Genomic DNA, 55,198 nt, shown 5'->3' with positions numbered 1-55,198 from the left:
GAATGTTCATGCGGATTGCAGTGGATCCGGCGACGTTATGGACGACGAACTGTTCGAAGTCGCCTGACGCCGCTGCATGGGCGAACCGGACTGGTTCGCCCCGTCGGCTATTGCAGTGTCACCAACTGCATGTCGTGTTCGGCGGCCAGATGTGTTGCGATGCCTTCACTGGCAACAAGTGCGACCTGTTCGCCCTTGGTGTTGTGCACGGCGAAGAGCGTATCCAGATCGCCCGCCTGCTGGCGGACATCATCGGGCAGATCGTCAACCTGTACCTGCTTGAGATAGACGATGTTCTGGCCCAGATCGGCGAAGTCTTTTTTCGTAAACATGATTTAACCTTTCGAGATCTGTATTGTCTGGATAACGCGGTCAGGCTGCTTTCGGTTCAGATCGATGTGCAACAAGCCGTTTTCCATCGTGGCAGCACCGACTTCGACACCGTCGGCCAACACGAATGCCCGTTGAAACTGCCGCCCGGCGATACCGCGATGCAAAAACACGCGTTCGCCCATATCCTCGGTCATTCGGCCACGGATCAACAGGGTCGCGTCCTCGACCGTGATGCTCAGGTCGTCCTCCGCAAAGCCCGCGACGGCGAGCGTGATCCGGTAGGATGTGTCAGAGGTCTGTTCGATATTGTAGGGTGGATAACCTTCGTTGCCGGATTTGGCGGTGCGTTCCACCAGCCGTTCCAGCCCCTCGAACCCCAGCAGGAACGGATGCGTTCCCAAAGCCAATTTCGTCATTGCGATCAGTCCTTATATGCAAGCGACATCAATCGTGCGGTCCCGTTGCGGCAACCGTCCTTATAAAAATATGGGTGCAGCGCGCCCCCCGCGCAAGACCCTATGCCTGTGGGTCAGTTCGCGCTAAAAGGACGTTCAGACAGACAGGCAACCGCGCATGAACACCTCATCCCGACTTTCAGAGACCGAAGTGCAGCGCATCGAATTGGGCGTGCTGCGGCAGGAACACCATGATCTCGACCTTGCGATTTCCGCGTTGCAGATGACACACCCCGGCGACGTGCTGACCATCAAGCGGCTGAAACGCAAGAAACTGATGCTCAAGGATAGGATCGCGCGGATCGAGGACCAGCTGAACCCCGACATCATCGCCTAAAGGCGCATTGCGCCCCTGCGGCTGCTGACTATAGTGCCGCTTCGTTCAATTACCGGGGTGTCCCGCCATGACCCAACCACCTGTCGGCATCATCATGGGTAGCCAGTCCGACTGGCCCACGATGAAAGAGGCCGCGCTGATCCTCGACACCCTTGGCATCGCCTATGAAACCCGGATCGTGTCGGCGCATCGCACGCCGGACCGTTTGTGGGACTATGGCAAGGGTGCTGTGGATCGCGGGTTGCAGGTCATTATCGCAGGGGCCGGGGGTGCGGCCCATCTGCCCGGCATGATGGCGTCGAAAACGCGCGTGCCGGTGATCGGCGTGCCGGTCCAGACCAAGGCGCTGTCGGGCGTGGACAGCCTGTATTCGATCCTGCAAATGCCGCGCGGATTTCCTGTCGCAACCATGGCGATCGGGGCTGCTGGCGCACAGAATGCCGGCCTGATGGCGGCCGGAATCCTCGCCCTGCAGGACGCCGATCTGGCCGCCCGTCTGGACCAGTGGCGCAGCGATCTGTCCGCATCCATTCCAGAGGTCCCGACCGATGACTGAACCGCTGCGCACAGGCGCGACCATCGGCATTCTGGGCGGCGGCCAGTTGGGCCGGATGCTGTCAGTGGCCGCCAGCCGGTTGGGCTTCAAGACCTGCGTGTTCGAGCCGGGTTCCGATTGTCCGGCAAGCCATGTGGCGAATTTCCATCTCAAGGCCGATTACGACGATCATGCGGCACTCGAACGCTTTGCCCGGTCGGTCGATGTGATCACCTATGAATTCGAAAACATCCCCACTGCCGCGTTGGATGTGCTGGAGGCGATCACGCCGATCCATCCCAACCGCCGCGCGCTTGCGACCTCGCAGGATCGTTTGACGGAAAAGGAATTTCTGATCGGCCTCGGCCTGTCGGTCGCCCCCTTCGCCGATGTGACAGATGCGGACAGCCTGCGCGCCGCGCTGAACAGTATCGGCACACCGTCGATCCTGAAAACCCGGCGCATGGGATATGACGGCAAGGGACAGGCCCGGATCAAATCGCCGGACGATGCAGACGCCGCCTTGGCCGCAATGAACGGTGCGCCTGCCGTGCTGGAAGGTTTCGTCGATTTTCAACGCGAGGTGTCGGTGATTGCCGCCCGCGCGCAGGACGGGTCCGTCGCCTGCTATGACCCCGGCGAAAACGTGCACCGCGACGGTATTTTGCACACCACGACAGTGCCTGCATCACTCTCGCCCAGTCAGCGCACCGACGCCGTGCTGATTGCAGCACGCGTGTTGAACGCGCTGGACTATGTGGGCGTTCTGGGGGTCGAGCTGTTCGTGACACGCAATGCGTTGATCGTGAATGAAATCGCACCGCGCGTGCATAATTCGGGCCACTGGACGCAAAATGGTTGCGCCATTGACCAGTTCGAACAGCACATCCGCGCGGTGGCGGGCTGGCCGCTGGGCGACGGAAGCCGCCACAGCAATGTCACCATGGAAAACCTGACCGGCGACGACATGGACCGTGTTCCTCAGATCGCAAAAACTGACGCAAGCTTGCACCTATATGGCAAGGCCGAGGTCAAACCGGGTCGCAAGATGGGTCATGTGAACACGGTCACGGGTGCGGCGACCTAGTCCCGCGCCTATTCGTCGCCCAAGATAACGCCGGTCAGGCTGAGGCCACGATCGAATGTGCCCGTCGTCAGAAACGACAGCACCTGCGCCATGACCAGCGGGTTGTTCATCATGAAGGTATGGGTCACCGGCAGGGTGATGTGGTCGTTCATGCCGTCCAGCATCGTGGATTCCACGCTGACCTTGCCGTCGTCTGGCCCGTCGATCACGTTGGAATAGATCGGGTTCAGGCTGCGTGAACCGGCGATCACACCCAGATCATAGTCGGCAGCACCCGACAGGCGATTGGGCAGGCTCGTCGCCTCGGTGCCCAGTTGCTCACCGGCGGGACCGTTGATCCATTCGAACGGTTCCCAATCACCGAACACATCGACCAGTGCAGATCCGTTGTTCGGCGGTGCCAGCATCACCACGCGGCCAAAAATGGCGGGGCGGTTATTTTCCAGCCATGCCCGCACAAGAATGCCACCCATCGAGTGGGTCACGAAATTCACCCGACGGTCACCGCATTGCGCCACGTCCTGACCGACGTTTTCCGCGACCAGCTGCTGGATCGTCTCTTCGGTCGAGGGATAGCCACGGTTGACGACGAAATAGCCCCTGTTTTCGAGGTAGATCTGCATCGGCGTCAGCGATGTTTCAGACCGGGCCAGACCGTGCAGCAGCACGACGCAATCCTTGTCCGGATCAGCCATCAGGGGACCTCCGCCGCCGCATGCGGCGAGAAATAGTGTCAGTGTCAGGGCGATGCGTTTCATGGCGCTAAGCTAGAGTGTCGCAGGCGCAGCGCAATAGGCTTGCGATCAAATCGCCGGAGCGTCACTGTCCGCTTATGTCGAAACCGCCCCGCATTGCCGTTCGCGCCGTCCTCGTGGAAAACGACCGCCTGCTGATGGTCAATGCCTACAAGGGGCGCGATGATCTGTGGTGTGCACCCGGTGGCGGGGCCGAGGCACACGCCAGCCTGCATGACAATCTGCGCCGCGAGATGATCGAGGAAACAGGATTGCGCGTGGACATCGGTCCGGTCTGCCTCGTGAACGAATTTCACGATCCCGAACGGGACATGCATCAGGTTGACATCTATTTTCGCTGTACCGTGGCCGATGCGCAGATCGACCCCGAATGGCAGGACCCAGAGGGGATCGTGACCGACAGGCGCTGGGTCACGCGGGCCGAACTGACACGCCTGCAGGTCAAACCCGACAGTCTTGCGGCCGTGGCCTTTGACGGGGTGAGTATGTTTTACGACCCGCTCGAGCCGCTTTTGCGATAAAGTGACAGTGCGATCCCGCCCAGCACCAGCCCCGCTGCAATCAAGAGGCGCTGCGTCAGAGGCTCTCCCAGCAAGACCACGCCACCGGCAACGGCGATGACCGGCACGCTGAGCTGCGCGATGGCGGCGACAGTCGTGGGCAGCTGCGGCAGCACCCGATACCACAGCGCATAGCCAAGCCCCGAGGTCACGGCACCGGATGTGACAGCGGCGAGGATCGCAGGTGCTGTCACCGTCCCAATCTGGCCCGAGACAATCAGCGCCACGATCACTAACGGCAGGCTCAGCACGAAATTTACCGCACTGGCCGCGACAGGGTCAGCGGCCCCCTGCCCCAACAAGGTATAGCCAGCCCATCCCAGACCCGCCGCGACCATGGCGATTGCCGGCAGCACGGGCACCTGCACGCCGCCGGCGGGCCACAGCAGGACAGCCAGCCCGGCCAGCGCCACCCCCGCACCGACCCAGCGCATCACCGGGACAACGATCCCCCGCGCGACGGCAGAGGCAAACATGCCCAGCTGCACGCATCCGAACAGGATTAGCGCGCCCAACCCTGCGTCCAGCGCGAGGTAGGCCCAGGAAAAACCGATCATGTAGATCGCCAGGGTGACGGCTCCGCCCAATCTGGCAGCAGTGACGCGCAACAGATCGCGCCGCGCGAGTGCCAGCAGAACAGCAGCCCCTGCCGCCACACGTATAGCCGCGAATGTCATTGGTGCCATGTCATGACCTGCAACTGCCACCCGGTTCAGGATCGAATTCGCGGCAAAGGCCACCATGACCAACGTCACGAGAGAGATCAGGCGCAACATGCTATTGAACGGGGAAATAGTCTTCGCATTGGCCTTCGCGGTAGACATCCGCGGTACAGCAATGCAACCCGCCGCCAAAGGCGTAGGCGTCACGCAATGCGACAGGGATGACGTTCATTCCCAGCTTGTCCATCTGTTCCATCTGGTAAACCTCCGACGCCTCGACGCAGACGGTTTTGGGGTCCAGCACCAGCACGTTCATCGACAACCAAGTCGATGAATAGCATAGCGGTGGCGGGCTGTTATGGGCCGGTTGGGCCGCATCCACGATGTCCCATCCGTTGCGTTCGAACATCTGCCGTTGCGCGTCAGGCAAACGACGTTGCGGGTTGTTCAGGATCAGACCGGGGCGCAGCGGCGTAAAGGTTGCGTCGATATGAATCGGATAGGGGTCACCGGGAAAGTTCACGGCATGCACGCGGTGGTCGGGGAAATGCCTGCGTAGCCATTCGATCCCCTTGAGGTTGGTCGTGAAACCGTGCTGCACCACCAGATCGCGCCCAAAGCGCAGCACGTCGGCGGCGTCGAACAGCGGTTCTTCCTCGGTCGTGACGAAATGTTTCGCCGCGGCCCATTCCAGCCGTTTCGCGTTGCCGATTTTGTCCGACAGGTAATCGGGGTGATAATCGGCGTCGGTCAGGCGCGGCTTGGGCGCGGATTCGTGGCGAAAACGGGGGTCTTCTTCGAAATAGCGCTGCATCAGGGGGCGATAATTGAGGTATTCGAACCAACGGCAGCGATAGGACATCGTCGCCTCCAGGATTTCTGAACCGACTGTCAGCAGGACATCGCGCGGTGGCATGCAGCCGAATTGGCTGTCGGTGTGAAAATCAGGGGTGGTCGCGGGCTGCGCGTGGTCGATGGGCGTGGGGCGATCGACACGGATGCCGCGCCCCTCCAGCAGCGCCGCAAAACCATCCAGCAATTCATTCGCGCGGTCGATGGTGTCCTGCGGTCGGCGGCCCCATTGGCCACGCATGTCGCTGTCTTCTGGCACCTTGGCATCAAGTGCGGGTTCGGCGGGGGGAATATGACAGTCATCCGCACGTCCCACGATGACGTGGCGCAGGGGGTCCCATTCATTCCAGCTGTTGACGATCGTCTTGGTCATGGTGCCCTCCGGAAATGCGCCCGACCAGTGGTAGGTCCGTCATGCCGATCCAGCAAGCACGGGTTTCAACCAGAGACCATCGCAGTCAGCCCCGCCCCGCTGTCGCAACCGTGACATGCACACAACCGCGCCTGCGCTATCTGTGGTGCGGTTCAAACGGAGGAATGACCATGAAACGCATGACAGCCAAGGATTTCGACCAAGAGCTACTGGATCTTTACGATTATTATGCGCACGGCAAAATCACCAAGCGCGAGTTTCTGGATCAGGCGGGACGCTATGCGGTGGGCGGCGTCACGGCGCTGTCGCTGCTGGGCATGCTGTCGCCGAATTATGCGATGGCCGAACAGGTGTCGTTCAACGACCCCGATATCGTGGCCGATTACATCAGCTATCCTTCGCCCAACGGCACGGGCGATGTGCGCGGGTATCTGGTGCGCCCTGCGAATGCCACGGGGCCATTGCCGGCCGTGCTGGTGATCCACGAAAACCGCGGCCTGAACCCCTATATCGAGGATGTCGCGCGTCGGCTGGCCAAGGCCGGGTTCATGGCACTGGCCCCGGACGGTCTGACATCGGTCGGCGGCTATCCCGGCAACGACGCTGACGGACGCGAGTTGCAAAGCACGGTCGACGGCACGCAGTTGATGAACGATTTCTTCAACGGGTTTGAACACCTGCTGAACCGCGACGACAGCACGGGCCGCGTCGGTGCCGTCGGGTTCTGTTATGGCGGAGGTGTGGTCAATGCGATTGCCGTGGCCTACCCCGAATTGGCGGCCGGTGTGCCGTTCTACGGGCGACAGGCCAGCATCGCGGATGTCCCGAAAATCGAGGCACCTCTCTTGTTGCAATACGCCGAACTGGACGAGCGCATCAACGAAGGCTGGCCCCCGTTCGAGGCGGCCCTGCAAGCCAACGACAAAACCTATGAGGCGCATATCTATCCCGGTGTGAACCACGGCTTTCACAACGACAGCACTCCCCGCTATGACGCGGCGGCGGCAGAACTGGCCTGGGATCGGACCTTGGCGTGGTTCAATACCTATCTGACCTGATGCGTAGGCGGGCGCATCCCGACTGATGCGCCCGCGCTGGACCATGCCGCGTTATGTCGCAGAAATGCCCGCTGCAATTTGACCCGCGCACCATATCTGTTTGACGCACAGACAGGAGTTGATCCGATGAAACACGACACCGATATGGCATTGAGCGCCGACGCCTATATCACGCAGCACCACGAACCGGTGGACTGGCGTGACCGGACCGCGCTGCGCGTCGTGAAATTCATGCGTTTCTTTGCCGACAAATTCTTTGCCCAGCGCTATGGCCACCGCGCCGTTGTTCTGGAAACCGTCGCTGCTGTCCCCGGCATGGTGGGCGGCCTGTTGCAGCATCTCAAGGCGCTGCGCCATATCCGCGACGACCAGGGCTGGATCAAGGAGCTGATCGAAGAGGCCGACAACGAGCGCATGCACCTGATGACCTTCGTGGAAATCGCGCAACCGTCGCGATTGGAACGGTTTCTGATCGCCGCGGCACAGTTGGTTTTCTACAACCTGTATTTCTTTCTCTACCTGCTGGCCCCGCGCATTGCCCACCGGGTCGTGGGCTATCTCGAGGAAGAGGCCGTCATCAGCTACACCCACTATCTGGAACAGATTGACGCCGGGCATGCCGAAAACGTGCCGGCCCCCCAGATCGCCAAGGACTATTGGAAACTGGACGATGACGCGCGCCTGCGCGAGGTCGTGATCGTGATCCGCGACGACGAGGCGCGCCACCGGGACGCCAACCACGGGTTCGCCGACCAGATCAAGAACGGCGAACACGCATAGGCTGGACAGTCAATGGACGGCCCGCCGCCACAATGCGGGTCAGCCGAACAATCCTAATACGCGAAAGGGCGACCCGCATGGGTCGCCCTTTTTTGACGTTGGCGTTCGGAAACGAGGTGCCGGTTGGCAGATGCCCGCACCGTGGTGCGGAGGCGGGACACGGTTCGTGTTTGCTGCGCAAACATCTCTCATGCCCCACCAAACGTGTTCGAGGCGATGCCTCAAACCACGTTTTTACATCATGCCGCCCATGCCGCCCATGCCGCCCATGTCACCCATGCCGCCGCCGCCGTTGCCGCTGTCCTTGGACGGTTTGTCAGCAACCATGGCTTCGGTGGTGATCAGCAGGCCTGCGACGGATGCCGCGTCCTGAAGGGCTGTGCGGACAACCTTGGCCGGGTCGATGACGCCGAACTTGAACATGTCGCCATATTCTTCGGTCTGCGCGTTAAAGCCAAAGTTCTTGTCCGTGCTTTCGCGGATCTTGCCAGCCACGACGGAACCGTCGACGCCAGAGTTTTCTGCGATCTGACGCAGCGGTGCCTCGAGTGCCTTGCGGATGATCGCGATACCGACGTCCTGGTCAGAGTTCGCACCCTTCAGGCCGTCCAGTGCCTTTGCACCTTGGACCAGAGCGACACCACCACCGACGACAACGCCCTCTTGGACGGCTGCGCGGGTTGCGTTCAGTGCGTCGTCAACGCGGTCCTTGCGCTCTTTCACTTCGACTTCGGACATGCCGCCGACGCGGATGACAGCAACACCACCGGCCAGTTTGGCCACGCGCTCTTGCAGCTTTTCACGGTCGTAATCGGACGTGGTTTCCTCGATCTGGCCGCGGATCTGGTTGACCCGTGCTTCGATCTCGGCCTTGTCGCCGCCGCCATCAACGATGGTGGTGGTGTCCTTGGTGATGGAAACGCGCTTGGCGGTGCCCAGCATGTCCATCGTGACCGATTCCAGCTTCATGCCGAGGTCTTCGGAGATGACCTGACCGCCGGTCAGGATCGCGATGTCCTGCAGCATGGCCTTGCGACGATCGCCGAAACCGGGTGCCTTGACGGCAGCGATTTTCAGACCGCCACGCAGCTTGTTGACCACGAGTGTTGCCAGGGCTTCGCCCTCGACGTCCTCGGAGATGATCAGCAGCGGCTTCTGGCTCTGGATCACGGCCTCGAGCAGCGGCACCATCGGCTGCAAGGAGGACAGCTTTTTCTCGTGCAGCAGGATCATGACGTCGTCGAGTTCGGCCGTCATCTTCTCGGTGTTGGTGGTGAAGTAGGGCGACAGGTAGCCACGGTCGAACTGCATGCCTTCGACGACATCGGTCTCGGTCTCGAGGCCTTTGTTCTCTTCGACGGTGATGACACCTTCGTTGCCGACCTTTTGCATCGCGTCAGCGATCTGGCGACCGATTTCAGCTTCGCCGTTGGCGGAGATGGTGCCGACCTGTGCGACTTCGTCGCTGTCGGTCACGTCGCGTGCAGCGGCCTTGATGGCCTCGACAACCTTGGAGGTCGCCATGTCGATGCCGCGCTTGAGGTCCATCGGGTTCATGCCGGCAGCAACCGACTTCATGCCTTCGCGGACGATCGCCTGGGCCAGAACCGTGGCGGTCGTGGTGCCGTCACCGGCCTCGTCGTTGGTCCGGGAAGCAACTTCCTTGACCATCTGTGCGCCCATGTTCTCGAACTTGTCTTCCAGCTCGATCTCTTTGGCGACGGACACACCGTCCTTGGTGATGCGGGGGGCGCCGAACGATTTGTCCAGAACCACGTTGCGGCCTTTGGGGCCCAGCGTGACCTTGACGGCGTCTGCAAGGATGTTGACACCCTTGAGCATGCGATTGCGGGCGTCGGTGCCGAATTTGACGTCTTTAGCAGCCATTTTCATGTGCTCCTGATATTTGGTTTCGTTGGAAAAGCGTGCGTCTCAGGCGATCACAGGATGCCGAGGATGTCGCTTTCCTTCATGATCAACAGGTCTTCGCCGTCGATCTTGACTTCGGTGCCGGACCATTTGCCGAACAGAACCTTGTCGCCGGCCTTGACGGCCATCTCGATCAGTTCGCCGTTGTCCTTGCGCGCACCGGTGCCAACGCTGATGATCTCGCCCTCTGCGGGCTTTTCTTTTGCGGCTTCGGGGATGATCAGACCGCCTGCGGTTTTGTCGTCGCCTTCGATGCGGCGAACCAGAACGCGGTCATGAAGAGGGGTGAATGCCATCTGAAAGACCTTCCTTCGTTGATGTTTCAATTTCGTTAGCACTCACCCAAGTCGAGTGCTAGCGGGGTGTAGTTAGGGAGGGGAAGTGCAGCTGTCAACTGGTTTGCGTGTCGCAAAATCGTTTCACCGGCGGGTTAGCGTCACCGGCGGAATTGATAGATCACAAGGACCACTTTCATGTTTCGCACCCTGATGACAAGCGTGGCGGCCGCAGCCCTCGCAACACCGCTGCTGGCCGCAGTCCACGCCCCCCTGGTCGTGTCGACCGACGCGGCAACCGGCCCCGGCAGCCTGTCCGAGGCATTGGCCCAGGCCAGCGCTGCCACCACGCCCACCACCATCCTGATCACGACAGAGGGCGACATCGCGCTGGACGCGACAGCAACCTATGACGGCGCGGCACCACTGACACTGATCGGTCGCGGGCAGACCCTGATGGCAAACGGCGATTTCACACTGCTGGCGATCGCGCAGGGTGCTGATGTGACCATCCATGCGCTGAATTTCACCGGGCCGGGTGGATTTGATATCGCAAACCAGTCCACCGGCACGCCGGGCAAGGGTATCTATGTCGGCGTCCCGCAGGATGCGACAGGTACCGTGACCCTGACCTTGCAGGACGTCACCGTGCGCGACGTGGCCGGACACGGCATCCACCTGTCGGATTGTTCACTTGCGGATGCCTGTGGCGCGGGCGCTGGTGGTGGTGGCGATGGATCGGCCGCCAGCATTTCCGTGATACTGAACGGGGTGACCGTCGAAAACGCGGGTCACGGCAGCTTTGACTCCGATGGCGTGCGGGTCGACGAGCGCGGTGATGGGGACATCACGTTTCATGCCAGCGCGTCGCGGTTCATTAGCGTCGGGGCCGACGGGGTCGAACTGGACGAAGGCGACGCAGGCGATGTGCGCGTGACCTCGATCGACAACCATTACGACCTGAACGGGAACTATTGCGATCCTGCCGTGGTCGCCAGTTTCCTGCCCGATCCCGATGAGGGTGAATTCGAACCCGGCGTCCTGGCCGAGGCGGACGCCCCCGGACCGGTCACAGGATCGCCGGATGATCGCTGCATCGAACGCGAGGTTGATCTGCATGATGACGGGTCCGTTGCCGAATACGCTTTTGGCATCGACCTGGACGACGGGTTTGACGTGGACGAGGCAGGTGACGGTTCGATCATCGCGACCTTGACCGGCGGCCAGATCATGAACAACACCGACGAGGGATTGGATTTCGACGAGGCAGGTGCCGGCGACATCACGCTGACGCTGGTGGGGGCCTTGGCCGAAGGCAACACTGATGATGCGATCAAGCTGTCCGAAGAGGATGCCGGCGACGTCACTGTGGTGGCCACGGCCATCACGGCGCGTGCCAACGGTGGCAAGGGCGTCGTGCTGGAAGAGGCCGACGCGGGCGACCTTGCCCTGACGGGTGTCGACCTGTCCACCGAGGCAAACGACGATAGCGACGATACCGGCCTGGAACTGGTCCAAGAGGACGCGGGCGCAGGCAGCGCAACGCTGATCCGCGCCAACCTGTCCGACGGCATGGATCTGGACGGCGTCACCCTGCCCTGACCCCACTTGCCCGCCGCACACGGTGCGGCGGGCACACCACGATGCGCGCCACCCGCCCAAGCGCGTGCCGCGATCAGCCCCATGCAGTTCACCATTGATCAAAGGCCAGTGTTGGTGTCCGCCCCCTCCCGCAGACGCTCTCGCCTTCGTCCACCGCGTGCGGCAGGCGACAAACCACTTGGTGCGGATCAGGCGCTGGCCGATCCTGGCGCGGCAACCTATGATCGCGCAAAATCGTCCGGGGCAGGATCACCGGACACCCCCAGCGAACCGAGGCCAAAATGCGACAGTTGATTCCCCTGACCCTGATGGCCCTTGTCAGCGCGACACAGGCCATTGCGGCCTGTGCAGGCGATGACGTGCGCACCCGCCTGTCAGCGGCGGAACGACTGGAGGTGACGACAGCCGCAGCGGCGACGCCCTATGGCAGCGGCACGATCTGGACCGCAACGCGCGGCGATGACCGCATCACCATCGCAGGCACAATGCACCTGTATGACCCCCGACTGGCCCCGATCGCAGTGCAATTGTCCCCCGCCATCACCGCAGCAGACCTTCTGCTGGTCGAGGCAGGTCCCGAGGAAGAGGCCGCAATGGCAGACGCCATCGCAAGCGACCCATCGCTGCTGTTCCTGACGGACGGGAATTCGCTGACCGACCTGATGGAACCAGAAGCCTTTATCGCCTTGTCACGCGCGGTCGAGGCCCGCGGCCTGCCAGCGGCCGCAGCCGCACAGATGCAACCGTGGTATCTGTCGCTCACCCTTGCCATGCCGACCTGTGCGCTGGCGGACTTGCAACAGGGCCGCCAGGGCCTCGATGCGAAATTGATCGATATCGCGCTGGCAGCCGATATCGATGTTCAGGCTGTCGAACCCTGGGACACGATCTTTTCTCTGATGTCTGCCGACCCGATCGATGATCAGATTGATGCGCTGAACCTTTCGTTCATGCCAGAGGACCTCGCGAACGCGATGAACGCGACGATGCTCGACAGTTACTTTTCCGGCGAAATCGCCGAGCTGTGGGAACTGAGCCGCGTGGTCTCGCGTCAGGTTCCAGGCCTGGCACCGGAAGAGGCGGATACGCTGTTCGCCCAAATGGAGGACGACCTGCTGACCCGCCGCAACCTGGACTGGATGCCCGTCATCGCCAACGCCGCAGAGGCGCATGACACCATCGTTTTGGCCGTCGGCGCGGGTCACCTGCCGGGCGCGCAGGGCGTGCTGCGCCTGCTGGAAACCGATGGCTGGACGATCACGCCGGGGCTCTAGTCGCCGACATCCCCCCAATCGGCCAGGGCCGTTCGTCCCGATGCGGTCAGGTCATAGACCCCGCGCGACACCCGCGTGAACCAGCCATAATGGTTGGCGGCCATGATGGCCGTGGCATCCGGCACCTCGGCCCAATCCTTGATCCGGGCACCACCCGACGGGCCGTGCACCGCCAGAAACCGCGCGCAGGTGATCGCGTCCTGACGGTATCCGGTAATCAATCCGTGGCGCGTGGCACCGCCCGCGTTGGGGTCACCTTGCAACCGGTCGAACGCCTTCTTCAGGCGCTTGATCTTTTTGGGAGATTTGCGCGGGGTATAGTTGCCGGGGCTGGCGTGGGCTTCGACGAATCCGTCGCGCAGCCGCACCGACAGGACGCCCAGACCCAGACGCCGGGACAGTTTCACATTTGCCGCGAAGGGCTTGGCCTTGCCCCCGGCCGGAACGGCGACATAGACCGTGTCGCTCACGGCCAGCCGGTCCATCGCCTGATGAAAAAGCGTCAGCGAAAACCCCAGCTTCAATTCGACGACGATGATCTCATCGCCCTTGCGCGCCACCAGGTCAGCGGCACCAACCTCTCCCTTGACGGTATATCCCTGCGCCGCGAACCAGGCCTTGAGCGGCGGATACAGATCGCTTTCCCGTGGCATTGCACGCCCCCGTGACACCCGCGGCACTCCGACCTATAAGGCCCCAAATCCGCATTCCATGAGGCATATACCATGACCACCCTGATTTTCGGCCACAAGTCCCCTGACACCGATTCGACCGGATCGCCTCTGATCTGGGAATGGTTTCTGAACGACGCTGGCGTCGATGCAAAGGCTGTGCTGCTGGGCACGCCCAACACCGAGGCCGCATTCGTCATCGACCGCTGGGGGTTCGCACAGCCCGAAATCATCGCGGATGTCGACGCAGGCCAGGCTTGCGTCATCGTCGACACCAACAACCCCGCCGAACTGCCCGCCAGCATCATTGACGCCGATATCCGCGGCATCATCGACCACCACCTGCTGGTCGGCGGCATCAAGACCAAGGGCCCGATCGACATCACGATCCGCCCGCTGGCCTGCACCGCCACCATCATGCACCAGCTGATGGGCGACAAGGCCGCCACGATGCCCGAAGGCATCAAGGGCCTGATGCTGTCCTGCATCCTGTCCGACACGCTGCATTTCCGGTCGCCCACCACGACGCCGACCGACCGCGCATTGGCCGAACAACTGGCCACCGACCTCAACGTCGATATCGCGGCCTACGCTGACGAAATGTTCGCCGCCAAATCCGACGTCAGCGCGTTTTCGGATGCGGAACTGCTGCGCATGGATTCCAAGGAATACGAGGTCGACGGCACCAAGTTCCGCGTCAGCGTGCTGGAAACCACGTCGCCCAAGGCCGTGCTGGACCGCAAGGACGCCCTGATGGCCGCCATGCCCGCCGTGGCAGAGGAAGACGGCGTTGATCAGGTCCTGCTCTTTGTCGTGGACATTCTGAACGAAGAGGCCACGATGCTGTTGCCCAACGATCTGACCAAGGACGTGGCGCGCGCCAGCTTTGACGCCAAGCCCGAGGGCGACACGGTCGTGTTGCCCGGCGTGATGAGCCGCAAGAAACAGATCATCCCGAACCTGAAGAAATAAGCGCAGTCTGCGCATCATCTTGCCCAAAATACTCCCGCCGGAGGCACCGATTTTTCGCGAAAAATCGGCCACCGCATCATCAAGAGGTCCCGCCACATGACACAGATCATCAACAGCTTTCTGGATGTGGCGGGCGATTACGACGCCGCCTTTGTCGACCTGTGGGGCTGCATGCACGACGGAATCAGGGCGCATCCGGCAGCGGTCACGGCGATGCAGAATTATCGCCGTGCGGGCGGGCGGGTCATCCTGGTGACCAATTCGCCGCGTCCCTGGTCCTCGGTGCACAAACAGATCAACGGCATGGGCGTGCCTGACGACGCGTTCGACGCGATCGCGACATCAGGCGATTCGGCCCGGGCGGCCATGTTCAAGGGGGCGGTCGGGTCCAATGTCTGGTTCATCGGAGAGGACCATGACGCAGCTTTCTTCAAGCCGATGGATATCCTCGACGACCCGATGACCATCAACCGCGTCCCGCTGGACGAGGCGGATGGGATCGTATGTTGCGGCCCGTTCGACCCGATGGCCCATCCCGACACCTACCGCCCGCAATTCCTCGCAGCCAAGCAGCGCAGTCTGAAATTGCTCTGTGCCAACCCCGATATCGTGGTCGACCGCGGCGAGACACGAGAATGGTGCGCGGGCGCGCTGGCACAGCTCTACACGGAAATGGGCGGCGAAAGCCTGTATTTCGGCAAGCCGCATCCCCCGATCTACGATCTGGCACGCCGCAGGCTGGCGCAGATCGACCCCGAGCTGGACAAATCGCGGATCATCTGCATCGGCGACGGTATCCGGACCGACGTTCTGGGCGGCCAGCAGGAGGATCTGGATACGCTGTTCATCACGGGCGGTCTGGCCGCAGCAGAGACGCTGACTGAAACCGCTGGACCCGATCCCGATGCGCTGTCGCGCTACCTCGATGCCGAAATGGTTTCGCCAACATTCTCGATTGGGCACCTGCGCTAGACCAAAGTGCCCATCAAGCCTTGACGCAACAAAGTTTCGTGGTAGTTACACACAATAGCTTTTTGTTGCGTGATGGATGATGGATATGCTGGACAATATGCCCCGTGGGACAATCGTCATCGAGGATATCGAGGTCGGCATGGTCCGGTCCCTGCGCAAGGTGGTGACCGACGCGGACATCGAGATGTTCGCTCAGGTCACAACCGACCATAACCCGGTGCATCTGGACGACGATTATGCGCAGGATACGATCTTTGCCGGGCGCATCGCGCATGGGATGCTGACGGCCGGGCTGATTTCCGCCGTGATCGGCGAACAGCTGCCGGGACATGGCACCGTGTACATGGGACAAACGCTGAAATTCCTGGCCCCCGTGCGCCCGGGCGACATGGTGCTGGCCGAGGTCGAGGTGACGGCCATCGACTACGCCCGGCGGCGCGTGACAATGGAAACGCGCTGTCTGGTGGACGGCAAGAAGGTCCTGACCGGCGAGGCGACTGTTTTGGCCCCTTCGGGCAAGTTCGACTAACTTGCGCTGACCCCGCGCGCGCGATACGCCTCGCACATGCGCATCATCAGAGACACACTTTACATCGACCCGGCCGACCGCGGTGCTGCTGCGGCCGTCGGTAACTTTGACGGTGTCCATCTGGGGCATCGCGCGGTGATCGACATTGCACGCGCTGCCGCACAATCCGCCGGCGCACCGCTGGGCGTGATGACATTCGAGCCGCATCCGCGCCAGTTGTTTGCGCGGGACGCAGCACCGTTTCGGCTGATGAACGCCGCTGCCCGCGCCGAGGCGCTGGGGAAACTGGGCGTGGAAAAACTCTACGAGGTGCCTTTCAACCCGGCGCTTGTGGCACTGACGCCCAGAGAGTTCGCGCAAAAGATTATTCACGACAGGCTGGGTCTGGCCCATGTGGTCGTGGGGCAGGATTTCTGTTTCGGCAAAGACAGGGCCGGCACGGCGCAGGACCTGATGACCTTTGGCGCAGAGATGGGGTTCGGTGTGACAGTCGTTCCGATGGTCAAGAACGACGACGGGCGCATCAGTTCGACCGCGATCCGTACGGCGCTGACCGATGGGCGCCCGCGCGATGCGGCTGCCATGCTGGGCCACCGCCACCGCATCGTGGGCGAGGTCATTCGCGGCGACCAGCGCGGGCGCGATCTGGGATATCCCACCGCCAACATGAGCATCGCTGGCCTGCATCCCCCGAAATTCGGCGTCTATGCCGTGGTCGTCGACGTTCATGAGGGTCCACATGCCGGCAGCTATCACGGTGCGGCCTCGATCGGGGTGCGGCCGATGTTCGGTGAAAACCTGCCCAATTGCGAAACGTTCCTGTTTGATTTCAAGGGCGACCTTTACGGTGCCGAAATCTCGGTCGGGCTGGTGGAATACCTGCGCGGCGAAGAAAAGTTCGACAGCCTTGATGCGCTGATCACCCAGATGGACGCCGATTGCGCCCGTGCGCGGGACATCCTGACCAATGGCTGAAATCACGCGCACCGGCCTGCGGCCGCGGTTCTGGGAAAACGTGCCCATGGCCAAGATGACCCGCCCCGAGTGGGAGGCCCTGTGCGACGGCTGCGGCAAATGCTGCCTGAACAAGCTGGAGGACGAGGACACCGGCGAAGTCGCGCTGACCCGCGTCGCCTGCCGGCTGCTGGATAACGAAAGCTGTTTGTGCAGCCAATATCCGGTGCGCCACCAGTTCGTGCCGGAATGCATCGTGCTGACCCCGAAAACCATTGCGGACAACATGTACTGGTTGCCGCAGACCTGCGCCTACCGGTTGCTGACCGAAGGCCGCAAACTGTATGACTGGCACCCGCTGATCAGCGGCGATGCCGACAGTCCGCACACCGCCGGCGTCACCATGCGCGGCGAGACCCTGTCCGAGTGGGAAGTCGCGGACGAAGACTGGGAAGACCACATCATCGAGGAGCCGACCTGATGTTCTTTGCCTCTGACAACGGCGGGCCTGCCCACCCCAATGTCATGCGCGCCCTGATGCGCGCCAACGACGGCTATGCCAGCGCCTATGGTGCCGACCCGATCATGGAAGAAGTCCGCGCCCAGATTCGCGAGATTTTCGAGGCACCGCAGGCAGCGGTCTATCTGGTGGCGACCGGCACGGCGGCCAATGCGCTGACACTCGCGGCGCTGTGCAATCCCTGGCAGACGGTGTTCTGCACCCCGATGGCCCACATCCAGGAGGATGAATGCAACGCCCCCGAATTTTTCACCGGAGGTGCCAAGCTGACGCTGGTCGAGGCTGTTGCGGCCAAGATGACGCCCGACACCCTGCGCCGCGCGATCATGGCCGAGGAAACGCGTGGGGTGCACGGCCCGCAACGCGGCCCCGTCAGCATCACGCAAGCCACCGAAAAAGGCACTGTCCACAGTTGCGCCGAAATCGCGGCACTCTCGGCGGTCGCGCATGAATACGGGCTGAAGGTGCATCTGGACGGTGCACGGTTTGCCAATGCCCTCGTGGCGCTGGACTGCACCCCTGCCGAAATGACGTGGAAGGCCGGCGTCGATGCCGTCTGTTTCGGTGGCACGAAAAACGGTCTGCTGGGTGTGGAGGCCTGCGTATTCTTTGACCCGGCCGATGCCGCCACGTTCGAACTGCGACGCAAGCGGGGCGCACATCTGTTTTCCAAGCACCGCTACCTGTCGGCGCAGATGCAGGCCTATCTGTCGGGCGATCTGTGGCTGGACATGGCGCGTAGCGCAAATGCCCGTGGTCAGCGGCTGCTGCGCGGTTTGCAGCAAATGCCCCATGTGCAGGTCCTGTTTGATCCACCCGCGAACCTGCTGTTCTTTGACGCGCCGCGTGCGGTTCACGCCAGGGCGCTGAACGGCGGGGCGCTCTACTACGTGATGGGCGGCGATCCCCATGTCGGTGACCCCGAAGAGATGCTGACCGGACGGCTGGTCGCCGACTGGTCAGGCGACGATCAGGCGGTGGACGATCTGCTCGACCTGCTGCGCGCCTAGAGAAGTGCCGCCACCGCCTTTGGGTGGGTCAGCGGTGCCATATGACCTGCACCGGCGATGATATGGGACTGCGTCTGCGGGATCACCCGCGCAATGGTTTCGTGGATTTCGGCCATGATCGGCTGACAGATTTCACCGCGAATCAGCGTGACTGGCACCCGCACCTGCGGCAAACGTGCGGCGACGTCATGAATGTCGTCCTCGATGGCCGGGGCAGCCGCCAGCACAAGCGGCATTCCGGCGGCCATTGCCTGTTTGACTTGCGGTTTCAGCGCGCCCCACCCCCCAATGCCATAGGCTGCGTGAAACTTGCGCGCCGCGGCATCGGGATCACCGGATGAGAGCGCGGACCTGATCGCGCGAAACGTGGCACGATGGGCCTGCATTGCATCGGTCCCGGTGGCCAGCGCAAAGAACACAGGCTCGATCAAGGTCAGTCGCGTGACGAGGTCCGGCCTTTCGACCGCCAGACGCAACGCGATGGTACCACCAAAGGAGTGTCCGATCACATGCATGGGCCGCGTGACCAGCGGCAAAATCGCGTTCAGATTGGCGGTCTGATAGTCGCCCTTCCCGTCCCAAGCGGGGCTTTGGCCGTGGCCAAGCAGGTCTGGCAGGACCGCACGCAACCCTGCGGCCTGCGCCAGCGGCAACAGCGCCTCGTGTCGGGCCAACGAGCAATGCAGCATCAGTGTATCGGGCGAATGTCCGGTCCAGCCGGTATGCAGCGCCACCATCAGATGCGACCTGCGAGGTGCGCCTCCAGGTCGGTCAGACGGTCCTCGCCCCAGAAACGCGCGTCACCGTCGGTGATAAAGAACGGCGCGCCGAAAACGCCCAGGCGCACGGCCTCTTCGGTATTACGATGATAGGTCTCTGCACCGGCCAGCAACCCGCTGTCAGCGAGGCTGGCGGGGAAATCGGCCGCAGTCAGACAATCCCGGATCACATCATCCGAGGCAATGTCGCGGTCTTCGGACCAGCAGGCGCGGGTGATCCCCGCCACGAGGGCTGCCATGTCGCCGGATCCATCCGCCTGCGCGGCAATGATCGCGTAGGATGACGGTGCAGGATTGGTGGGAAAGAACGCTGGTTTTTCCTTCATCGGGAGGCCTGTCATCATGGCACGCCGCCGCATGTCCTGCAGCCGGTAGGCCTGCCTGTTCGGGTGGCGTTCCGCAGGCGGCTGCCCCCCCGTGCGCGAAAAGACATTCATCAGGTCCATCGGCCTGTAGGTCAGCGTCGCGCCGTGCGCGGTGGTAATTTCGGCAGGGCGCACACCACAAAGGTAGGTGTAGGGGCTGATCGTTGCGAAATAGTAGTCGACATGGGCCATTGCGCCGTCTCCGGGTGCGGGGGATGTTTTCGCGACGGTAGCGGTGTGCTAGGCGGTGTCAACGCAGCGATTCCTGCCGCTGCCAGCGCAAAGGACCGCCCTGCATGCCCACATCCCATGAACCCAAACTGATTTCCGGCAATGCCAACCGCCCCCTGACCGAGGCCATCGCCCAGCGGATGAGCCTGCACCGTGGCATTGACGTCGGTCTGGTCGATGCACGGGTCGAGCGTTTCAACGACGGCGAAATCTTTGTCGAGGTGTTCGAAAACGTGCGCGGCGAGGACATGTTCGTGGTCCAGCCCACGTCAAACCCTGCGAATGACAACCTGATGGAGCTGATGATCATCGCGGATGCCCTGCGCCGGTCATCCGCCGCACGCATCACGGCCGTGATGCCCTATTTCGGCTATGCGCGTCAGGACCGCCGCAGCAAGGCGCGGACGCCGATTACCGCCAAACTGGTGGCAAACCTGCTGGTCGAGGCGGGGATCGAGCGCATCCTGACGCTGGACCTGCACGCGACGCAGATACAGGGGTTTTTCGATATTCCCGTCGACAATCTCTATGCCAGCCCGATCTGGGCGCTGGATGCGATGCACCATTTCAAGGATCGCATGGACGAGGTGATGGTTGTGTCACCCGATGTGGGTGGCGTGGCCCGTGCCCGCGACCTTGCGCAGCGTATCAACGCGCCTCTGTCCATCGTCGACAAACGGCGCGGAAAACCCGGTGAAGTCGCCGAAATGACGGTCATCGGTGACGTCAAGGACCGTGTCTGTCTGATCGTCGACGACATCGTCGATACCGCTGGCACCCTTTGCAAAGCGGCGCAGGTGTTGATGGATAACGGCGCAAAGGAAGTGCATTCCTACATCACACATGGCGTCTTGTCCGGCCCGGCGATCGAACGGATCAGCAAATCGGTCATGACGAACCTCGTCATCACGAACACGATCCAGCCGACCGCCGCTGTTCTGGCCTGCCCGCAGATCCGCATCGTGAATACGGCACCTGTCTTTGCACAGGCGATTCTGAACACGTGGAATGGCACCAGCGTGTCGTCGCTGTTCAATCACAAGACGCTGAAGCCGATCTATGAGGGCGTCTACAGCGGTTGATCAGATGTCCCAGGCATCCTCTGACCGGAGGGTGCCTATCGCCATCCAGGCAACCCGCACGCGGGCGACCTGCGTGTCGCCCCATGTCCGGAACACCACGTCGAAACCGTCGCGCGCAACGTTTTCGGACGTGATATCGACGCGACTGTTCGCGGAATTGGAAATATCCCACATCGACAGCGACACATGAACCAGCGGCGTATCTGCGTAAAGCTCGCCGAAATTGACGCGCTTACGCGTGAGGCGTGGCCCCTCGCCCGTCCACATGGCCCCGTCGTCCTCGAAATCAGAGAATAGTACGAGATCGCCCTGATCGATGCCGACGGCATTATTTTCAATTCTGCGCATCAAATGTCACTTAATGTAAATTACCACTGACTTGCACGACAATCTGCATGAATTGAGGCGATTGTGCAGCAAAAAGGGGCCAGCAATGCCAGCCCCTCTTTTGAATTGTCCGTTATCAGTTGGATCAGCCGAAATTCGACTGCTTTGGGTCCAGACCGATGTGCGTGCCGATTGCGACCATATCAGCGATCAGGCGGGCCGCGTCGTCGACGGGTCCGGGTTCGTTTTCGACGGTTTTCGCCTTTTGCATTTGTGCGTGGGCGTCCTCCATCATCTTGTTGAACACCTCTTGCGTCATTTCGGAACGCGGCAGAGCTGATTCAGCCAGAACCGACACCGATGTTGCCGTGATTTCGGCGAAACCACCGACCACGACATATTCATCGGACCCGCCACTGTGCACGACGGTCATGATACCGGGGCGCAACGTGGTGATGGTCGGCGCATGGTTGGCCATGGCCGTCAGGTCACCGTCCGCACCGGGGATGCGTACTTCGGTTGCCTCGACCGACGCCAGACGGCGCTCGGGCGAGACAAGGTCGAATTGCAGGTTGTCTGCCATGTCGGCTCCTTACGCGGCGTCGGCCGCCATTTTCTCTGCCTTGGCTTTCACTTCGTCGATGCCGCCGACCATGTAGAACGCACCTTCGGGCAGGTGGTCATACTCGCCGGCAACGACAGCCTTGAAGGATGCGATCGTGTCCTCGAGGGCGACCTGAACGCCCGGCGAACCGGTGAACACCTGTGCCACGTCGAACGGCTGCGACAGAAAGCGCTCGATCTTGCGGGCGCGGGCCACGGCCAGTTTGTCGTCCTCGGACAGTTCGTCCATGCCGAGAATGGCGATGATGTCCTGCAGCGACTTGTAGCGCTGAAGCACCTGCTGCACGTCGTTGGCAACCTTGTAGTGCTCTTCGCCGACGATGCCGGGATCAAGCAGACGCGAGGTGGAATCGAGCGGGTCAACGGCCGGGTAGATACCCTTTTCCGAAATCGCACGGTTCAGAACCGTCGTCGCGTCAAGGTGGGCAAAGGAGGTTGCCGGTGCAGGGTCGGTCAAGTCGTCGGCCGGCACGTAGATGGCCTGCACGGAGGTGATCGAACCGTTCTTGGTCGAGGTAATGCGTTCCTGCATTGCACCCATGTCAGTGGCCAGCGTCGGCTGGTAGCCCACGGCAGAGGGGATACGACCCAGAAGTGCGGACACCTCGGAACCGGCCTGCGTAAAGCGGAAGATGTTGTCCACAAAGAACAGCACGTCCGTACCGGACTGGTCCCGGAACTGTTCGGCCATCGTCAGACCGGACAGGGCAACACGCATACGCGCACCGGGAGGCTCGTTCATCTGACCGTAGACCAGCGCCACTTTGGACTTGGTCAGGTCTTCGGCATTGATGACGCCGGATTCGATGAATTCGTAATACAGGTCGTTGCCTTCGCGGGTACGCTCACCCACGCCAGCGAACACGGAATAGCCCGAGTGCACCTTGGCGATGTTGTTGATCAGTTCCTGAATGAGAACCGTCTTGCCCACGCCGGCACCGCCGAACAGACCGATTTTACCGCCCTTGGCGTAGGGGGCCAGCAGGTCGATGACCTTGATGCCGGTCACCAGCACCTCGGAGGTGGTGGACTGTGCTTCGAACGAAGGCGCTTCGGCATGGATGGAACGACGCTCTGTCGTCTCGATCGGACCTTTTTCGTCAACGGGGGCGCCGACGACGTTCATGATGCGACCCAGCGTTGCATCACCAACGGGGACGGTGATGGTTTCGTCCATGTCGGTCACTTCCTGACCGCGGACCAGACCTTCGGTTGCGTCCATCGCGATGCAGCGTACGGTGTTTTCACCAAGGTGCTGCGCGACCTCGAGGATCAGCTCTTTGCCGTTGTTGTCCGTCTTGAGCGCGTTCAGGATCTCCGGCAGGTGATCATCGAACTGCACGTCCACGACGGCGCCAATCACCTGGGTGATCTTGCCTTTTGCGTTAGCCATAATGGTTCTCCGGGTTCGTTACAGCGCTTCCGCGCCGGAAATGATTTCGATCAGCTCGTTGGTGATGACGGCCTGGCGCGAGCGGTTGAATTCGATGGTCAGGTCGTCGATCATCTCGCCTGCGTTGCGGGTCGCGTTGTCCATGGCGGACATCCGCGCCCCCTGTTCCGAGGCCGCGTTTTCCAGCAGCGCCGCAAAGATCTGCGTTGCCACGCCACGCGGCAGCAGGTCGGCAAGGATCGCCTCTTCGCCGGGCTCGTAGTCATAGAGCGTGTTCGACCCGTCGCTGACGTTGGCGTCAGCGACCTCTTCGAACTTGGCCGGGATGATCTGCTGAGCCGTCGGATGCTGGCTGACGACGTTTTCAAAGCGCGCAAAGAAGATCGTCGCGACATCGAATTCTTCGTTGTCGAAACGCGCCAGCACGTCCTTGGCGATGCCCTGCGCATCGGCGTAACCGACCCGCTTGACGTCCGTCATGTCGACGTGGCCGACGAACAACTCGCGCAGATCGCGGCGCAGGGCGTCACGACCTTTCTTGCCGACGGTCAGGACCTTGACGGTCTTGCCTTCACCCTTGAGCCGGGTGGCGTGCTGACGTGCAAGCTTGGCGATGTTGGCGTTGAAACCGCCACACAGACCGCGCTCTGCCGTCATCACAATCAGCAGATGCGTCTGATCGCTGCCCGTTCCGGCCAGCAGTTTCGGCGCAGCGGGCGAACCCTCTGCGGCCTGCGACAGACCAGCCATCACTGCGTTGAACCGTTCCGTGTAGGGACGCGCAGCTTCGGCAGCATCCTGTGCCCGCCGCAGTTTCGCGGCGGCCACCATCTGCATGGCCTTGGTGATCTTGCGGGTCGATTTGACCGACGCGATCCGGTTTTTAAGGTCCTTGAGACTAGGCAAAACCTAAACTCCTCTCTCGAGCTGAATTACGCGAAGTCCTTGGCGAACGATTCAATAGCGTCCTTCAGTTTGGCTTCGGCATCGCCCTTGATCTTGGGGTCCTCGTTCGTGATGAAATCCAGCACGTCACGCTTGTTGGTGCGCATGTGGTTCAACAGACCGGCCTCGAATTTGCCGACCTGATCGACGGGCAGTTTGTCAAGGAAACCGTTGGTGCCTGCGTAGATCACGGTGACGATCTCTGCGTTGGTCAGCGGCGAATACTGCGGCTGCTTCATCAGTTCGGTCAGGCGTGCACCACGGTTCAGCAGACGCTGGGTTGCGGCATCAAGGTCGGAACCGAACTGGGCGAAGGCAGCCATTTCGCGGTACTGCGCCAGTTCCAGCTTGACCGGACCAGCGACGGATTTCATCGCATTGGTCTGCGCGGCAGAACCCACGCGAGACACGGACAGACCGGTGTTCACAGCCGGACGGATACCCTGGAAGAACAGTTCTGTTTCCAGGAAGATCTGACCGTCGGTGATCGAAATCACGTTGGTCGGAATAAACGCGGACACGTCGCCACCCTGGGTTTCGATGATCGGCAGTGCGGTCAGCGAACCTGCGCCGTTGTCTTCGTTCAGCTTGGCCGAACGTTCCAGCAGGCGGGAGTGGAGGTAGAAAACGTCACCCGGATAGGCTTCACGGCCCGGCGGACGACGCAGCAGCAGCGACATCTGACGATAGGACACGGCCTGCTTGGAAAGGTCATCGTAGATGATCAGGGCATGCTTGCCGTTGTCGCGGAAATACTCGGCCATCGCGGTGGCGGAGTAGGGTGCGAGGTACTGCATCGGTGCAGGCTCGGACGCGGTGGCTGCGACGACGGTGGTGTATTCGATCGCACCGGTCTCTTCGAGCTTTTTCACCAGCTGGGCAACGGTCGAACGTTTCTGACCGATTGCAACGTAGATGCAGTACAGCTTCTCGGAATCGTCCTTGGCCGCGTCGTTGTACGACTTCTGGTTCAGGATGGTATCGAGTGCGACAGCGGTTTTACCGGTCTGACGGTCGCCAATGATCAATTCGCGCTGGCCACGGCCAATCGGGATCATGGCGTCGATGGATTTCAGGCCTGTTGGCATCGGCTCGTGCACGGATTTACGTGGGATGATACCCGGTGCCTTGACGTCGGCCACGCGACGCTCAGAGGCGTTGATCTCGCCCTTGCCGTCCAGCGGGTTGCCCAGACCGTCGACAACGCGCCCCAGCAGTTCGGGACCAGCGGGCACGTCCACGATGGATTTCGTGCGCTTGACGGTGTCGCCTTCCTTGATGTCGCGGTCAGAGCCGAAGATCACGACGCCGACGTTGTCGGTTTCGAGGTTCAGCGCCATGCCGCGGATACCGCCGGGGAATTCGACCATTTCGCCGGCCTGGACGTTGTCCAGACCGTGAACGCGGGCAATACCGTCACCCACGGACAGAACGCGGCCCACTTCGGCGACTTCGGCGTCCTGGCCAAAGTTCTTGATCTGATCCTTGAGGATCGCAGAGATTTCAGATGCTTGGATCGCCATTTATCCGGCCTCTTTCATGTTGTTCTGGAGTGCATTGAGCTTGGAGCGGATCGAGGTGTCGATCATCTTGGAGCCCACTTTGACAATAAGACCGCCGATAATGGCGGGGTCGACGGTTTCGTCGATGGTGACGGACTTGCCGAACTGGTCGGACAGTGTTTTCACCAGCTTCTCGCTTTGACCCTTGGTCAGGGCCTTGGCGGTAATCACTTCGGCAGTTACTTCGCCACGCTCCTCGGCGAGCATGTCGCGCAGGGTGGTCAGAATGCCGGGCAGCACGAACAGACGACGCTTGTCAGCCAGCAGGCCAAGAAGGTTCGACATCGTGTCGGACAGTTGCATTTTGGCAGCCACCGCGCGGATTGCGGCGAATTGCTGATCGCGACCGTAGATCGGCGAATGGATCAGATCACGCAGGTCTGCGCTGTCGTTCAATGCGGTCTGAAGCGCGACCACGTCACCCTCCATGACCTTGAACTCGTTGCCGTCTTTGGCCAGTTCAAACACCGCGAGCGCATAGCGCTTGGCGATACCTTGAGAAATCGAAGCTGGTTCGGACACGTCCACCCTTCCGATCAAAGGCCCGCGAATCCGCTAGGGACCATGCAGGCATTAAGGTTTTACCCAAAAACGAAGCGTTGGGCCGTAAAAGTCAGCGCGGATGTAACAGAGGTGTGCGTGGTCCGCAACTCTGACAAGCGCCGCATATTATGGGTTTCGTCCAAAGAATTTCCGCGCGCATGTCACGCGGGTGCGGGCTGGTGGTCATGCACACGCTGAGGACGCTTAATTCTGACCGCCGTGCCGCCACCCGGCATGGGTGCATGGGATTTTCCGGCCTCGACGATCAGCACCCCGCCGCCTGCCAGCCAGGGAATCTTGTGACCGGCCCGTTCGAGAAAGGCCGCCGTCTTGCGCCAGAGCGCCCGTTGCGATGGCGGTTGATACAGGGCTGCGGTCGCATGTCGCACCATGAATCCATGCGCGCGCAGCTGATCGTCTAGCTGGCCGGTCAGATAAGGACGGCCGAATCCGAACGGCGTGCGGTCGGACCGCGCCCACATGCCCGCCCGGTTCGGCACGATGAAAACCGCACTGCCCCCCGGCCCCAGCACGCGATGGCATTCGGACAAGACCCCTGCCGGGTGGTCAGAGGTTTCCAGCCCGTGCATCACGACCAGCTTGTCCACCATGCCCGTCGGCAGCGGCCAATGGGTGTCATCACACAGGACCGATACGTTTTTTTCGCCTGCCGGCCAGGGCATCACGCCCTGCGGTCCCGGCATCAACCCGATGACGCGGCGAGCATCCGGCAGATAGGGCCGCAGTAGCGGAACGGCAAAACCGTAACCTGCGACGGTCTGGCCCTTTGCCTCTGGCCAGATTCGCACCAGTTCATCACGTATGACACGCTGCGCAGCCCGGCCAAGGGCGCTTCGGTAATAGAAGCTGCGCAGGTCCAGAACGTCGAGGTGCATCGGATGGCGGTCCTGTTTAGGGTCACGTCATTCTAGCAAGAACAAAGGTAAGTAGACCATGCCCGTTGAACTGATCACCGTCCCGTGTCTTTCGGACAACTATGCCTATGTGATTCATGACCGCGCGACGGGTGACACGGCTGTCGTCGACGTGCCAGAGGCCGCCCCGATCCGGGCAGCACTGACCGCGCGCGGCTGGACGCTGACCGATATCCTGCTGACCCACCACCACGACGATCACGTGCAGGGCGTCGCCGAACTGCGAGGCGGATGCCGTGTCATTGGCGCGGCGGCGGATACGCACCGCCTGCCCGAACTGGATCTGGCCGTATCGGACGGCGACAGGTTCACCGTGCTGGGATCTGATGTCGACGTGCTGGACGTGTCGGGGCACACGATCGGGCACATCGCATTTCACATGCCTTTGGAAAAGCTGTTGTTCACCGGCGACAGCCTGATGGCGATGGGATGTGGCCGCCTGTTCGAGGGCACCCCCGCCCAGATGTGGGACAGCCTGCAAAAACTGCGGGGGTTCGACCCGGCCACGCAGGTCTGTTCGGGTCACGAATACACGATGACCAATGCGCGCTTTGCCGCATCTCTTGAACCCGGCAATCCAGCGATTAACTCTAGATACGAAGCGACACGGCAGGCGCGTGAAAACGGCCATGCGACTGTGCCGTCGCTTTTGTCGCTGGAATTGGACACCAACCCTTTCCTGCGGGCCGACGATCCGAATTTGGCGCAAGCGTTGAACATGTCGGATTCACAACCTGCCGAAATTTTCGCCGAAATCCGCGGTCGGCGTGACCGCGTCTAGGCAAAAGAGACGACCATGTCCGGTGTTCACGGCACGTCAGTGAATTTGTGAACATCATATGACAGAAAAATCTTGAAGGTTGGCCGAATTCGTCTGACCTTGGAAACACAGGCAAACGCGGCATCCCGTCCGCGCTCGAGAAAAGGAGCACAGCCGTGCCATCATTTTCCGCAACGCTCGAACAGTCCATTCATGGCGCACTTGCGCTGGCAAATGCGCGCCGCCATGAACTCGCCACGCTAGAGCATCTCTTGCTCGCGTTGATCGACGAACCCGACGCCGTGCGCGTCCTCAAGGCGTGTTCCGTCGACCTTGATGAACTGCGCAAGGATCTGGAAGATTTCATCTCTGACGATCTGTCGACGCTGGAAACCGACGTCGAAGGGTCCGAGGCGGTGCCGACCGCCGCGTTCCAGCGCGTCATCCAGCGGGCCGCGATCCACGTGCAATCGTCCGGCCGTAACGAAGTGACGGGTGCCAACGTGCTGGTCGCCATTTTTGCGGAACGCGAATCCAACGCGGCCTATTTCCTGCAAGAACAGGACATGACCCGCTACGATGCGGTGAATTTCATTGCGCATGGCGTGGCCAAGGATCCGGCCTACGGCGAATCCCGTCCCATCACCGGCGCGACCGAACAGGAAGACGAAAGCGTCACCGATGGCGACGGCAAGGAAACCGCGCTGGAAAAATACTGCGTCGATCTGAATGCCAAGGCCGGCAAGGGCGATGTCGATCCGCTGATCGGTCGCGCCCACGAGGTCGAACGCTGCATCCAGGTGCTGTGCCGCCGCCGCAAGAACAACCCGCTGCTGGTGGGTGATCCCGGCGTGGGCAAGACCGCAATCGCCGAAGGTCTCGCCTTCAAGATCGTCAATGGCGAAGTGCCCGAAGTGCTGGCAGGTGCCACAATTTTCAGCCTCGACATGGGCGCATTGTTGGCCGGGACACGGTATCGCGGCGATTTCGAGGAACGCCTGAAGGCCGTGATGACCGAGATGGAGAATCACAAGGATGCGGTTCTGTTCATCGACGAAATCCACACGGTCATCGGGGCCGGTGCGACCTCTGGCGGCGCGATGGACGCATCCAACCTGCTGAAACCTGCGTTGCAAGGTGGCAAGCTGCGCTGCATGGGGTCCACGACCTACAAGGAGTTCCGTCAGCATTTCGAAAAGGACCGCGCCTTGTCACGCCGGTTCCAGAAAATCGACGTCAACGAGCCTTCGGTCGAGGATGCCGTCAAGATCCTGCGCGGCCTCAAGCCCTATTTCGAAGAGCATCACAACGTCAAATACACGGCTGATGCGATCCGCACCGCTGTGGAACTGGCGGCGCGTTACATCAACGACCGCAAGCTGCCGGACAAGGCAATCGACGTGATCGACGAGGCGGGTGCCAGCCAGCAGCTGATCCCCGAATCCAAGCGTCGCAAGACCATCGGCGTCAAGGAAATCGAGAACGTCGTTGCCAAGATCGCGCGTATCCCGCCCAAGAACGTCACCAAGGACGATGCAGAGGTTCTCAAGGATCTCGAAAAGTCGCTCAAGCGGGTGGTGTTCGGTCAGGACAAGGCGATCGAGGCGCTGTCCTCTGCCATCAAGCTGGCCCGTGCAGGCCTGCGCGAACCCGAAAAGCCCATCGGCAACTACCTGTTCGCGGGCCCGACCGGTGTCGGCAAAACCGAGGTGGCGAAACAACTGGCGGACACGCTGGGTGTGGAACTGATCCGGTTCGACATGTCCGAGTACATGGAGAAACACGCGGTTTCGCGTCTGATCGGTGCACCTCCGGGCTATGTCGGGTTCGATCAGGGCGGGATGCTGACCGACGGTGTCGACCAGAACCCGCATTGCGTGCTGCTGCTGGACGAAATGGAAAAGGCGCATCCGGATGTCTACAACATCCTGTTGCAGGTCATGGACCACGGGAAACTGACCGACCACAACGGCCGGACCACCGATTTCCGCAACGTGATCCTGATCATGACCTCGAACGCCGGTGCCGCAGAGATGGGCAAGAATGCCATGGGCTTTGGCCGCGAAACCCGCGAGGGCGAGGATACGGCGGCGATCGAACGGATCTTTACGCCGGAATTCCGCAACCGTCTGGACGCGATCATCAGCTTTGGCGCGCTGCCCAAGGAAGTGATCATGAAGGTTGTCGACAAGTTCGTCCTCCAGCTTGAGGCGCAGTTGATCGACCGGAACGTTCACATCGAACTGACGCCCAAGGCCGCCGAATGGCTGGCAGACAAGGGCTATGATGTAAAAATGGGTGCGCGTCCGCTGGGCCGCGTCATTCAGGAAAACATCAAGAAGCCGCTGGCCGAGGAACTGTTGTTCGGCAAATTGGTCAAGGGCGGACTGGTCAAGGTCGGCGTCAAGGATGGCGAACTGGAACTGCGGTTCGAAGAGCCGGAGCAAGGCAAGATTGCCGGAAAGAAGCCACCCCTGCTGACGGCCAAATGATCCGGCCTGCGACCATTGCGATATTGTCCCTCGCAGCCACATCGGCTGCGGGGGATTTTTCATTGGCGCAACCGATAGACTGTGATCTTGGCGTCGACTGCCACATTCAGCAGGTCGTGGATCACGACCCGACGGCAGGCGCGTCTGATTTTCGCTGCGGCAGCCTGACCTATGACGGGCACAAGGGCACGGATTTCGCCCTGCCATCGCTGGCGGCACAGGCCGCTGGCGTGGACGTGCTGGCCGCAGCCGACGGTGTCGTCACAGGGGTGCGCGACGGCATGGCAGACGCCTTGCAAGTCGACGTGACGGCCCCGGACGTATCCGGGCGGGAATGCGGGAATGGTATTGTCATCAGTCATGAAAACGGCTGGGAAACCCAGTATTGCCATCTGGCCCAAGGGTCGATCAGTGTCGCCAACGGCGACCTGGTTACTGCTGGCACCCCGTTGGGGCAGGTCGGCCTGTCAGGTCAAACCCAGTTTCCGCACTTGCACCTGTCCGTACGGCAGAACGGTCAGGTCGTTGATCCCTACGATCCTGATGGCGTGATCAGTTGCGACGCCCCCGAACAGGACTGGTTGTGGTCGGATGTCACGCCAACGCCCCCCGGCGGGATCATCGCAGCCGGTTTCAGCGACGCCGTACCTTCCTATGACGCGATCAAGGCGGGCAACGCTGCAGCCGATGATCTGACGACGACCTCTGATGCGTTGGTGCTGTGGGGATATATGTTCGGCGCGCGCGCGGGCGACGAGTTGCGCCTGACGATCATCGGCCCTGACATGGAACCGATATTCGAAAATGTGCAGACCCTCGAACGGACACAGGCGCAGCTGTTCCGGGCAGGCGGCAGACGCACGCCGCCCGGTGGTTGGCAACCGGGCCTGCATATTGGTCTGGTCGAGTTGTTCCGCGACGACCGACGTCTGGCAGTCCTGAAATCCGAAATCGTGCTGAATTAACGCTCTGTCAGTTTCAGCTCGATCCGACGGTTCTGTGCGCGGGCCTCGGGTGTATCGGCGCTGTTGATCGGCTGAAATTCCCCGAACCCGTTTGCCGCCAACCGGGTCGGAGGAATACCCAGAAAATCCTCCATGTAGCGGACGACCGACAGGGCGCGCGCCTGGCTCAGTTCCCAGTTATCCAGAAACTCGCCTTGGCCGGACAGGGGGACATTGTCCGTATGGCCATCGACGCGGATGATCCAGTCGATGCTGTCGGGAATATCGGATGCGATCTGGCGCAAAAGGCTGGCGACATTCGCGATCTCGCCGCGGCCCTGGGGCGAGAGCGTGGCCGATCCGGGGTTGAACAGCACCTCTGACGAGAACACGAAACGGTCGCCCTCGATCCGAACGCCAGCCAGCCCCTCGACAGCCTCGCGCACCTGACCAAAGAAATCCGACCGGAATCGTTCGAGGTTTTGCGCCTCGGCAGCGAGGCGGGCCGCCTCGGCCTCGAGCCGGGTGCGCTCGGCCTCTTCCAGTGCACGGCGGCGGCGTTCTTCGGCAGCGACGCGCGCCAGCGCGGTGTTCAGCTGTGCGCCCAGCTGCTCGATCTGCACATCGGCGTCCTGACTGTCCTGATTGGCGACGTTCAACAGGGATTGCAGCGTGCCCACTTGCGTGCGCAGGGCCGCCACCTGTTCGTTCAACAGGGCGGTCTGGCGCTGCGCCTCGGCGCTTTGTGCCTCTTCCTCGCTCAGGCGGCGATTGGCCTCGGCCAGCGCGGCAGACTGCTGGTCTGCCAGATTCTCGGCATCGGTGCGCGCGGCAAGTGCGGCAGCCAGACGCGCGTTGATGTCTGCCTGTTCCTGATCATCGACCGTTGTCGTCTCGCGCAGCGCGTTCACCTGTGCGGACAATTCATCCCGCGCCAGCAACGCTTCGGCCAGACGATCCTCAAGGGTTGCAGAACGTGCGCCTGCGTTTTCCGCCTGCGTTTCAGCGGCCTGCTGCGCCAGGATGGCTGCGGCCAGTTGCGCCTGAATGTCGTCCAGTTGCGCCGCCCCATCGGCAAGTGCGGCGTCGAGTGCAGCGCGCGCGCTGTCCAGTTCCGCCTCGGTCTGTCGCCCTGCGATGGCGGCAGCCGCCAACCGTGCGGTCAGGTCCTCTGCCTGCGCCTGACTGGCATCCAGCGCCGCCCGGGCCGCATCCAGTTCGGCGGCCGTGCTTTCCTGTAGCGCCAATGCCGCAACCAGCCGGGCATCCAGATCATCGCCCTGCGAGAGCGCCGCCGACAGATCGCCTTCGGCCTGCTGCTGAGCCAGAAGGGCAGCGGACAGGTTCATGTCCAACTCGTCGCGTGCAGCCCGCGTCGCGGCCAACAGTGTCAGGGTTTCCTCGGCCTCCCGGCGCTGTTCCTCAAGCGCGAGAGTCATCGCCGTCAGCTCCGCATCGGCATCCGACAACCGCTGCCGCAACGCCTCGGCTGCCGCGGCATCCGCCAGTTGTGCTGCCTCCAGATCGGAAATCTGGGCGCCCTGGTCGGCGGTCTGACGTTCCAGATCAGCAATCATCGCCTGCAATGCCTCGCGTCGGGCAGCGGCGAGGCGCGCTGCCTCGGCCTGTGCGTCGACCTCGTCACGCGCCGTCGCAAGGGCGAGGTTCAACTGTTCCTGCTCGCTGAGCAGCGCGGCCTCGCGGTTTTGCAGGTCATCGACCTGGGCCGTCAGGTCGCTGCGCTGTGCGAGCAGGCCCGCGACCTGTGCCTCGAATCCGGTAATGGTGTTTTGTGCGGCAACCAGCGCGTCAGCAGCCGCGTCGCGTTCACCGATCAAGGCTGCGATCCGGCTGGCCTGCGCATCGGCGGTTTCACTGGCCCGATCAAGGTCGGCGGTCAACGTCGCCGTCAGCGATTGTTCAAGGCCCAGCGCCGTCGTCAGTGACGCGATCTGTCCTGCCAGTTCATCCAGTTGCGTCGCCTGACCACTAATCGTTTCGCGCAGAACGAACTGGATCACCATAAAGATCGTGAGGACGAACATCAGAACCAGCAACAGCCCCGTCATCGCATCCACGAAACCGGGCCAAATCGTCGAATTCATCCGTTGACTGCGGCGCGACAGGGCCATGTCAGCCCTCCTTGCGGGTCTGTCGGATCGCCCGCGTCAGTTGCGCCAGCTCGGTGCGCAATTCGCCGATCAGTTCCTGACGGCCTGACACCATTTCCTCGGTCAGGCGCAGCATCTGCGTATCCATCGACCGCAAGCGCATCCGGCTTTCTGCATCCAGACCGTCGACGCCGCCATCCTCCAGCTTGGCGATCAGGCGTTCCTGGCCTTCGGCAATGCGGGTCAGCAATGCTGCGTCCGTTCCCGTGCCCCGTTGCGCATCCACCAGACGGTCGATCGTGCGCGCCAACTGGCTGAGGTGCTCATCCGCCTCGCGTGACGTATTTTCGGCGCGGGCGAACATCGCCTCCATCGCGTCCAGTTGCGTGCCCATATGTTCGGCAAAGGCGGACAGCATCGCGCTGTCCTCGTTATTGCCCTCTTCGCCACTCGCAAACCCAAGACGCGTGATGGTGGACAGCCATTCCTCCAGCTCGCGGTAGAACCGGTTTTGCCCATGGCCTGCGAACAATTCCAGCAAACCGACGATCAACGACCCCGCCAGTCCCAGAAGTGACGACGAAAAGGCCGTCCCCATGCCGCCAAGCTGGCTTTCGAGTCCCTGTTGCAACCGGCCGAACACGTCCTCACCGCTTTCGCCATCGGCCGGTGACAGGGACCGAATGGTGTCCACCAACGCCGGAACTGTGGTGGCGAGCCCATAGAACGTTCCCAAAAGGCCCAGAAAAATCAGCGTATTGCCGATATAGCGCGTGATCTCTCGATCCTCGTCGATGCGCTGTGCGACGGAATCCTGGATCGACCGGCTGGACGTGGCACTGATCTGCATCCGTTTGCCGACCGATCGCAGCAATGTCGCCAGCGGAGCCAGCAGCGACGGGGCCTTGGTCAGGTGATGCCCGGACCGGCCCGCGGCAAAGCCTTCGATCCATTCAACGGATTTCATCAGCTGATAGACCTGCGCAAAGGTCGAATAGACGCCGATGACGAACACCAACAGGATCGCGCCGTTCAGATAGGGGTTCGACAGAAAGATGCCGCGCATCTGCGGGTAGCTGACATAGAGACCGGCCGCCACCAGCGCCAGCACGATCAACATCGACGTGATCTGCCGGACGGGTTGGGAAAACTGTGGTTCTAGCCTGGGTTTGCGGTCTTCGGACAAGGGGCTGGTCCTGCTCTGTTTTGCGCAGCCTAACGGGCAAATGACAGGCTGGAAACGATTAATCCTGCCCGATCAACGCACGGACCCGTGTGGACAGCCACACCATGTCGGGATCAGCGATCCCCATCTGGTCCAGCAGGGCCGCCGTGTTGAACAGGTAATCAGGGTTCGGCCCCATGCCCCCCACCGCCCGCGCGATCATCTGCGCCTGTGTTTCCAGATCCAGCTGCACATATTGTTCATGGGCCGGGTCGATAACATAAGCGAGCGATTTCAAAGGTCCCTCAGCCGTTTCCAGCGTCAACTCGTGTTCGACATAGGCCGAAGAGATCAATTCGCGTTCGCGCAGCATCGCCAGAACGGCGTCCGCCTCTGCGTCGGCGGCGCGAAATGCCACCCCTGTGCAGATCGCACCCGGCACCGCATCCAGCGCCAGAACAAGGCCCGGTTCTGCAACGGTGCCCCGGTGATGGATCGACAGCATGCAGAAACTGCGGTGATAATCGCGCAGCACCGCACGACGTTGTTCCACCGGGGTGAACCCGGTTTTCCACAACAGCGATCCATACCCAAAAACCCAAAGACTCATGCGGGTGGTCCTTTCTTTGCCTGCGCTATAAACCGCAGGGACAGCGATGGCGAGGGTGAGATCATGAAGGCTTTGTTGGTTGTGGTTCTGGCGCTGAGCGCGCTTTATTCGGGTTATTGGTTCATCGCCACCCAGGGTCTGAACAGCGGACTGGACTCAGCGATGAGTGCGGCCGAAACACGCGGCTGGGATATCGATGCCGAAACGCTCGACAAGTCCGGGTTTCCATCGCGGTTCGACGTCACCGCAACGAACGTGGCTGTGCGCAGTCCGTCCGATTTCGTCGAATGGCGGGCCCCTGTCGTGCAGACCGCAGCCCTCAGCTATCGGCCCAACAGCGTGATCGCCACATTGCCACCAGAGCAGACGCTGCGCCTGGGCCAACAGGTGCTGGCGATCGGCTCGGAAAACCTGCGCGCCAACGTCAAGGTCGCGGCCTCGCCGTCACTCGCGTTCGAGGCGCTGACGGCTGAGGCGGCCACCCTGAACATCCGTTCCGATGCAGGCTGGCAGGCGACCACGGGGGCGGCATTGATCGCGATGCGCGCAGCAGGTCCGGCGGCCAACACCTACGAAGGCTATGTCAGTCTGGCCAATATCATGCCTGTCCTGCCGCTGGCCGGGCTGCCTGACACGGCCGCACAGATGACCGCTGACATCACGGCGGTCCTCGACCGGCCACTTGACCGCACAACGCCGACGCAACCACCGCTGCTCGAAACCCTGACGATCAGCGAAATCGACCTGAGCTGGGGGTCACTGCGCCTGGGCGGCACGGGCGAGGTGACGGTTGATGCAGGCGGTTATCCCGACGGGCGCATCCTGTTGCAGGTGGCGAACTGGCGCGACATGCTTGCGTTGGCGAACGGTGCGGGGGTGGTGCCACCCAACTTGTTGCCTGCGCTGACCAGCGGGTTGCGGATGCTGTCGGGTGGCAGCGACAATCTGCAACTGCCGCTGACATTTGCCGGGGGGGACATGATGCTGGGCCCCCTGCCGTTGGGCCCTGCCCCGCGCCTACGCTAGGCGACGGGCCTCGATCGCTTCCCATATCTTGGCGGCGACATTCGTTCCGTCAAAACGTTCGAGTTCCTGAATTCCGGTTGGCGAGGTCACGTTGATTTCCGTCAACCAGTCGCCAATCACGTCGATGCCCACAAAAATCTGGCCCTTTTCGCGCAACAGCGGCCCGATCCGCGCGCAGATTTCACGGTCACGGTCCGTCAGTTCCACCTTTTCGGGACGACCGCCGACGTGCATGTTCGACCGCGTCTCGCCTGCGGCCGGCACGCGGTTAATCGCGCCGACAGGTTCGCCATCGACGAGGATGACGCGCTTGTCACCCTTGGTGACGGCGGGCAGGAATTTCTGCATGATCAACGGCTCGCGATTGATGCCGGAAAACAGCTCGTGCAGGGATGCAAGGTTGCCGTCAGACTGGCCCAGTTTGAACACGCCCGCACCGCCGTTGCCGTAGAGCGGCTTGAGAATGACATCGCCGTGCGTCGCCCGAAACGCCTTGAGCGTGTCGAGGTCACGCGCAATCATCGTGGGCGGCGTGAGATCCTGGAATTCGAGGACAAGCAGTTTTTCAGGGTAGTTACGCACCCAGAACGGATCATTCACCACAAGTGTATCAGGGTGAATCATGTCAAGCAGATGGGTGGTCGTGATATATCCCATGTCGAATGGCGGATCCTGGCGCAGCCAAACCACGTCAAAATCGGCCAGATCGACGGTTGTCTCGTCACCCAGCGAGAAATGGTTACCCTTTTCACGACGGACCGTCAGCGGCCAGCCGCGCGCCGTCACGCGCCCGGTGTCGAACGCGATCCGGTCCGGCGTGTAGTAGAACAAATGATGCCCCCGCGCCTGCGCCTCTTCTGCGATCCGAAAGGTGCTGTCTGCGGTGATATCAATTGGCCCGATCGGGTCCATCTGAAAGGCGATTTTCAACGACATGGTCACTGCTCCTGCGTGCGGGTCCTGATGGGGATATGGCGCAGGCAGGGGCGGTCGGCAATGGCGCGTTACCAACCACCGAATGCATTCGGCACGATGCGCACGGCACCGACCGAATCGACCAGACCGACATCGAATCGCATTCTGGTCAGCTGTCCGGTGGGTTCACCTGCCACATATTCCATCGCGGCACGGCAGATTCTGTCAGCCTGTCGTCGCGTGACACGGGCGGCGGCCTGCGCGAAACTGCGGCTCTTTTTGACTTCGACGAAAACGATGGTGTCGCCGTCCCGCACGATCAGGTCGATTTCACCAGACTGACCACGCCAGCGCCGGGCCGCCGTCGCACAGCCACGTCGATCATAGGCCATCGCCACTGAATGTTCCGCAGCCTCACCCGCCAGGTGGTTGCACCGCCCCCGGTGTTGCCGCGTCCGATCACTGGTTGCCTGCATCGTCCTCATCCTTTCCCAGTTGCAGTGCCGTCTGATAGACCTGCCTGCGGGGCAGGCCCATCGCGCCGGCAACTGCCGTGGCCGCATCCTTGACCCGCATGGTCTGCATTGCCTGTCGCAAGGCAACCTCGATATCGGCCTCGACGACCGCGACAGCACCCGCACGGCCGATCAGAACCACGATTTCGCCCTTCACGTTGCGGCCATCAAAAGCATCGACCAGGTCTGACAAGCGACCCGTCGACACCTCCTCGAATTTTTTGGTCAGTTCCCGGCAGACGCTTGCCTGACGATCACTTCCCAGAGCATCGCGCGCAGCAGCTAAGAAATCATGAATGCGTTTGGGTGATTCATAAAAAACAAGCGTGAACGGCAGATCGCGCAGGTCCACCAGCTCTGCCAGCCGCGCCGCAGGTGCCGCGGGCAGAAAACCGCAAAACGCAAATCGGTCGGTCGGCAGGTCACCGACGCTGAGCGCTGTAACCACCGCAGACGGGCCGGGGGCGGCCGTGACCGGCAGGCCCGCCGCGCGCACGGCACGGGCCAGTTCGAACCCGGGGTCCGCAATCAGCGGCGTGCCCGCCTCGGACACACAGGCCAGCGATGCACCGTCCCGGATCGCGTTGACCAGACGGGCCACCGCGGCGTCACTACTGTGATCGTGAAATGCGATGATCCGCCGATCCCCAAGGGGAATCCCGTGAATCTCCATCAGCTTGCGCGCCGTGCGGGTGTCCTCGGCCGCGATCATGTCGCAACTGGCAAGGATATCCAGCGCCCGCAACGTGATGTCCCGCGCCGTGCCGATGGGTGTCGCGACCAGATACAAACCTGCCGACAGCGATACGTTGAGATGATTCATGCCTAGACCCGTCCGGCTCTCGCCTTATGATAGCGTTAAAGGGCGACAATGCGGCCTATGGACGTTAAGGACAACGCCGATACCGCAACGCCCGCCACAGATGTTAGGAATTGCCATGACCGCTGCCGCCCCTTCATTGATGACATCACGGCTGCGCCGTGCTGCCGCCTATGTGACTGCAACCGTTGGATTGATGTGGATGGGTGCCTGTGTCCCCGTCGGCACCGTCGGCATGACGCAGGACACCGGCCAGACCATTGACGCAAGTGCACCTGTTCAGGTGGCCCTGCTGGTGCCCGGCGGATCCACGCAGGGCGCAAATCAGGCGATTGCCTCCAGCCTCGAAAACGCGGCGCGCATGGCGATCAGCGACCTCGACGGAGTCAGCATCGACCTGCGGGTCTACAACTCGGGGTCCGATTCGGCGCAGGCGGCGGCCGTCGCCACCCGTGCCGTGGACGAAGGCGCCAAGATCATTCTGGGCCCGCTGTTCGCTGACGCGGCCAATGCCGCAGGTGTCGCCGTCGCACCGCGCAATGTGAATGTGCTGGCCTTTTCGAACAATACCACCATCGCGGGCGGCAACGTTTTCGTCCTTGGAGCAACCTTTGAAAACACAGCCGACCGCCTGGTGCGTTATGCCAGCGGTCAGGGCATCAGCCGGATCGGCATCGTGCACGGTGACGATCTGGCCGGACAGGTCGGTCGTGATGCGATCGCCCGTGCGGTTCAGGCAAATGGTGCCAGCGTGGCAGGTATCGCCAGCTATCCGCTGAGCCAGCAGGGCATCACCGCATCTGCCGGGCAAGTCGCAGCCACGGTCAAATCAAACGGTGCCGACGCCGTGTTCCTGACGGCAGGTGTCAATGCCGACCTGCCGTTGTTGGCGACAGCCCTGCCAGAGGCCGGGATCAACCCTGCGGACACACGGTATCTGGGTCTGACGCGCTGGGATGCAGCACCGCAGGCGCTGGCGCTGCCCGGTCTTCAGGGCGGGCTGTTCGCGGTGCCTGATCGCGCCATGTCCAGCAACTTCGAGGCGCGCTACAGCAGCGTCTACGGCGGTCAGCCCCACCCCCTCGCAGGTCTTGCCTATGACGGAATCGCAGCCATCGGCGCATTGGTGGCACAGGGCCGGTCCGATGCACTGACCAAGGCGGCATTGACGCAGCGCCAAGGCTTCATGGGAACCTCGGGCGTGTTCAGGCTGCGCGCCGACGGCACGAACGAACGCGCCCTGTCTGTCGCAACGGTGCGGAACAATGCCGTCGTCATCCTTGAAAACGCACCGCGCAGCTTTGGCCGTGCTGGCAGCTAGGCCCGCGCCGACCGGACTGAACACGACGCCGGAGGATCTGATCCTGCCGGCGTCGTCGATTTTCGATGCCCCCGCCGTCGCAGACCAGATTGCAGCAGCGAGCGAGAACGCTGTTGATGACCGCGCGTTGCGCACAGCTGTTGTCGGCATTCTCAAGGATGCGCAAAAGAACGGGCGGGCCGCGATCCGCGCGGCATTTCTGGATCATCCGTTTCGCGCCAACCCCACGACACGCGCTTACAGCTGGCTGACCGACTGTCTTGTTTGCGCGGTGCTGGACGTGGCCCGCAACCGCCTGCACCCCAACCCCAATCCGACCGAAGGCGAGCGGTTGTCCGTCATCGCCGTGGGCGGCTACGGTCGCGGGGAAATGGCGCCCTATTCCGATGTCGATCTGCTGTTTCTGACTCCCTACAAGATCACGCCCTGGGCCGAGGCGGTCATCGAATCCAGCCTCTACATGCTCTGGGATCTCAAGCTGAAGGTCGGTCATGCCAGCCGCACGATCAAGGATTGCCTCAGGCTCGCCGGCGAGGACTACACCATCCGGACGAGTCTGGTGGAATACCGTTTTCTGACCGGCGACGCCGACCTGTCCGTGACGCTGGGCGATCGGCTGTGGTCCGATCTGTTCAAATCCTCTGCCCCCGATTTCATCGAGGCCAAGCTGAAAGAACGCGGTCAGCGCCACAAGAAGCAGGGCGGCCAGCGCTACATGGTCGAGCCCAACGTCAAGGAAGGCAAAGGCGGTCTGCGTGACTTGCAATCGCTGTATTGGATCGGGAAATACATCCACGGCGTGCAGGACGCGTCGGACCTGGTCAAGCACAAGGTCTTTACCCAAGACGAATACGAAACCTTTCGTCAGGCCCATGAATTCCTGTGGGCCGTGCGCTGCCATCTGCACCTAATTGCCGGACGCGCGCAGGACCAACTGACGTTCGACATGCAGGTCCAGGTGGCCGATGCGATGGGGTTCCAGGACCGCGCCGGACGGCGCGGCGTCGAACATTTCATGCAGGCCTATTTCCGCCACGCAACCATGGTGGGGGATCTGACGCGCATTTTCCTGACCGCGCAGGAACGCACCCACGCCAAGGCGGCACCGATGCTGGAACGTCTGCTGACCCGCAAGCCCAAGACGAAACCGCCCTTTGCGATCAAGCACAACCGCCTGACGGTTTCGGGACCCAAGACGTTTCTGGCCGATCCGCTGAACCTGCTGCACATCTTTGAAGAAGCGATGCGCACAGGCACATTGATGCATCCCGACGCGATGCGTCTGATTGCCGCCAACCTGCACCTGATCGATGACACGGTCCGTGCGGATCCAGAGGCGAACCGTATTTTCATGCGTCTGATGCTGAAATACGGCAACCCCGAACGCGCGCTGCGACGCATGAACGAATTGAACATGCTGGCGACGTTTATGCCGGAATTCGCACCGATCGTGGCGATGATGCAGTTCAACATGTACCACAGCTATACCGTGGACGAGCATACCATCCAGGTCATCAGCCACCTGTCGCGCATCGAACGCGGCGAACTGGTCGAGGAATTGCCAGTCGCCTCGCAGATCATCGAGGCCGGCGTCAATCGCAAGGTCCTATATGTCGCGCTGTTGCTGCATGACATCGGCAAGGGCCGACCAGAGGATCATTCGGTGCTGGGCGCACGCATTTCGCGCAAGGTCGCGCCGCGCCTAGGGCTGTCGAAAAAGGAATGCGAAACGGTCGAATGGCTGATCCGCAATCACCTGCTGATGTCGGACACGGCACAGAAACGCGACATTTCCGAACCGCGCACCGTGCGCGGCTTTGCCAAGGCGGTAAAATCCAAGGAGCGTCTGGACCTGCTGCTGTTGCTGACGGTCTGCGACATTCGTGGCGTGGGCCCCGGCACCTGGAACAACTGGAAAGCCGTGCTGCTGCGCAACCTGTATTCGGCAACGCGTGACGCGCTGGACAACGGGCTGGAGGACCTCAGCCGCGAAACCCGCGAAACGGTGGCCAAACGGGCATTGCGCGACGCATTGGCGGACTGGGACGCTGCTGATCTGAAAACCGAAATGAACCGTCACTACGGGCCCTATTGGCAGGGTTTGCCGCTGACGACCCATGTCGTTTTCGCCAATCTGCTGCACGCCATCTCGGACAGCGAAATCCGGGTGGACCTGACGCTGGACCATGACAGGGATGCGACCCGCGCCTGTTTTGCGATGGTGGACCATCCGGGTCTGTTCAGCCGGATGAACGGGGCCTTGGCGCTGGTCGGTGCAAATATCGTGGACGCGCGCACCTACACGTCCAAGGACGGCTATGCGACCGCTGCCTTCTGGATACAGGACGCCGACGGCAGCCCTTACGAAGAAGCGCGCCTGCCGCGTCTGCGTTCCATGATCCAGCGCACCCTGATGGGCGAAGTCGTGGCAAGCACCGCACTCAAGGATCGGGACGTGTTGCCGGTCCGGATGCGAGCATTCCGGGTGCCGACGGTTATCACATTCGACAACGACGGGTCCGAAATCTACACGATCATCGAGGTGGATACCCGTGACCGCCCCGGCCTGCTGTATGATCTGACCCGCACGCTGGCAAACGCCAACGTCTACATCTCGTCCGCCGTGATCGCGACCTACGGCGAACAGGCTGTCGATACCTTTTACGTCAAGGATATCACCGGGCTGAAATTCCATTCCGAGTCCAAGCGCGAGGCGCTGACAGCCAAGCTGCGTCACGCCATTGACCAGGGCGCGGAACGGGCGCAAGGGTAGCGCCCCAGTCAAAGAAGGCCCCAGCCATGAAACCCATCCGCCTGATGTCCGGCTTTTTCACCGTGGGGATCTGGACATTGCTCAGCCGCGTGATGGGGTTTGCGCGCGACATCCTGATCGCGGGCTATCTGGGCACAGGGGTCGCGGCACAGGCATTCATCATCGCATTTTCATTGCCGAACCTGTTCCGCCGGTTCTTTGCCGAGGGCGCGTTCAACATGGCCTTTGTGCCGATGTTCTCCAAGAAACTGGAAGGCGGCGAAGACGCGCGGGCCTTTGCGCAGGATGCATTCGTTGCAATGACCCTGATCCTGTCCGTGTTCACAGTAGTGGGGATCATCTTCATGCCGTGGCTGGTGACGGCGATGGCCAGCGGTTTCCGAGAGGACGCTCGTTTCGATCTGGCAGTGGAATACGGGCGCATCGCCTTTCCGTATATCATGTTCATCTCGCTGACGGCCTTGCTGTCAGGTGTGCTGAACGCGACGGGCCGATTTGTCGCCGCCGCCGCCGCACCCGTCATCCTGAACGTGGTCTTCATCATCGCCATGCTGGTCACTGCCCTGCTGGGACGGGATATGTCTGATAGTCTTGGGATGGGTATCGACCGGGCTCTGGGACTGCAGATCGGTGACAGCCTAGCACTGGCGGTGCCATTGGGGGGAATCCTGCAGATGGGGATCGTCTGGTGGGCCGCATCGCGTGCGGGTTTCACCATGACCCTGCGGATGCCGCGCTGGACCCCGGAATTGAAAAAACTGGCCATGATCGCGGCCCCTGCCGCACTGGCCGGCGGTGTGGTCCAGATCAATTTGCTGGTGGGCCGTCAGGTCGCCAGTTTCTTTGACGGTGCGGTGGCGTGGCTGTCATACGCGGACCGGCTGTATCAGCTGCCACTGGGCGTCGTCGGCATCGCCATCGGCGTTGTCCTGCTGCCTGACCTGTCGCGCCGCCTGCGGGCCGGAGATGCGGCGGGCGGGCGCGATGCGTTCAATCGCGCCGCAGAGCTGAGCCTTGCGCTGACGGTGCCGGCAGCAGTGGCGCTGCTGGTCATCCCCGTTCCACTGACGTCGGTGCTGTTCCAGCGCGGGGCCTTTACCCCCGAGGACACGATGGCCACGGCCCTGGCCGTCGCGGTCTATGGATTGGGCCTGCCCGCATTCGTGCTGCAAAAGTCCCTGCAACCGCTGTTTTTCGCACGCGAGGATACGCGGCGACCATTCATCTATGCCTTGGTCGCGATGGTGTTGAACCTTGTTATCGCGCTGGGGCTTGCCCCCTACGTTGGGTTCATCGCCGCGGCATTGGGCACCACCGCGGTGGGCTGGATCATGGTCGCACAACTGTGGATCGGATCGCGCAACATGGGGGCCGCCGCGACGTGGGACGACCGTTTCCGTGCACGTATCTGGCGGATCGTCCTTTCGTCGGTCGGGATGGGGGTGGTGCTGTTTGGCGCGGCTGTCGTGCTGGGCCCGTTCCTTGCGACCGAAGGCCTGCGCTACCTCGCGCTGGCTGTGCTGATCACAATCGGGATCGTCAGCTATTTCGGCATCGGTCAGATGATCGGCGCGTTTCGACTACAGGACTTTCGCAGGGCGCTGCGGCGTTAACGCTGGCGCAAGCGAACCAGCAGCGCATGCCATCCGCCCGGCGCGAGGATGATCGACGCGCCGAAACCCACGGCGAAACCGGCCAGATCCGCGACCCACCGCATCGTGCCACCAAAGATCAGCGCAAAGATCAGTTGCAGCGCCAACAAAAAGCCGATCAGGCGAAACGCCTTGATCTGCTGCCCGCCCTGTTGCCCGATCCGGGTCCACAGGATGTAGGTGAACGCCCCTATGAAACCGTAGACCGCCGGATATGCGCCAAACAGCGGTTGCGTGCCATCAGCGACCAGACCAAACCCCAATGCCCCCGCCACCGCCGAAACCACAAACAGCGCCAGCGTTGCCGCCGGATGGAACACATCGCCCACGAATTTGCCCAGCGCCAGCAGCAAGGCACCGCCGAACAGCGCATCGGTGAAACTGCCATGCACAAAGGCGTAGGTCACAAACCGTTTGAGCAGATCCAGCGACAGGTCACCCCGCATCACGACGTAATCCACCACGGCAGGCGACACCGCATACTCCTGCAGGGCCTGCAACCGCCAGCCGATCCCGCCGGGCCCACCCACCAATCCGGTCGCACCCGCCGACAGAGTCAGTTCGACCGCGACAATGATCATGACAAGAGCCGTGACCACGGGCGGAATGGCGTTGACGGGACTTTGGATTGCCATGGCGGATGCCTCGGGTTGTTGCGAATGGAGCCGTGCTCTGGCATGGGTATGCGGAAATATCGCAGCCTACCAGCCCGGATGATCCCATGACCCAAAGCCAGTTCACACCCCGCGTCTTTTCCGGGATCAAACCGTCGGGCGGATTGACGCTGGGCAACTACCTGGGCGCGATCAAGCGGTTCGTCGGCATGCAGGGCGCGATGGAGACGATGTATTGCGTGGTCGATCTGCACGCGATCACCGTCTGGCAGGACCCCAAGGAGTTGAGTCACGCCACCCGCGAGGTTGCAGCAGGCTATCTGGCCGCCGGCCTGGACCCAAGCCAATCAATCCTGTTCAACCAGAGCCGCGTGTCGGCGCACGCCGAGTTAGGATGGATTTTCAACTGCGTCGCCCGTGTCGGCTGGATGAATCGCATGACGCAGTTCAAGGACAAGGCCGGCAGCAACGCCGAAAAGGTATCGCTTGGCCTTTATGCCTATCCGTCGCTGATGGCGGCCGACATTCTGCTGTATCATGCCACGCAAGTCCCTGTGGGCGAGGACCAGAAACAGCATGTCGAATTGACGCGCGATATCGCGGCCAAGTTCAACCACGATTACAAGACCGACTTTTTCCCGATGACCGAACCGGTGATCGACGGCCCCGCCACGCGCGTGATGAACCTGCGGGACGGGTCCAAGAAGATGTCCAAATCCGGCGAAAGCGATATGGAGCGCATCAACATGCGCGACGGCGCTGACCTGATCGCGAAAAAGTTCAAAAAGGCCAAGACCGACCCTGAACCGTTGCCCGACACACTGGACGGGCTGAAAGGACGGCCAGAGGCGCGTAACCTGGTCGATATCTACGCCGCGCTGTCCGATACCACGTCGGAGGCGGTGATCACGGAATATGCGGGGGCAGGCTGGGGCCGGTTCAAACCCGCGCTGGCTGATCTGGCGGTCGATCGGCTTGCACCGATTTCAGACGAGATGACGCGCCTGATGGACGACCCCGCAGAGATCGACCGCATCCTTGCCGACGGGGCCGAGCGTGCCCGCACGATCGCAGAGCCGATCCTGTCGCGCACCTATGAAATTGTGGGCCTGTTGCGCTGACCCCTGGTGCGGGGTGCCGATTTTTCGCGAAAAATCGGTGGGCCGCCGCATCCTGCGGCGGCGGCCTCCGGCGGGGATATTTTGAAAACAGCGATTGATCAGGTCACGCATAGGCACAGCCATGCGAGCCGGCCGCACTTTACCTCTGCCCGATTGCGGCCTAGGCCTGTTAAAACGAACGAGTGGGGTGATCATGGCCACGGGAATACAGATAAGAACCTATTTCGGTGGTGCATGGCACGACGGGGACGTCGCTGTGATGCGTGCTGCGGACCACGGGTCATGGCTAGGGACAACGGTGTTCGACGGGGCCCGTTACGCCAACGGCGTTGTCCCGGATCTGGCGGCACATTGCGCCCGCGTAAACCGCTCAGCCGAGGCGCTGATGATCACCCCCACCGTGAGCACCGCAGACATGGTGGCCATCGTCCGCGAAGGACTGCGCGCCTATTCTCCCCAGACGTCCGTCTATATCCGCCCGATGTACTGGGCACTGGATGGTGGCGACCTTGGGATCGTTCCCAAGGAAGGATCCACCGGTTTTGCCATATCGCTCGAGGCCATACCGATGGCACCGGCGGGCGCTTCCACCACCCTGACCACCACCCGGTTCCGCCGTCCGGTGATGGAAGACAACGTCGTCAACGCCAAGGCCGGCTGCCTGTATCCCAACAACGCCCGCATGCTGGCCGAGGCCCGGTCCAAGGGGTTCGGCAATGCCCTGGTCGCTGATGTGATGGGCAACGTGGCGGAAACCGCCAGCGCCAATGTGTTCATGGTGCGCGACGGCGTGGTGTTCACACCGATCCCCAACGGCACCTTTCTGGCCGGTATCACCCGCGCCCGCCACATGGCAAACCTGCGCGCAGATGGCGTCGAAGTCGTCGAAAAGGTTCTGACCTTTGACGATTTCCGGGCGGCGGACGAGGTATTCCTGTCGGGCAACATGATGAAGGTCACGCCGGTCAGTGCCTTTGACGACCGATCCTACAACAGCGGGCCGGTCACGGCCCGTGTGCGGGAATTGTATTGGGACTGGGCCGCGTCCGAAACGCTCTGACCGTTGCACGATGTCGGCGCAAAAGGCAGGATGCGCCCAAAGAGGGGGATGAAATGCGCAAGTTTCTGGTCGTGCTGGATGACAGCCGCGAATGTCTGAACGCGATGCGATACGCCGCCATGCGGGCCTCCAAGACCGGGGCGGGCGTCACGGTGCTGTCGGTCATTCCGCCCGATGAATTCAACCACTGGATCGGCGTCGGCGAGATCATGCGCGAAGAAGCACGCGAGCGTATCGAGGTGCATTTCGAGGTCTTTGCCAAATGGATGCGGGACAGGCAGAACGTGAACCCCGATCTGGTGATCCGAGAAGGCGAGGCGCTGCCCGAGATCATGGCCCAGATTACCGAGGATCCGGAAATCGGGGTTCTGGTGCTGGGCGCGGGCACCGACAACAAGGGACCCGGCCCGCTGGTCAGCGCGCTCAGCCGTCAGGCCGGGACGTTCCACGTGCCGATCACCATCGTTCCCGGTGACCTGTCAAAAGAAAAACTGGACGCCATCACCTGAATGCTTAGAATGGTTCTAAACCTTGACGTGGGCCGTCACAGGGCGCATATCGGTAACCTGACATAAAAGGACGGTTTTCATGTTCATCCAGACCGAATCGACACCGAACCCCGCGACGCTGAAATTCCTGCCCGGTCAGACCGTGCTGGAGGTCGGCACCGCCGACTTTCCATCGGCTGATGCAGCGGGCACATCGCCGCTGGCGCAGCGCCTGTTTGCCGTGAACGGCGTGACAGGCGTGTTCTTTGGCATGGATTTCGTGACCGTGACCAAGGACGATGACGTGGAATGGGATCACGTCAAACCCGCGTTGCTGGGTGCGATCATGGAACACTACCAGTCGGGCCAGCCGGTCATGGGCGCCGATCACCAGCCGGTCAGCGGCCATGCAGAACACGACGGCGAGGATGGCGCAATCGTCGACCAGATCAAGGAATTGCTGGACACCCGCGTCCGCCCTGCCGTGGCACAGGATGGCGGCGACATCACGTTCCACGGGTTCGAACGCGGCGTCGTCTACCTGCACATGCAGGGTGCTTGCGCCGGTTGCCCGTCGTCCACGCTGACGCTGAAGATGGGGATCGAGAACCTGCTGCGGCACTACATCCCCGAAGTGACCGAAGTCCGCCCCGTCGCTGCCTGATGGCCGACAAGGTCGAAGTCCTGAACGTCAATCAACCCGGCCAGGTGGGCCGGGTTGATGCCGCGAAATACAACGCGATGAAATCTGCGATGTTGTCGACAGTCACAGCGACACCCATGACCGCTGCGCAAATGAAGGCCGGTGTGCTGCGGCAACTGCCTGACGATGTTTTCCCCGGTGGGTCCACGGCGGGTTGGTGGCTCAAATGCGTGCAACTCGACCTTGAGGCGCGTGACATACTGCAACGTCATCAGACAAAACCTCTGACGTGGTCGCTGGTGTGAACGCCACAGCGACCGTTCTTGCATTCGACACATCCGGTCCGCAGTGCGCTGCTGCCCTCATGACGCCATCAGGCATCACGACCCGCATTGACGCCATGTCCAAGGGTCAGGCCGAACATCTGATGCCGATGCTCGACGAGATGCTGCGTGACGCCGGTCTGGACTGGTCCGGACTGGGTGCAATAGGCGTGGGTATCGGGCCCGGAAACTTTACCGGGATCCGGATCGCCGTCGCCGCAGCGCGGGGGCTGGCCCTGGCGCTGAACATTCCGGCGATCGGTGTGTCCAGCCTCGAGGCACAGGTCGAAGGGCTGACAGGACCCGTGATTTCGGTACTGGATGCGCGGTCTGGCCGGTTTTACGCACAGTTTTTCGACGCCACCACCCGAGGCACGCCAGAGTTTCTGGAGCCCGGGCAAGCACCCGCTTGTCCGGCCGGCATCCGCCCCGCTTATGTCGGGGCGGCGGCATTCGGTGAGGTGATCGCGGCCGCCATGCCGCCCGCAACCGCCATGGCGATCATCGCAAGCCGCCGGATGCAGACGCCACAGCCACGCCCCGCGCCATTGTATCTGCGCCCGGCGGATGCAGCACCGCCGCGCGATGCGCCCCCCGTTGTCGTGCCGTGACGCCCGCAATTCTGGCACAGGTTCACGCAGCTGCCTTTGACCGCGACCGCCCGTGGTCGGCGGATGAATTTGCGGACCTGCTGGCCAGCCCGCTGGTCATCACCGTTGGGGACGACCGCGCGTTCGCGATGGGCCGGGTCATCGCACCCGAGCTGGAAATTCTGACGGTGGCCTGTCGCCGCGACATGCAGCGGCAGGGTCTGGGGCAGGCATGCGTGCTTGCCCTGCTCTTGGCCGGGCAACAAAAAGGGGCGCAAACCGCCTTTCTGGAAGTGGCCGATGACAATCTGGCCGCGCGTCATCTCTATGACCGCTTGGGATTCGAAAAGGTTGGTGTGCGACGCGCCTATTACGATCGGACCAACGGCCCGGCGGTCGATGCACTGGTGCTGTCAAAAGCCTTGAACGCTTGAATCTCCGCCTGCTTTTTGACCGATTGGCAAAAAAAGGGGTGCGCCGTTAAGTAACGGTTGACCACCGGCTCCGCCCGTTGCCTTATCGATGCCTGAAGCGGGGTGAATGCCACCTTGCTTGCCTCAGTGACGGGCGGCAACAGACTGCCCGCAACAACCAACGGGAGACCGACATGACCCTCATGCATAAACTGTTCGGCGCAACCGCAGCGCTGGCCCTGACGGCCGGTACGGCGATGGCCGACCCCGCAATCGTCTTTGACCTTGGCGGCAAGTTCGACAAATCTTTCAACGAGTCGGCGTTCAACGGCGCGACACGTTGGGCCGAAGAAACCGGAGGCACCTTTGCCGAGGTGGAATTGCAATCCGACGCCCAGCGCGAGCAGGCCCTGCGCCGTTTCGCTGAATCCGGCGCAAACCCCATCGTCATGGCCGGTTTTTCGTTCGCAACACCGCTGGGTGATGTGGCTGGCGACTATCCGGACACGAAATTCGTCATCATCGACGCCGTGGTCGACGCACCCAACGTGCAGTCCATCGTGTTCAACGAAGAGCAGGGCAGCTATCTGGTCGGCATGATGGCCGCCATGGCGTCTGAGACCGGCACCGTCAGCTTTGTCGGTGGCATGGACATCCCGCTGATCCGCAAATTTGCCTGCGGCTATGCACAGGGTGCCAAGGCGGCAAACCCCGATGTCACCATCATCGCGAACATGACGGGCACCACACCGGCCGCATGGAACGACCCGGTCAAGGGCACCGAGCTGGTGCTGGCGCAGAAATCCCAAGGCTCTGACGTTGTGTTCCAGGCCGCCGGCGGCACCGGTGTCGGCGTTCTTCAGGCTGCTGCCGACAACGACATGCTGGGCATCGGCGTTGACGCAAACCAGAACTACATGCACCCCGGTTCCGTGCTGACATCCATGCTCAAGCGCGTGGACAATGCCGTCTACAACTCCTTCATCGCGGGTGAAGCCGTCGAGCCCGGCATTCAGGCCCTGGGTCTGGAGCAAGAAGGTGTCGGCTACGCCATGGACGAATTCAACGCCGAACTGGTCAGCGCTGACATGCAGGCTGCCGTGGACGCGGCAGCAGAGCAGATCATTGCAGGCGACATCACGGTTCACGACTATATGTCCGATGAATCCTGCCCGGCCCTGTCGTTCTAAGACAGCCGATCAGGCCAAGACCCGGGGCCGTGCCGATTATAGGCGCGGCCCCAATGCGTAAAATAAAAGGGATGTCATGACAGACCGCATCGCCGATTTCTTTGCTGCATGGGGCGAAACGGACGCCGCGAAACGCCGCGCGACCATTGCGGCCTGCATGGCCGACAATTTCGTCTATTGCGACCCGCGCAGCCCGGGACACCTCACGACACTGGACACGTTGGTCGACTATGTCGACATGTATGCGCAGATGGCACCCGGCTGGACCGCCGGGGTGATCCAGACGGACGTGCAGAACGGGTTCGCCCGCAGCATCGTGGGATTCGGCGATGGTGGCGATTGGACACAGCACGGCACCTATTTCGCCGCACTGAACGCAACAGGCCAGGTGACGACGCTCGCCGGATTTGCCGGCGCAGGAGGGCTGCAGCAATGACCGCACCTGCTATCGAACTCAAGGGTATTTCCAAGGCGTTCGGGCCCGTTCAGGCCAACAAGGACATCAGCATTCGGGTCATGCCCGGCACGATCCACGGGATCATCGGTGAAAATGGCGCAGGCAAATCGACACTGATGAGCATCCTCTACGGATTTTACAAAGCCGACAAAGGCGAGATTTTCATCGGCGGCACCAAAACGGATATCCCCGACAGCCAGGCCGCCATCGCGGCGGGCATCGGCATGGTGTTCCAGCATTTCAAGCTGGTCGAGAATTTCACCGTTCTGGAAAACATCATCCTCGGGGCAGAGGACAGCGGGCTGTTGCGTCCGTCGCTGTCGCGCGCGCGACGCGAACTCAAGGCGCTGGCGGACGAATACGAACTGAACGTCGACCCCGACGCGATTGTAGAGGATATCGGCGTGGGCATGCAGCAGAGGGTCGAAATCCTCAAGGCGCTGTATAGGCAGGCGGACATTCTGATCCTTGATGAACCGACCGGCGTGCTGACCCCGGCCGAGGCTGATCACCTGTTCCGCATCCTCGAAAACCTGCGCCGCGAGGGCAAGACGATCATCCTGATCACGCATAAACTGCGCGAAATCATGGACATCACCGACACGGTCAGCGTCATGCGCCGTGGCGAGATGACAGCGACTGTCAAAACGGTCGATACCAGCCCGCAGGAACTGGCCGAACTGATGGTCGGGCGCAAGGTGTTGTTGCGGGTGGAAAAAGCCCCTGCCCGACCCGGCGATGTGATTCTGGATGTGCAGAACCTGAACGTGACCGACGCCAAGGGTGTTCACCGGGTCAAGGGCATCAGTTTCAACGTGCGAGCGGGTGAAATCCTGGGGATTGCGGGGGTGGCCGGCAATGGTCAGTCCGAATTGCTGGAGGTTCTGGGCGGCTACGAAAAGGCATCGGGAAAGATCATCGTCAACGGCACACCGATCGACCTGACAGGCCAGAAATCCGACGGACAAAGCAGGCGGCGGCGCGGCATCGCCCATGTTCCCGAGGACCGGCAGGCCGAAGGTCTGATCATGGATTACGCGGCCTGGGAAAACACCGCGTTCGGCTATCACCACGACGCCAGATATCGCAACGGCCTGTTCATGAACAACGCAGCGATCCTGCAAGATACCACCGAAAAGATGGAACGCTTTGACGTGCGCCCCCCGGATCCCAAGCTGGCGGCCAAGAATTTTTCGGGCGGAAACCAGCAAAAGATCGTACTGGCCCGCGAGATAGAGCGTAACCCCGACCTGCTGCTGATCGGTCAGCCCACGCGCGGCGTGGATATCGGCGCGATCGAATTCATCCATCAGCAGATCGTCGCCTTGCGCGATCAGGGCAAGGCCATCCTGCTCGTGTCTGTCGAACTGGAGGAAATCCTCGCGCTGTCCGACCGGATTGCAGTCATGTTCGACGGTCACATCATGGGCGAACGCGACCCCGCGCAGACCGACGAAAAGGAACTGGGCCTGTTGATGGCGGGCATGACCGGAAATCCATCACAGGTCAGCGTGAAAGACATCGAAGAAAACCTGGCACATGCCGGAACGGGAAAGGTCTGATCATGGATGTCATGCCAAAATGGGCCGAGGTCATTCTGGTTCCGCTGATTTCGCTGCTGCTTGCGGCGGTTCTCTCGGCGCTGGTCATCCTGGCCATTGGTGAAAACCCCTGGGATGCCCTGAAACTGATGGTGGATGGCGCGCTGGGGTCGACCTATGGCTGGGGCTATACGCTGTATTACGCGACCAATTTCATCTTTACCGGTCTCGCCGTGGCCATCGCGTTTCACGCGCGCATGTTCAATATCGGTGGTGAAGGTCAGGCCGTCCTGGGCGGTCTGGGCGTCGCCCTCGTGTGTCTGTACATCCCGTTTCCGCATTGGTCGCTGGCATTGATCACGGCCAGCGTCGGTGCGGCGCTGTTCGGGGCTGCCTGGGCCTTTATCCCGGCGATCCTTCAGGCCAAGCGGGGCAGTCACATCGTCATCACGACGATCATGTTCAACTTTATCGCCGCAGCGCTGCTGAACTATCTGCTGGTCGGCGCGCTAAAACCTGCGGGCAGCATGGAACCCGCCACAGGCAAGTTTCCCGAAACCACGCATCTGCCCAGTTTTCAGGACATGTTTTCGTTCGGTGAGGCCACGCTGTTTCGCGGCGCACCGGCGAACATCAGCTTTTTCGTGGCGATTGCGGCCTGTATCGCGCTGTGGGCACTGATCTGGCGCACGCGCTTGGGATACGAGATCCGCGCCTACGGGCATTCGGAATCGGCGGCGAAATACGCGGGCATCAGCCCGACCAAGATCATCGTCGTGTCATTGCTGATTTCGGGCGGTCTGGCCGGGATGATGGCGATCAACAACGTGCAGGGCGAGGCAGAACGTTTGGTGCTGAACGCTGTCGAAGGTGCTGGTTTCATCGGCATCGCCGTGGCGCTGATGGGCCGCAGTCACCCGCTGGGCGTATTTCTGGCCGCGATCCTGTTCGGGTTCCTGTACCAGGGTGGGGCAGAACTGGCGCTGTGGACGTCGATCCCGCGTGAGCTGATTGTCGTCATTCAGGCGCTGGTCATCCTGTTCACCGGTGCGCTGGACAACATGGTGCGGATGCCGCTGGAACGGTTTTTCCTGTCGCGCCGCAAACCGCCCAAGCCTGACGCGAAATCGACGCCTGCCGTGGGGACGAACTGATGGATCTGCTGACACTGCTGCAACTGCTGGATTCGACACTGCGACTGGCAACACCGCTGCTGCTGGCCTGTCTGGCCGGTCTGTTTTCCGAACGCGCGGGCATTTTCGACATCGGGCTAGAGGGCAAGATGCTGGCTGCCGCATTCCTGTCCGCGGCGATTGCTGCCGTCACGGGCAGCGTCTGGCTGGGCCTGCTGGCGGGGATCTTTGCATCTCTGTTGTTGTCCGCGATTCACGGGCTCGCCTCGATCACCTTCCGGGGCAACCAGTTGATTTCAGGGGTCGCCATCAACTTTCTGGCCGCTGGCCTGACGGTCGTCATCGCACAAAGCTGGTTCGCCGAAGGCGGACGCACGCCCCAGCTGGCGGGTGCCGCACGGTTCAATCCGATCACCCTGCCGGGGGCCGAGGCACTGCGCGATGTGCCCGTGCTGGGTCCGATCTATTACGAGCTGATTTCAGGCCATACCATCATCGTCTATCTCGCGCTGCTGATCGTCCCGATCACGGCCTGGGTGCTGTTTTCCACCCGTTTCGGTCTGCGCCTGCGGGCCGTGGGTGAAAATCCGGCGGCGGTCGACACGGCGGGCATCAGCGTCGTCGGTATGCGGTTCGCCGCAGTGGCCATCTGTGGCGTGCTGTGCGGCATTGCAGGCGCCTATCTGGCGACCGCCCTGCAAGCCGGTTTCACCAAGGACATGAGCGCCGGACGTGGCTATATCGCATTGGCCGCGCTGATCTTTGCAAAATGGCGGCCCGTCTATTGTCTGTGGGCCTGCCTGCTGTTCGGTTTCCTGCAAGCGATCGCGCTGCGGTCCGACCTGATCGAACGGGTGTTGCAGTTCAACATCCAGTCGCAGCTACTGGACGCCCTGCCCTATATCCTGACGGTCGTCATTCTGGCTGGTTTCGTCGGAAAGGCGATTCCACCGCGTGCAGGGGGTGAACCCTACGTCAAAGAGCGATAAGGGTAATCTGACAGCCGGGCGCGGTTCCGCGCCCGGTTATCGTTTTCGTGCCACTGTCCGGAACAGACATGCAGATATACCTACCCATCGCCGAAGTGTCGGTCGACGCGTTCCTGTTGCTGGGCCTCGGGGGGCTGGTCGGGTTGCTATCGGGCATGTTCGGTGTAGGCGGTGGGTTTCTGATCACGCCGCTCTTGTTTTTTGTGGGCATTCCCCCGGCTGTCGCGGTTGCGACATCGACAAACCAGATC

The 55,198-nt window shown here is 61.8% G+C and carries 60 protein-coding genes (2 of these 60 cut by a window edge); 36 read left to right on the top strand and 24 right to left on the bottom strand.

All coding sequences use genetic code 11. The features are described from left to right. A protein-coding gene (locus tag LGQ03_RS14105) for a response regulator (RefSeq protein ID WP_226748909.1) crosses the window boundary here: on the top strand, window positions 1-67 show its end. The gene continues 869 nt to the left of window position 1, outside the view; the window shows 67 of its 936 coding nt (coding positions 870-936); its start codon lies off the left edge, out of view; the stop codon is at window positions 65-67. 40 nt (window positions 68-107) lie between these two features. Here the strand turns inward: LGQ03_RS14105 and LGQ03_RS14100 are convergent, their stop codons facing one another. Both LGQ03_RS14100 and LGQ03_RS14095 read right to left on the bottom strand, forming a co-directional pair. Next, on the bottom strand, window positions 108-332 hold the full coding sequence (locus LGQ03_RS14100; protein WP_056032509.1) for a DUF1150 family protein: 225 nt from the start codon (window positions 330-332) through the stop codon (window positions 108-110). A 3-nt stretch (window positions 333-335) separates the two neighbouring features. Continuing rightward, the gene (locus tag LGQ03_RS14095; protein ID WP_226748908.1) at window positions 336-749 is read right to left on the bottom strand and encodes an Hsp20 family protein; all 414 of its coding nucleotides are present in this window, start codon (window positions 747-749) and stop codon (window positions 336-338) included. Window positions 750-906: 157 nt separating this feature from the next. On the opposite strand from LGQ03_RS14095, the gene LGQ03_RS14090 reads away from it, so the two are divergent. The 3 genes from LGQ03_RS14090 (at window position 907) to LGQ03_RS14080 (ending at window position 2,747) form a co-directional block, all read left to right on the top strand. Then, on the top strand, window positions 907-1,125 hold the full coding sequence (locus LGQ03_RS14090) for a YdcH family protein (RefSeq protein ID WP_090158468.1): 219 nt from the start codon (window positions 907-909) through the stop codon (window positions 1,123-1,125). Window positions 1,126-1,192: 67 nt separating this feature from the next. Next, on the top strand, window positions 1,193-1,681 hold the full coding sequence (gene purE, locus LGQ03_RS14085; RefSeq protein ID WP_090158467.1) for a 5-(carboxyamino)imidazole ribonucleotide mutase: 489 nt from the start codon (window positions 1,193-1,195) through the stop codon (window positions 1,679-1,681). Next, window positions 1,674-2,747 (top strand): 5-(carboxyamino)imidazole ribonucleotide synthase, encoded by a 1,074-nt coding sequence (locus tag LGQ03_RS14080; protein ID WP_226748907.1) that lies wholly within the window; start codon window positions 1,674-1,676, stop codon window positions 2,745-2,747. Before purE ends, LGQ03_RS14080 begins: the two co-directional genes overlap by 8 nt. Before the next feature lie 8 nt (window positions 2,748-2,755). On the opposite strand, the gene LGQ03_RS14075 is transcribed toward LGQ03_RS14080, so the two are convergent. Continuing rightward, entirely contained in the window at window positions 2,756-3,442 is a 687-nt protein-coding gene (locus LGQ03_RS14075; protein WP_226748906.1) for an esterase/lipase family protein, read from the bottom strand. Window positions 3,443-3,579: 137 nt separating this feature from the next. On the opposite strand from LGQ03_RS14075, the gene LGQ03_RS14070 reads away from it, so the two are divergent. Further along, the gene (locus LGQ03_RS14070) at window positions 3,580-4,023 is read left to right on the top strand and encodes an NUDIX domain-containing protein (protein WP_226748905.1); all 444 of its coding nucleotides are present in this window, start codon (window positions 3,580-3,582) and stop codon (window positions 4,021-4,023) included. Here the strand turns inward: LGQ03_RS14070 and LGQ03_RS14065 are convergent. Then, entirely contained in the window at window positions 3,993-4,838 is an 846-nt protein-coding gene (locus LGQ03_RS14065; RefSeq protein ID WP_319004503.1) for a DMT family transporter, read from the bottom strand. The two genes, LGQ03_RS14070 and LGQ03_RS14065, sit on opposite strands and share 31 nt — an antisense overlap. Window position 4,839: 1 nt before the next feature. Continuing rightward, the gene (locus LGQ03_RS14060; protein ID WP_056033210.1) at window positions 4,840-5,949 is read right to left on the bottom strand and encodes a serine/threonine protein kinase; all 1,110 of its coding nucleotides are present in this window, start codon (window positions 5,947-5,949) and stop codon (window positions 4,840-4,842) included. Between the two features lie 170 nt (window positions 5,950-6,119). On the opposite strand from LGQ03_RS14060, the gene yghX reads away from it, so the two are divergent. Both yghX and LGQ03_RS14050 read left to right on the top strand, forming a co-directional pair. Continuing rightward, window positions 6,120-7,007: a YghX family hydrolase gene (yghX, locus tag LGQ03_RS14055; protein WP_404807662.1), complete on the top strand. Its 888-nt coding sequence runs from the start codon at window positions 6,120-6,122 to the stop codon at window positions 7,005-7,007. A gap of 126 nt (window positions 7,008-7,133) precedes the next feature. Next, window positions 7,134-7,787, top strand: coding sequence for an alternative oxidase (locus tag LGQ03_RS14050; RefSeq protein WP_404807661.1), 654 nt, complete (start codon window positions 7,134-7,136; stop codon window positions 7,785-7,787). Between the two features lie 234 nt (window positions 7,788-8,021). Here LGQ03_RS14050 and groL read toward each other — a convergent pair whose 3' ends face one another. Continuing rightward, a complete protein-coding gene (gene groL, locus LGQ03_RS14045) occupies window positions 8,022-9,674 on the bottom strand; it encodes a chaperonin GroEL (protein WP_226748903.1) in 1,653 nt (550 codons plus the stop codon). A gap of 53 nt (window positions 9,675-9,727) precedes the next feature. Continuing rightward, the gene (locus LGQ03_RS14040) at window positions 9,728-10,012 is read right to left on the bottom strand and encodes a co-chaperone GroES (RefSeq protein WP_056032489.1); all 285 of its coding nucleotides are present in this window, start codon (window positions 10,010-10,012) and stop codon (window positions 9,728-9,730) included. A gap of 177 nt (window positions 10,013-10,189) precedes the next feature. On the opposite strand from LGQ03_RS14040, the gene LGQ03_RS14035 reads away from it, so the two are divergent. Both LGQ03_RS14035 and LGQ03_RS14030 read left to right on the top strand, forming a co-directional pair. Beyond that, a complete protein-coding gene (locus LGQ03_RS14035) occupies window positions 10,190-11,593 on the top strand; it encodes a hypothetical protein (RefSeq protein WP_226748902.1) in 1,404 nt (467 codons plus the stop codon). Window positions 11,594-11,874: 281 nt separating this feature from the next. Beyond that, a complete protein-coding gene (locus LGQ03_RS14030; protein ID WP_226748901.1) occupies window positions 11,875-12,867 on the top strand; it encodes a TraB/GumN family protein in 993 nt (330 codons plus the stop codon). Here the strand turns inward: LGQ03_RS14030 and LGQ03_RS14025 are convergent. Next, complete coding sequence (locus LGQ03_RS14025; protein WP_226748900.1) at window positions 12,864-13,520, bottom strand: DUF2161 domain-containing phosphodiesterase; 657 nt, start codon at window positions 13,518-13,520, stop codon at window positions 12,864-12,866. The two genes, LGQ03_RS14030 and LGQ03_RS14025, sit on opposite strands and share 4 nt — an antisense overlap. Window positions 13,521-13,592: 72 nt before the next feature. Between LGQ03_RS14025 and LGQ03_RS14020 the strand changes: the two genes are divergently transcribed. From LGQ03_RS14020 to LGQ03_RS13995, 6 genes are all read left to right on the top strand, one after another. Then, on the top strand, window positions 13,593-14,510 hold the full coding sequence (locus LGQ03_RS14020; protein WP_226748899.1) for a manganese-dependent inorganic pyrophosphatase: 918 nt from the start codon (window positions 13,593-13,595) through the stop codon (window positions 14,508-14,510). A 96-nt stretch (window positions 14,511-14,606) separates the two neighbouring features. Continuing rightward, complete coding sequence (locus tag LGQ03_RS14015) at window positions 14,607-15,482, top strand: TIGR01459 family HAD-type hydrolase (RefSeq protein WP_226748898.1); 876 nt, start codon at window positions 14,607-14,609, stop codon at window positions 15,480-15,482. Between the two features lie 85 nt (window positions 15,483-15,567). Next, window positions 15,568-16,011 carry a MaoC family dehydratase gene (locus LGQ03_RS14010; protein WP_226748897.1) on the top strand — a complete coding sequence of 148 codons (444 nt, stop codon included), beginning with the start codon at window positions 15,568-15,570 and terminating at the stop codon, window positions 16,009-16,011. 36 nt (window positions 16,012-16,047) lie between these two features. Continuing rightward, complete coding sequence (locus tag LGQ03_RS14005; protein WP_226748896.1) at window positions 16,048-16,986, top strand: bifunctional riboflavin kinase/FAD synthetase; 939 nt, start codon at window positions 16,048-16,050, stop codon at window positions 16,984-16,986. After that, the gene (locus tag LGQ03_RS14000) at window positions 16,979-17,446 is read left to right on the top strand and encodes a YcgN family cysteine cluster protein (RefSeq protein ID WP_090158454.1); all 468 of its coding nucleotides are present in this window, start codon (window positions 16,979-16,981) and stop codon (window positions 17,444-17,446) included. The genes LGQ03_RS14005 and LGQ03_RS14000 overlap by 8 nt, the downstream gene beginning before the upstream one ends. Then, window positions 17,446-18,495, top strand: coding sequence for a threonine aldolase family protein (locus LGQ03_RS13995; RefSeq protein ID WP_090158453.1), 1,050 nt, complete (start codon window positions 17,446-17,448; stop codon window positions 18,493-18,495). The genes LGQ03_RS14000 and LGQ03_RS13995 overlap by 1 nt, the downstream gene beginning before the upstream one ends. Here the strand turns inward: LGQ03_RS13995 and LGQ03_RS13990 are convergent. Next, window positions 18,492-19,232: an alpha/beta fold hydrolase gene (locus LGQ03_RS13990; protein ID WP_226748895.1), complete on the bottom strand. Its 741-nt coding sequence runs from the start codon at window positions 19,230-19,232 to the stop codon at window positions 18,492-18,494. The two genes, LGQ03_RS13995 and LGQ03_RS13990, sit on opposite strands and share 4 nt — an antisense overlap. Continuing rightward, a complete protein-coding gene (locus LGQ03_RS13985; protein ID WP_226748894.1) occupies window positions 19,232-19,831 on the bottom strand; it encodes a 2-hydroxychromene-2-carboxylate isomerase in 600 nt (199 codons plus the stop codon). Before LGQ03_RS13985 ends, LGQ03_RS13990 begins: the two co-directional genes overlap by 1 nt. Window positions 19,832-19,935: 104 nt before the next feature. On the opposite strand from LGQ03_RS13985, the gene LGQ03_RS13980 reads away from it, so the two are divergent. Beyond that, window positions 19,936-20,952, top strand: a complete 1,017-nt coding sequence (locus LGQ03_RS13980) for a ribose-phosphate pyrophosphokinase (RefSeq protein WP_090158450.1) — start codon at window positions 19,936-19,938, stop codon at window positions 20,950-20,952. On the opposite strand, the gene LGQ03_RS13975 is transcribed toward LGQ03_RS13980, so the two are convergent. The 7 genes from LGQ03_RS13975 to LGQ03_RS13945 all read right to left on the bottom strand — a co-directional run bounded on the left by LGQ03_RS13975 (window position 20,953) and on the right by LGQ03_RS13945 (window position 27,242). Next, the gene (locus LGQ03_RS13975; protein ID WP_226748893.1) at window positions 20,953-21,300 is read right to left on the bottom strand and encodes an H-type lectin domain-containing protein; all 348 of its coding nucleotides are present in this window, start codon (window positions 21,298-21,300) and stop codon (window positions 20,953-20,955) included. A gap of 124 nt (window positions 21,301-21,424) precedes the next feature. After that, window positions 21,425-21,862 carry a F0F1 ATP synthase subunit epsilon gene (locus LGQ03_RS13970; protein WP_226748892.1) on the bottom strand — a complete coding sequence of 146 codons (438 nt, stop codon included), beginning with the start codon at window positions 21,860-21,862 and terminating at the stop codon, window positions 21,425-21,427. A 9-nt stretch (window positions 21,863-21,871) separates the two neighbouring features. After that, window positions 21,872-23,296: a F0F1 ATP synthase subunit beta gene (gene atpD / locus LGQ03_RS13965; protein WP_090158447.1), complete on the bottom strand. Its 1,425-nt coding sequence runs from the start codon at window positions 23,294-23,296 to the stop codon at window positions 21,872-21,874. An 18-nt stretch (window positions 23,297-23,314) separates the two neighbouring features. Next, window positions 23,315-24,202 carry a F0F1 ATP synthase subunit gamma gene (locus tag LGQ03_RS13960; RefSeq protein ID WP_226748891.1) on the bottom strand — a complete coding sequence of 296 codons (888 nt, stop codon included), beginning with the start codon at window positions 24,200-24,202 and terminating at the stop codon, window positions 23,315-23,317. Window positions 24,203-24,228: 26 nt separating this feature from the next. After that, window positions 24,229-25,764, bottom strand: a complete 1,536-nt coding sequence (gene atpA, locus LGQ03_RS13955; RefSeq protein WP_090158445.1) for a F0F1 ATP synthase subunit alpha — start codon at window positions 25,762-25,764, stop codon at window positions 24,229-24,231. Further along, the gene (locus tag LGQ03_RS13950; RefSeq protein ID WP_226748890.1) at window positions 25,765-26,331 is read right to left on the bottom strand and encodes a F0F1 ATP synthase subunit delta; all 567 of its coding nucleotides are present in this window, start codon (window positions 26,329-26,331) and stop codon (window positions 25,765-25,767) included. It abuts the gene before it with no gap. Window positions 26,332-26,507: 176 nt separating this feature from the next. Next, on the bottom strand, window positions 26,508-27,242 hold the full coding sequence (locus LGQ03_RS13945; RefSeq protein WP_226748889.1) for a class I SAM-dependent methyltransferase: 735 nt from the start codon (window positions 27,240-27,242) through the stop codon (window positions 26,508-26,510). A 58-nt stretch (window positions 27,243-27,300) separates the two neighbouring features. Between LGQ03_RS13945 and gloB the strand changes: the two genes are divergently transcribed. From gloB to LGQ03_RS13930, 3 genes are all read left to right on the top strand, one after another. Next, entirely contained in the window at window positions 27,301-28,062 is a 762-nt protein-coding gene (gene gloB / locus LGQ03_RS13940; RefSeq protein WP_226748888.1) for a hydroxyacylglutathione hydrolase, read from the top strand. A gap of 155 nt (window positions 28,063-28,217) precedes the next feature. Beyond that, entirely contained in the window at window positions 28,218-30,533 is a 2,316-nt protein-coding gene (clpA, locus tag LGQ03_RS13935) for an ATP-dependent Clp protease ATP-binding subunit ClpA (protein ID WP_090158441.1), read from the top strand. 62 nt (window positions 30,534-30,595) lie between these two features. Further along, window positions 30,596-31,498, top strand: a complete 903-nt coding sequence (locus LGQ03_RS13930; RefSeq protein WP_226748887.1) for a M23 family metallopeptidase — start codon at window positions 30,596-30,598, stop codon at window positions 31,496-31,498. On the opposite strand, the gene LGQ03_RS13925 is transcribed toward LGQ03_RS13930, so the two are convergent. From LGQ03_RS13925 to LGQ03_RS13915, 3 genes are all read right to left on the bottom strand, one after another. Then, window positions 31,495-33,609: a peptidoglycan -binding protein gene (locus tag LGQ03_RS13925; protein WP_226748886.1), complete on the bottom strand. Its 2,115-nt coding sequence runs from the start codon at window positions 33,607-33,609 to the stop codon at window positions 31,495-31,497. The two genes, LGQ03_RS13930 and LGQ03_RS13925, sit on opposite strands and share 4 nt — an antisense overlap. A 1-nt stretch (window position 33,610) precedes the next feature. Then, a complete protein-coding gene (locus LGQ03_RS13920) occupies window positions 33,611-34,708 on the bottom strand; it encodes a biopolymer transporter ExbB (RefSeq protein WP_226748939.1) in 1,098 nt (365 codons plus the stop codon). Between the two features lie 124 nt (window positions 34,709-34,832). Further along, entirely contained in the window at window positions 34,833-35,363 is a 531-nt protein-coding gene (locus LGQ03_RS13915) for a gamma-glutamylcyclotransferase (protein WP_226748885.1), read from the bottom strand. Between the two features lie 63 nt (window positions 35,364-35,426). On the opposite strand from LGQ03_RS13915, the gene LGQ03_RS13910 reads away from it, so the two are divergent. Next, on the top strand, window positions 35,427-36,389 hold the full coding sequence (locus LGQ03_RS13910; RefSeq protein ID WP_226748884.1) for a DUF2125 domain-containing protein: 963 nt from the start codon (window positions 35,427-35,429) through the stop codon (window positions 36,387-36,389). Here LGQ03_RS13910 and gshB read toward each other — a convergent pair. From gshB to rsmI, 3 genes are all read right to left on the bottom strand, one after another. Further along, window positions 36,381-37,325 (bottom strand): glutathione synthase, encoded by a 945-nt coding sequence (gene gshB / locus LGQ03_RS13905; RefSeq protein WP_226748883.1) that lies wholly within the window; start codon window positions 37,323-37,325, stop codon window positions 36,381-36,383. The two genes, LGQ03_RS13910 and gshB, sit on opposite strands and share 9 nt — an antisense overlap. Window positions 37,326-37,393: 68 nt before the next feature. Then, on the bottom strand, window positions 37,394-37,780 hold the full coding sequence (locus LGQ03_RS13900; protein WP_226748882.1) for a YraN family protein: 387 nt from the start codon (window positions 37,778-37,780) through the stop codon (window positions 37,394-37,396). After that, window positions 37,764-38,642: a 16S rRNA (cytidine(1402)-2'-O)-methyltransferase gene (gene rsmI / locus LGQ03_RS13895; RefSeq protein WP_090158434.1), complete on the bottom strand. Its 879-nt coding sequence runs from the start codon at window positions 38,640-38,642 to the stop codon at window positions 37,764-37,766. The genes LGQ03_RS13900 and rsmI overlap by 17 nt, the downstream gene beginning before the upstream one ends. Before the next feature lie 115 nt (window positions 38,643-38,757). Between rsmI and LGQ03_RS13890 the strand changes: the two genes are divergently transcribed. From LGQ03_RS13890 to murJ, 3 genes are read left to right on the top strand one after another with little or no spacing between them, the layout of a single operon-like run. After that, window positions 38,758-39,960: a penicillin-binding protein activator gene (locus LGQ03_RS13890; protein ID WP_226748881.1), complete on the top strand. Its 1,203-nt coding sequence runs from the start codon at window positions 38,758-38,760 to the stop codon at window positions 39,958-39,960. After that, complete coding sequence (locus tag LGQ03_RS13885; RefSeq protein WP_226748880.1) at window positions 39,905-42,733, top strand: [protein-PII] uridylyltransferase; 2,829 nt, start codon at window positions 39,905-39,907, stop codon at window positions 42,731-42,733. Before LGQ03_RS13890 ends, LGQ03_RS13885 begins: the two co-directional genes overlap by 56 nt. Before the next feature lie 26 nt (window positions 42,734-42,759). After that, on the top strand, window positions 42,760-44,346 hold the full coding sequence (gene murJ, locus LGQ03_RS13880; protein ID WP_226748879.1) for a murein biosynthesis integral membrane protein MurJ: 1,587 nt from the start codon (window positions 42,760-42,762) through the stop codon (window positions 44,344-44,346). Here murJ and LGQ03_RS13875 read toward each other — a convergent pair. Then, the gene (locus LGQ03_RS13875) at window positions 44,343-45,020 is read right to left on the bottom strand and encodes a rhomboid family intramembrane serine protease (RefSeq protein ID WP_226748878.1); all 678 of its coding nucleotides are present in this window, start codon (window positions 45,018-45,020) and stop codon (window positions 44,343-44,345) included. The two genes, murJ and LGQ03_RS13875, sit on opposite strands and share 4 nt — an antisense overlap. 86 nt (window positions 45,021-45,106) lie before the next feature. On the opposite strand from LGQ03_RS13875, the gene trpS reads away from it, so the two are divergent. The 13 genes from trpS to LGQ03_RS13810 form a co-directional block, all read left to right on the top strand. Next, window positions 45,107-46,120, top strand: a complete 1,014-nt coding sequence (gene trpS / locus LGQ03_RS13870; RefSeq protein WP_226748877.1) for a tryptophan--tRNA ligase — start codon at window positions 45,107-45,109, stop codon at window positions 46,118-46,120. Window positions 46,121-46,313: 193 nt separating this feature from the next. After that, window positions 46,314-47,180 (top strand): branched-chain amino acid aminotransferase, encoded by an 867-nt coding sequence (locus LGQ03_RS13865; protein ID WP_226748876.1) that lies wholly within the window; start codon window positions 46,314-46,316, stop codon window positions 47,178-47,180. A gap of 53 nt (window positions 47,181-47,233) precedes the next feature. Continuing rightward, window positions 47,234-47,689 (top strand): universal stress protein, encoded by a 456-nt coding sequence (locus tag LGQ03_RS13860; RefSeq protein WP_056032381.1) that lies wholly within the window; start codon window positions 47,234-47,236, stop codon window positions 47,687-47,689. Between the two features lie 79 nt (window positions 47,690-47,768). After that, a complete protein-coding gene (locus LGQ03_RS13855) occupies window positions 47,769-48,332 on the top strand; it encodes a NifU family protein (protein ID WP_226748875.1) in 564 nt (187 codons plus the stop codon). Further along, window positions 48,332-48,616 (top strand): DUF6958 family protein, encoded by a 285-nt coding sequence (locus tag LGQ03_RS13850; RefSeq protein WP_226748874.1) that lies wholly within the window; start codon window positions 48,332-48,334, stop codon window positions 48,614-48,616. The genes LGQ03_RS13855 and LGQ03_RS13850 overlap by 1 nt, the downstream gene beginning before the upstream one ends. Beyond that, on the top strand, window positions 48,613-49,245 hold the full coding sequence (tsaB, locus tag LGQ03_RS13845; protein ID WP_226748873.1) for a tRNA (adenosine(37)-N6)-threonylcarbamoyltransferase complex dimerization subunit type 1 TsaB: 633 nt from the start codon (window positions 48,613-48,615) through the stop codon (window positions 49,243-49,245). The genes LGQ03_RS13850 and tsaB overlap by 4 nt, the downstream gene beginning before the upstream one ends. Beyond that, window positions 49,242-49,658 (top strand): GNAT family N-acetyltransferase, encoded by a 417-nt coding sequence (locus LGQ03_RS13840; protein ID WP_226748872.1) that lies wholly within the window; start codon window positions 49,242-49,244, stop codon window positions 49,656-49,658. Before tsaB ends, LGQ03_RS13840 begins: the two co-directional genes overlap by 4 nt. A 173-nt stretch (window positions 49,659-49,831) precedes the next feature. Further along, complete coding sequence (locus LGQ03_RS13835; protein ID WP_226748871.1) at window positions 49,832-50,827, top strand: BMP family lipoprotein; 996 nt, start codon at window positions 49,832-49,834, stop codon at window positions 50,825-50,827. 76 nt (window positions 50,828-50,903) lie between these two features. Continuing rightward, window positions 50,904-51,263 carry a hypothetical protein gene (locus tag LGQ03_RS13830; RefSeq protein ID WP_226748870.1) on the top strand — a complete coding sequence of 120 codons (360 nt, stop codon included), beginning with the start codon at window positions 50,904-50,906 and terminating at the stop codon, window positions 51,261-51,263. Then, window positions 51,260-52,846 carry an ABC transporter ATP-binding protein gene (locus LGQ03_RS13825; protein ID WP_226748869.1) on the top strand — a complete coding sequence of 529 codons (1,587 nt, stop codon included), beginning with the start codon at window positions 51,260-51,262 and terminating at the stop codon, window positions 52,844-52,846. Before LGQ03_RS13830 ends, LGQ03_RS13825 begins: the two co-directional genes overlap by 4 nt. Before the next feature lie 2 nt (window positions 52,847-52,848). After that, entirely contained in the window at window positions 52,849-53,979 is a 1,131-nt protein-coding gene (locus LGQ03_RS13820) for an ABC transporter permease (RefSeq protein WP_056032359.1), read from the top strand. Next, window positions 53,979-54,947, top strand: a complete 969-nt coding sequence (locus LGQ03_RS13815) for an ABC transporter permease (RefSeq protein WP_090158422.1) — start codon at window positions 53,979-53,981, stop codon at window positions 54,945-54,947. Before LGQ03_RS13820 ends, LGQ03_RS13815 begins: the two co-directional genes overlap by 1 nt. Window positions 54,948-55,015: 68 nt before the next feature. Beyond that, window positions 55,016-55,198, top strand: partial view of a sulfite exporter TauE/SafE family protein gene (locus LGQ03_RS13810; RefSeq protein ID WP_090158421.1) — the 5' portion only. It continues 735 nt past the right edge of the window; the window shows 183 of its 918 coding nt (coding positions 1-183); it begins with the start codon at window positions 55,016-55,018; its stop codon lies off the right edge, out of view.

Origin of the sequence: Loktanella gaetbuli, from assembly GCF_020531945.1 — a bacterium.
Lineage (GTDB): Bacteria > Pseudomonadota > Alphaproteobacteria > Rhodobacterales > Rhodobacteraceae > Loktanella > Loktanella gaetbuli.
This window is presented reverse-complemented; position numbering and strand designations above follow the sequence as displayed.

What these genes read in the sequence shown, in the direction of transcription:
- LGQ03_RS14100 (WP_056032509.1), bottom strand. Translation starts at nt 332, where the DNA reads ATGTTTACGAAAAAAGACTTCGCCGATCTGGGCCAGAACATCGTCTAT.
- LGQ03_RS14095 (WP_226748908.1), bottom strand. Translation starts at nt 749, where the DNA reads ATGACGAAATTGGCTTTGGGAACGCATCCGTTCCTGCTGGGGTTCGAG.
- LGQ03_RS14090 (WP_090158468.1), top strand. Translation starts at nt 907, where the DNA reads ATGAACACCTCATCCCGACTTTCAGAGACCGAAGTGCAGCGCATCGAA.
- purE (WP_090158467.1), top strand. Translation starts at nt 1,193, where the DNA reads ATGACCCAACCACCTGTCGGCATCATCATGGGTAGCCAGTCCGACTGG.
- LGQ03_RS14080 (WP_226748907.1), top strand. Translation starts at nt 1,674, where the DNA reads ATGACTGAACCGCTGCGCACAGGCGCGACCATCGGCATTCTGGGCGGC.
- LGQ03_RS14075 (WP_226748906.1), bottom strand. Translation starts at nt 3,442, where the DNA reads ATGGCTGATCCGGACAAGGATTGCGTCGTGCTGCTGCACGGTCTGGCC.
- LGQ03_RS14070 (WP_226748905.1), top strand. Translation starts at nt 3,580, where the DNA reads ATGTCGAAACCGCCCCGCATTGCCGTTCGCGCCGTCCTCGTGGAAAAC.
- LGQ03_RS14065 (WP_319004503.1), bottom strand. Translation starts at nt 4,838, where the DNA reads ATGTTGCGCCTGATCTCTCTCGTGACGTTGGTCATGGTGGCCTTTGCC.
- LGQ03_RS14060 (WP_056033210.1), bottom strand. Translation starts at nt 5,949, where the DNA reads ATGACCAAGACGATCGTCAACAGCTGGAATGAATGGGACCCCCTGCGC.
- yghX (WP_404807662.1), top strand. Translation starts at nt 6,120, where the DNA reads ATGAAACGCATGACAGCCAAGGATTTCGACCAAGAGCTACTGGATCTT.
- LGQ03_RS14050 (WP_404807661.1), top strand. Translation starts at nt 7,134, where the DNA reads ATGAAACACGACACCGATATGGCATTGAGCGCCGACGCCTATATCACG.
- groL (WP_226748903.1), bottom strand. Translation starts at nt 9,674, where the DNA reads ATGGCTGCTAAAGACGTCAAATTCGGCACCGACGCCCGCAATCGCATG.
- LGQ03_RS14040 (WP_056032489.1), bottom strand. Translation starts at nt 10,012, where the DNA reads ATGGCATTCACCCCTCTTCATGACCGCGTTCTGGTTCGCCGCATCGAA.
- LGQ03_RS14035 (WP_226748902.1), top strand. Translation starts at nt 10,190, where the DNA reads ATGTTTCGCACCCTGATGACAAGCGTGGCGGCCGCAGCCCTCGCAACA.
- LGQ03_RS14030 (WP_226748901.1), top strand. Translation starts at nt 11,875, where the DNA reads ATGCGACAGTTGATTCCCCTGACCCTGATGGCCCTTGTCAGCGCGACA.
- LGQ03_RS14025 (WP_226748900.1), bottom strand. Translation starts at nt 13,520, where the DNA reads ATGCCACGGGAAAGCGATCTGTATCCGCCGCTCAAGGCCTGGTTCGCG.
- LGQ03_RS14020 (WP_226748899.1), top strand. Translation starts at nt 13,593, where the DNA reads ATGACCACCCTGATTTTCGGCCACAAGTCCCCTGACACCGATTCGACC.
- LGQ03_RS14015 (WP_226748898.1), top strand. Translation starts at nt 14,607, where the DNA reads ATGACACAGATCATCAACAGCTTTCTGGATGTGGCGGGCGATTACGAC.
- LGQ03_RS14010 (WP_226748897.1), top strand. Translation starts at nt 15,568, where the DNA reads ATGCTGGACAATATGCCCCGTGGGACAATCGTCATCGAGGATATCGAG.
- LGQ03_RS14005 (WP_226748896.1), top strand. Translation starts at nt 16,048, where the DNA reads ATGCGCATCATCAGAGACACACTTTACATCGACCCGGCCGACCGCGGT.
- LGQ03_RS14000 (WP_090158454.1), top strand. Translation starts at nt 16,979, where the DNA reads ATGGCTGAAATCACGCGCACCGGCCTGCGGCCGCGGTTCTGGGAAAAC.
- LGQ03_RS13995 (WP_090158453.1), top strand. Translation starts at nt 17,446, where the DNA reads ATGTTCTTTGCCTCTGACAACGGCGGGCCTGCCCACCCCAATGTCATG.
- LGQ03_RS13990 (WP_226748895.1), bottom strand. Translation starts at nt 19,232, where the DNA reads ATGGTGGCGCTGCATACCGGCTGGACCGGACATTCGCCCGATACACTG.
- LGQ03_RS13985 (WP_226748894.1), bottom strand. Translation starts at nt 19,831, where the DNA reads ATGGCCCATGTCGACTACTATTTCGCAACGATCAGCCCCTACACCTAC.
- LGQ03_RS13980 (WP_090158450.1), top strand. Translation starts at nt 19,936, where the DNA reads ATGCCCACATCCCATGAACCCAAACTGATTTCCGGCAATGCCAACCGC.
- LGQ03_RS13975 (WP_226748893.1), bottom strand. Translation starts at nt 21,300, where the DNA reads ATGCGCAGAATTGAAAATAATGCCGTCGGCATCGATCAGGGCGATCTC.
- LGQ03_RS13970 (WP_226748892.1), bottom strand. Translation starts at nt 21,862, where the DNA reads ATGGCAGACAACCTGCAATTCGACCTTGTCTCGCCCGAGCGCCGTCTG.
- atpD (WP_090158447.1), bottom strand. Translation starts at nt 23,296, where the DNA reads ATGGCTAACGCAAAAGGCAAGATCACCCAGGTGATTGGCGCCGTCGTG.
- atpA (WP_090158445.1), bottom strand. Translation starts at nt 25,764, where the DNA reads ATGGCGATCCAAGCATCTGAAATCTCTGCGATCCTCAAGGATCAGATC.
- LGQ03_RS13945 (WP_226748889.1), bottom strand. Translation starts at nt 27,242, where the DNA reads ATGCACCTCGACGTTCTGGACCTGCGCAGCTTCTATTACCGAAGCGCC.
- gloB (WP_226748888.1), top strand. Translation starts at nt 27,301, where the DNA reads ATGCCCGTTGAACTGATCACCGTCCCGTGTCTTTCGGACAACTATGCC.
- LGQ03_RS13925 (WP_226748886.1), bottom strand. Translation starts at nt 33,609, where the DNA reads ATGGCCCTGTCGCGCCGCAGTCAACGGATGAATTCGACGATTTGGCCC.
- LGQ03_RS13920 (WP_226748939.1), bottom strand. Translation starts at nt 34,708, where the DNA reads ATGTTGATCGTGCTGGCGCTGGTGGCGGCCGGTCTCTATGTCAGCTAC.
- LGQ03_RS13915 (WP_226748885.1), bottom strand. Translation starts at nt 35,363, where the DNA reads ATGAGTCTTTGGGTTTTTGGGTATGGATCGCTGTTGTGGAAAACCGGG.
- LGQ03_RS13910 (WP_226748884.1), top strand. Translation starts at nt 35,427, where the DNA reads ATGAAGGCTTTGTTGGTTGTGGTTCTGGCGCTGAGCGCGCTTTATTCG.
- gshB (WP_226748883.1), bottom strand. Translation starts at nt 37,325, where the DNA reads ATGTCGTTGAAAATCGCCTTTCAGATGGACCCGATCGGGCCAATTGAT.
- LGQ03_RS13900 (WP_226748882.1), bottom strand. Translation starts at nt 37,780, where the DNA reads ATGCAGGCAACCAGTGATCGGACGCGGCAACACCGGGGGCGGTGCAAC.
- rsmI (WP_090158434.1), bottom strand. Translation starts at nt 38,642, where the DNA reads ATGAATCATCTCAACGTATCGCTGTCGGCAGGTTTGTATCTGGTCGCG.
- LGQ03_RS13890 (WP_226748881.1), top strand. Translation starts at nt 38,758, where the DNA reads ATGACCGCTGCCGCCCCTTCATTGATGACATCACGGCTGCGCCGTGCT.
- LGQ03_RS13885 (WP_226748880.1), top strand. Translation starts at nt 39,905, where the DNA reads ATGCCGTCGTCATCCTTGAAAACGCACCGCGCAGCTTTGGCCGTGCTG.
- murJ (WP_226748879.1), top strand. Translation starts at nt 42,760, where the DNA reads ATGAAACCCATCCGCCTGATGTCCGGCTTTTTCACCGTGGGGATCTGG.
- LGQ03_RS13875 (WP_226748878.1), bottom strand. Translation starts at nt 45,020, where the DNA reads ATGGCAATCCAAAGTCCCGTCAACGCCATTCCGCCCGTGGTCACGGCT.
- trpS (WP_226748877.1), top strand. Translation starts at nt 45,107, where the DNA reads ATGACCCAAAGCCAGTTCACACCCCGCGTCTTTTCCGGGATCAAACCG.
- LGQ03_RS13865 (WP_226748876.1), top strand. Translation starts at nt 46,314, where the DNA reads ATGGCCACGGGAATACAGATAAGAACCTATTTCGGTGGTGCATGGCAC.
- LGQ03_RS13860 (WP_056032381.1), top strand. Translation starts at nt 47,234, where the DNA reads ATGCGCAAGTTTCTGGTCGTGCTGGATGACAGCCGCGAATGTCTGAAC.
- LGQ03_RS13855 (WP_226748875.1), top strand. Translation starts at nt 47,769, where the DNA reads ATGTTCATCCAGACCGAATCGACACCGAACCCCGCGACGCTGAAATTC.
- LGQ03_RS13850 (WP_226748874.1), top strand. Translation starts at nt 48,332, where the DNA reads ATGGCCGACAAGGTCGAAGTCCTGAACGTCAATCAACCCGGCCAGGTG.
- LGQ03_RS13835 (WP_226748871.1), top strand. Translation starts at nt 49,832, where the DNA reads ATGACCCTCATGCATAAACTGTTCGGCGCAACCGCAGCGCTGGCCCTG.
- LGQ03_RS13830 (WP_226748870.1), top strand. Translation starts at nt 50,904, where the DNA reads ATGACAGACCGCATCGCCGATTTCTTTGCTGCATGGGGCGAAACGGAC.
- LGQ03_RS13825 (WP_226748869.1), top strand. Translation starts at nt 51,260, where the DNA reads ATGACCGCACCTGCTATCGAACTCAAGGGTATTTCCAAGGCGTTCGGG.
- LGQ03_RS13820 (WP_056032359.1), top strand. Translation starts at nt 52,849, where the DNA reads ATGGATGTCATGCCAAAATGGGCCGAGGTCATTCTGGTTCCGCTGATT.
- LGQ03_RS13815 (WP_090158422.1), top strand. Translation starts at nt 53,979, where the DNA reads ATGGATCTGCTGACACTGCTGCAACTGCTGGATTCGACACTGCGACTG.